Here is a 56,433-nt window from a genome sequence, read left to right on the forward strand (position 1 = left end):
TGCTGCGGATATAAAACCTTGGAAAGTGACGGATCATATGATATATGCCCCATTTGCTTTTGGGAGGATGATCCGTTTCAGAAAGAACATATTTATGAAGGAGGAGCAAACACCGTTTCTCTCATAGAGGCACAGCAAAATTACAAAGAATTTGGAGCTTGTGAAAGACATGTCATCCAGTACACGAGGAACCCCGCCGCTGAAGATGAAAAAGATCCGGGCTGGAAGCCTGTAAAGGGATGATCCATAACAGAACAGCTTCTGCACGTTGGAATGTCAACAGCGAAAAAGAGTGATTTTCGGGTTTGGAGCATTATATTGTGTAAAAGAAAAAGGATAGATGAACAAGTGCTGTTCATCTATCCTTTATTTATCTTCTCGGATTAAACTTCCTGTGGAAGGGCAATTCCAAGACCGTCAGCGACACGCTGACCCCATTCTTTATCTGCTTTGTAGATATGAGCTACTTGGCGTTCAAGAATTTCTTTTCTTGTAACAGGCTTCATTGCATTAACGAAGTTTTCTACAAGGCGAGTCTTTTCATCATCAGTCATAAGACGGTAAAGATCACCTGGTTGTGTGTAGTGGTCATTTTCATCATAAGCAACGCTATCAGCTTGTCCGGATACTTCGAATGGCGCCATCTTGCTTGCTGGATCTTCTTTCGGACCGTTTAAGCTGTTAGGCTCGTAATAAACGCCGCTTCCGCCATTATCATCGAAACGCATTTGACCATCACGCTGATAGTTGTTCACTTCGTTGCGTGCACGGTTGATCGGAAGTGCCTGGTGGTTGGCACCTACACGATAACGGTGGGCATCATGATAAGCGAATAGACGGCCTTGAAGCATCTTGTCAGGAGATACTTCGATACCAGGTACAAGTGTCCCTGGAGAGAACGTCGCTTGTTCCACTTCCGCGAAGTAGTTCTCTGGGTTGCGGTTCAATACCATACGGCCGACTTCGATCAGCGGGTAATCTTTTTGGGACCATACTTTTGTTACATCGAATGGATCGAAGCGATAAGTGTTCGCATCTTCAAGCGGCATGATTTGTACATAAAGCTTCCACTCAGGGAAATCGCCGTTTTCGATTGCGTTGAACAGATCTTCTGTATGGTAGTCCGGATTTTCACCAGCAAGTTTCTCCGCAACGGCAGGATCAAGGTTTTTAACGCCTTGCTGTGTTTTGAAGTGATATTTCACCCAAACACCTTCGCCTTTGTCGTTAACCCATTTGAATGTATGGGAACCGAAGCCATGCATATGGCGGAATGTCGCCGGGATACCGCGGTCAGACATAAGGATCGTCACTTGATGCAGGCTCTCTGGAGAAAGGGACCAGAAATCCCATACTGCATCAGGATTTTTCAAATGTGTCTGCGGATGTCTTTTTTGTGTATGGATGAAGTCAGGGAACTTGATCGCATCACGGATGAAGAATACAGGTGTATTGTTACCGACTAGATCATAGTTGCCTTCTTCTGTATAGAATTTAACAGCGAAACCGCGAGGGTCGCGCACTGTATCAGCAGAGCCCAGCTCGCCAGCTACAGTAGAGAAACGGATGAACATATCTGTTTTCTTGCCTACTTCTGAAAGGAAGGCTGCTTTGGTATATTTAGAAACATCATTGGTGACTTCAAAGTATCCATGTGCACCAGCACCTTTAGCGTGTACCACACGTTCAGGAACGCGTTCACGGTTGAAGTGTGCCAGTTTTTCAAGTAAATGCACATCTTGGATCAGTGTCGGTCCACGTGAACCAGCGGTTTGTGAATTCTGGTTGTCGCCAACTGGAGCTCCCCAGCTTGTAGTCAATTTTTTGTCTGCCAAGAAAATCACCTCGTATGTAATGTTTTAGTAAATCTATCAATATAGTAACATCTTTTTATTAAAAATCAATACTTAATTATAATAATTATAAACTTATTAACAAAAAAATTAAAAAGGATAAACCAGCTAGAAAGCAGGTTTACCCTGATAGGTTGAATGATACCGTTTCCAAAAATCTTATAAAGAAGTTACCCATGTGACTAAAGCCCATCCTATTATGCTACCGTTGATTAACAAGTTTGTTTTCCACATTGGCACCCCTCCTCCGTTGGTTTAAGTTTAACAAAAAATGAAAGGGTTTTCAATACTGGGATGAACCCAATTATTGGTTTGGACATCTTTAAAAATGCAGTTTGCTTTTATACCTTTTTCGGCCGGCTGATGCCACCATTCCTGTTACTGTCAAAGAGGAGTCAGGGGATGAGGAGGGAAGGAGAAGCTTACCGCAATCAACGTCATCTTGATTCATTGAAACATGCTGACTTATCAAGGGATGCTTCGGAATGGGGGCCGGTAAAAGGGCTCAGCCGCCTTGGCAGAGATTTTCCCCCTGACAGGCCGGGTGCTTTCAGGGAGGCGATTGATTAACTGATCATCTGCAAGATGCCCGTGTCAGTCATTGAGCTGGTTAGAAGTGTTTGCATCTGTGAAGGCTAAAAAGGTCCCGGACTACTTGGTAAACGTCTGCTGCTTATGGAGAAGCCATCTTTTTTCATGTCTGGGCAGCCGAAAAGGAAGCATCATCCAGTTTGGAGAAAGCAACGGCAATGCGCGCTGCAGTCCTTTCTCAAGTAGCGATGGAAACTGAGAGTGATCAGGGTAATCACTGTCATTTCCTTGTTGGCTTGATAAGCATGATCGCTAGATGAACAGGCTCGTCGATAAAGCTGTTATAAGAAAGAGATAAAAAAAGAGAGCTGCACTCGCAGCTCTTAGAGATGATTATCATAAGCAGTTGTCAAATTCTCCACAATTTCTTCCACATCATAGCCTTCAATCTGTTCGCGCGGGATGAAATGAACCAGTTCCCCGTCCTGCATCAAAGCAATCGATGGGGAGGATGGCGGCTGATCCGTGAAGTATTCGCGCATTTTTTCGGTCGCTTCCTTGTCCTGCCCGGCAAAAACCGTCACAAGATGCTCAGGTTTTTTCTCGTTTTTCAGAGATTCCCTTACGGCAGGCCGGGCAAGCCCTGCTGCACATCCGCAAACAGAATTGACGACGACCAATGTGCTGCCTTTTGCCTGGTTCACATAATTTTCTACCTGTTCTGCATCCGTAAGTTCCTGGAATCCTGCCTGTGTCAGTTCGTCCCTCATCGGCTGGACGATACCGCGCATGTATTCTTCATATGCATTCATTCATTTTTCCTCCTTTTGTTTGGCTGCTTCCGTCATTTGTTTCCAGACGGAGCCCTGTGCTGCTTCACCGCCGGCAATCCGTTCGATGGCCATATTCAGTTGCAGCTTCACTTCGAATTCTTTTTCCTGCCTTGCTGCTTTTTCCAGCATGGGAAGGCTTTCGGCTTCACCAAGCTCATAAAGGAACATTGCTGCCCGCCAGCGGACGATCCGATTCGGGTCGGCAAGTGTCGCTTCCATGGCTGGTGTCGCCTCTTTGAAGCCGAGATCGGAAAGGCAGTCGCCAGCCGTTCGGCGGACTGTCACGACTTTATCCTGCAGTGCACGATAAAGCAAGGGAAGGACTGCCTTGTCTTCGATCATGCCAAGATAGGCAGTTGCCAGACGGCGGATGGATGCTTTTGGATCCTGTAATGCTTTCTCAAGGAAGGCAAGATGCTCGATGTCCGGCTCCAGTTCATCCAATGCACGATAGCGTACACGCCAATCCTCTTCTTCCCAGACAGCCATGGTCGGCGAATTTCGTGTGGGAAGGGGTGCTTGAGGGTTCTTGGCACGGGAAACGAGTTCTTGGAGGCGTTCCGGACTGTAGCTTGCCAGCAGTTCCTCATAGACATCCTGACCGACTTGCTCCGGATCACCGTAACGGGGATATTGTTCTTCCCATTTACGGGCGAAAACGATATTATCGCTCCCTGCTGCTTCCATTGCTGCTTCGGTAAACAAAGCCGGAAGTCCGATTCGCTTCTCCTGATCCTCGAACAGAAGCTTGATTTGCATCGGTACACCGTAGATCGTCTGAATCTGGACATCGACTTGTCCATAATGAGGCTCTTCGCTGCCGGCTCCTGCAGCTGAACCTTGATTTTCCTCCCCGAAGACCTTGCGGACAGCAGGGAGGATTGTTTCCCAGGCTGCTTTTGGGCTCCGTTCCAGTGCAAGGAAATCTGCAACACGATATATCCCTTTGACACCTTCGATTTGGAACAATGCTTGGATATACTCCGGATCGGCAGCGGTCACTGTTTCTTTTTTATAATCGAAACTGCTGCCCATCGGCAGCATATCATCCACTACGATCTTCATCGAGTATGGACTTGGGGTAGGCTCGATAGTCACGATCTTCATCGTATTCCCCCTATATACAAAATCATTTTTCTTCCTATAGACTATATCACAGAAAGGGTGAAAGTTGCGACAATGCGGCTCTAGGACTACAGCCCAATGAAAACTAAGTCTCTGTTTCTATTAACCTTGCGCACACTGTCTGCTAGAATGTTAATAATCCGTAAAAAATTCCACTTTTTTGAGCGCAGGATGCTATAATGATTTGGTAAATAATTTACGTTTGGAGTTGTGAAATGGATAATTGGATAACGCAGTTTATGGAACAATTCGGTTATTTTGCGATCGTATTGCTGATGGCCGGCGAGAACGTTTTCCCGCCTATCCCTTCAGAAATCATCCTGCTGTTCGGCGGCTTTTTGACAACCACTTCGGATAGTGTGACGGCAGTCGGTGTCATTATCGCAGCGACGATTGGTGCAGTCATCGGAGCCATTATCCTTTATGGAATCGGACTTCTCTTGGATGTCGAGCGCCTGGAGAAAATCGTGGACCGCTGGGGACATATATTGCGCATTAAAAAAGAAGATATACATAAAGCAGATGCTTGGTTCGACAAATATGGTGTATGGACGATTTTCCTTTGCCGTTTCGTACCGGTGATCCGGAGCTTGATTTCCATACCAGCCGGTATGTCCAATATGAATTTCCCGCTATTCCTTATCTTTACGACATTAGGGACACTCATTTGGAATACAGTATTAGTATTGCTCGGTATGTGGCTCGGTGAATCCTGGACGACGGTGGAAACTTATCTCGGGTATTATCAGGATGTCGTCATCGTGATACTGGCGATCATCTTCGTCCTGTTCGTCATTTGGTTCATCAGAAGGAATAAAAAGAAAAAGTAGTCAGAGGAGTAGAGGCATGAGTATTATCGAATTCTTTTCGGCCTTGATCATGGGGCTGGTAGAAGGGCTGACAGAGTTTGCCCCGGTTTCATCCACCGGTCACTTGATCATCGTCGATGATATGTGGCTGAAGATCCATGAGTTATTCAATGAAGAAGTGGCAAATACGTTCATCATCGTCATTCAGCTTGGTTCCATCTTGGCTTCGGTCATTGTATTTTGGGACAAGTTCATGCAGATTCTCGGCATCCGCAAACTGCAAGGGAAAGAAGAGGCGATGCCTGGCAAGAAAAACAAATTCAATCTTGGTATTGTCATTGTCGGTTTGCTGCCTGCGGGTGTCCTTGGACTTTTGTTCGACGATCTGATTGATAAGTATCTATTCTCCGTATGGTACGTAATCGTAGCATTGGTCGTAGGTGCTTTCTTTATGATCTTTGCGGATAGGGTATCCTCAAAGAAGAGAGAAACCATCGATTCGCTGGATGACCTTACCTATAAAAAAGCCTTCCTGATCGGATTATTCCAGTGTATTTCCTTATGGCCTGGGTTCTCCCGTTCCGGAGCAACGATTTCCGGCGGTGTCATCCTTGGATTGAATCACCGGGTGGCATCTGACTTCACCTTCATCATGGCAGTGCCGATCATGGCTGGTGCAAGCCTTGTCTCATTACGCAATCATCTGCATGCGTTCACGCCTGATGTGATCCCGTTCTTTATCGTCGGATTCATCAGCGCTTTCATTTTTGCTTTGATTGCCATCCGTACTTTCTTGAAAATCATTTCCAAATATAAACTTGTTCCTTTTGCCTTCTACCGCATCGGGTTGGCGATTGTGATCGTGATCTTCTTGATCTTCAATGGATCCCTGTCTTGAGCAGGGGTCTTTTTTTTGGCTAGAAGTGCCTTTCATATTATGGCGCAAAAGACAGAAGCTAATGCAGAAAGGAGGAGGAGCATCATGAAAAAGCATCGCGTTGATGGAGGAATCCGGATTGATGAAACGTATCAGCCAGGCATGGAGGAAGGACTTACAGCCAGCCGCAACGAGCAGGAACCGAAAAAGAATCATGTGCGGGCCGATTATGAAGGCGATACAGGTGATGAGCATACGCTCGGGCATTACCGATGACAAGGCGTAATCGGATTTTGGTCCCGCAAGCACGGGAAGGTCTGGATGAGCTGAAGCACAAAATCATCCAGGAAGCCAACCAGCCATACAAAACAGAGCAGGCTTGCGATCCAGGGAATAGAACAAGCAGGGAAAATGGTAGGACAGGCGGCAGTATAGGCGGCAGCATGGTCCGCGAACTCATACGGATGGCAGAAGAGAATCTGAAGCACCGTTAAGGAGGAAAAGCCCGTGAACGAAAAAGACAAATCAATGGAAGATTATTATATGAAGTATACGGATTTGGATGGAGACGGTAAAGATATTTCATTTTCACAGGAAGAAGCCGATGCCGGGGATCTGGAGGCACAGGCCCGTTCCGATGCTGCCGATGCCCGTGTGGCAAAAAGGCATAAATAACCGGTCATATCTGAAGGAAGCACACGCCATACTAAGAAGGCACGACATCTCATAGGGGGTTATCACTTTGGAAAATCAAATGCAAACTGCACAAATGAATCAGCCGACAACCTTGCATGGCAAACAGAACCATGGTGGTCATGAGATCTTTGATACACATGAAATCCTTACCGGGATGATCAGTGTGATGGATCAATACAAGATCTTTGAACAATTCATCCAGGATCCAGAGCTGAAGACAATTGCGCAACGCCAGGGTGATTTTCTAAAACAGACCTACAATACAATGGTGGTATCATTCAAAACAGGCCAGGATCCGACAGTGCCGACTACTTCCTACAGCATGCAGCAGGGAAATGATGTCGTCTACGGGCTGCAGCCAGCAGAACCGAAAAAGCCGATAACATCGGTCAATGAGGTGACGGATGAGTGTCTTTCCACGTATATGCTTTCTCAGGTGAAGGGACTTGCTTCCATGAGTGCGCTAAGTGCTTGTGAATTGACAAATCCTGTGCTGAGAAGGGTTGTAGCTGATTCCATACCGAACTTGATCGAGATGAGCTATGAAATATTCCTGTATCAGAACAAACATCATTATTATCAGGTGGCACAATTGCAGCCGAGTGATATGGCTGCAATGATGCAAAGTTATGATACAGCTCCTATGAATCAAACGCATTAAACGGAAGGTCCGCCATATAGGCGGACCTTTTCATTGATCCTTTTGCTGCTGATAATTCGCTTCTTCTTTCAGTTCATGACGCAGGCTTTCCACACTTGCTGCGCGTCTGTCGTTCTTTTCGTGCAAATAGGAAATTTCCTCATCGTTCAAATGCTCACTATTTGCTTTGACAAAATCCTCGGTCTGATGAACACGCTGCAGAGTATGCTGGATCGTATCTTCAATCCGTTCGGCATTGTCTGCGCGATTGTCCGGCTTTGGGTTTGGCATGATAAACCTCCTTTCAAGCAGATATAAGGTAGTATCCGCTATTGAAATGGAAGTTATGTATCCTACATATCTTTGGGGGAAGCCAGGCAATGGCAAAGTGCCCAGCCAGGGAGCTATATTTTATAGCAATCCTTGTCTGTTTTCGTTACAAGCAAAACATCATGTAACAAAGTTGTCATTATTTTTAAAGAGATTCAAAAGTTCTATTGACGTCTCTTTTTCCATTTACTATACTAAAATAAGAATCTAATTGATAATGAATATCAGTATCACCGATGCTGCCGAAGAGGTTTTGACGCTTATGAAGTTGGTTTATTTGCTTATCGTTACAGTTTTATTAGCTGTTTGTTCCCTGTTTGTGGGAGTGGAAAATGTGTCATTTTCCGCTTTGTGGAACATGGATGGGGAAGCTTGGAATATCGTGCTTATCAGCCGGCTGCCTCGGATGCTCAGTATCATCATGGCTGGTGCAAGTCTCGGTATATGCGGGCTGATCATGCAGCAGCTTACCCAGAATAAATTCGTCTCACCGACAACTGCCGGGACGATGGATTGGGCAAGATTAGGGATCCTTGTTTCCTTGCTGTTCTTCACCGATGCGAGCCCGATATGGAAAATGTGTATCGCTGCGGCTTTTGCTTTATTCGGAACCTTGCTCTTCATGGGTATCCTCCAAAGATTGAAGCAGAAAGATACGATCTTTATCCCGCTGGTGGGAATCATGCTTGGTAATGTGGTCAGTTCCATTGCGACATTTTTCGCCCTGAAATTCGACCTGGTTCAAAATATGTCCTCATGGCTGCAGGGGGACTTCTCCCTGATCATGGAAGGGCGCTATGAACTTCTTTACTTGAGCATCCCGCTGCTGATCATAGCATTTTTATTTGCCAACATGTTCACGGTAGCGGGTATGGGGGAGGACTTCGCTACGAACCTCGGACTTCCATATAAGTATGTGGTGAATGTTGGTTTGATCATTGTAGCGATCATTACAGCAGTGGTCATCCTGACGGTCGGTGTCATCCCGTTCCTCGGTCTGATCGTGCCGAATATCGTCAGCATGTATCGCGGTGATAATTTGAAGAACAGTATTTGGCATACGGCTGTACTTGGTGCATTATTCCTGCTGATATGTGATATAGCAGGGCGCTTGATCATCTACCCATATGAAATTTCAGTAGGTTTGATGGTGGGCGTCATCGGGACAGGTATCTTCCTTTATATGCTGTTGAGGAGGAAGGCCTATGCTTAAGCGAAAAATTATCATACTCGTCTTGATTGCCTTGGGATTGGCTGGTTTATACCTGTTCATCCATATGAACTTCCAAGCGATGGAGTACTTGCTGCGTACCCGGCTGGAGAAAATCCTGGCCATGTTCCTGTGCGCTGTATCCATCGGAGTCTCGACTGTCGTATTCCAGACGATTACACATAATCGGATTTTGACGCCAAGTATCATGGGTCTCGATAGTGTGTATATGTTCATCCAGACCATCGTCGTCTTCCTGTTCGGTTCAGGGACATTTGCCATCCTCCAGAGTGATGCTTATTTCTTTGTCACCATCCTGCTGATGGTCGGTTTCGCTTTTGGATTGTATCAGCTGCTGTTCCGCAGGGGAGAGAATAATCTGTTCCTGCTGCTGCTTGTCGGGCTGGTGCTTGGGACATTTTTCAGCAGTCTTTCATCGTTCATGCAGATGATAATCGACCCAAATGAATTTCTCCTGATCCAGGATAGCATGTTCGCAAGCTTCACGGATGTAAATACGAATCTCCTGCTTGTCTCGGCAGTGATCATCATTTTGCTGTGTATTTACATATTCCGATACCGTCATTATTTCGATGTCATGTCGATCGGGCGTGATCATGCAGTCAACCTTGGCGTCCCTTACGAAAAAATCGTCAAACGGATGTTCTTGGTTATTGCAGTGATGGTTGCCGTATCCACTGCGTTGGTCGGACCTATCACTTTCCTGGGATTGCTGACTGCCAATCTGGCACGGGAATTCCTCCAAACGTTCCGTCACACATATCTGCTGATGGCAGCAAGTCTGCTCAGCGTCATCGCATTGCTCGGCGGCCAGCTGATTGTCGAAAGGATTTTTTCTTTCTCTACGCCAATCAGTGTCATTATCAATTTCGTCGGCGGTATTTACTTCATTTATTTATTGGTAAAGGAGAGTAAGAAGATATGATCGTAGCAGAAAAGCTGTCTAAGTTTTTTGGATCCAAGAAAGTCATCCAGGATGTTTCCGTCGAGGTGAAGCGCGGTGCGATCACTTCCTTCATCGGCCCTAACGGTGCTGGGAAGAGTACCTTGCTTTCCATGGTGAGCAGACTGCTGAAACAAGATGATGGGATTGTATATCTTGACGGTAAAGATGTACACAAACAAAAAAGTAAGGACTTGGCGAAGACAATAGCGATACTGCGTCAATCCAATGTTGTCCAGATGAGGCTGACAGTGCGCGAGCTGGTCAGCTTCGGCCGATTCCCGTATTCCAGCGGTCGACTCACTCCCGAAGATGAGGAGAAGGTCAGTGAGGCCATTGCTTATGTGAATCTGGAGGATTTGGAAGATAAATACTTGAACGAACTGAGCGGGGGACAAAAGCAGCGGGCATTCATCGCCATGGTCCTGGCGCAGGATACAGAATACATCCTGCTGGATGAACCGCTGAATAATCTCGATATGAAGCATGCCGTTCAAATGATGAAGCTTCTCCGCAGGCTGGTGGAGGATTTTGGTAAGACGATCCTCCTTGTCATCCATGATATCAATTTTGCTTCCGTCTATTCGGACCGCATCGTGGCAATGAAGGATGGCCGGATTATCGCGGAGGGTCCAACGGAAGAAATTATCCAATCTGACGTTCTCAAATCCATATATGATCTGGATATCGATGTCCATAATATCAGCTGTAATCGGATTTGTGTCTACTTTTAATCAACTGGGGTTAAAGGGGTGATGCCGTTATGAAGCATAATGCCTTTTTTGGCCAGCAATTCATCCATCAAAGAGAAAAAGGAGAGGGATAAAATGAAAAAACTGACGTTGTTGATGACAGGTCTATTATTCGTACTTCTGCTTGCAGCATGCGGGAGCAATTCCGATAGCGCAAGCAGTGCAGATAAAGAGGAAGAAAAGCTTACCATCAAGCATGAACTAGGTGAAACGGAAGTCGCTAAGAATCCAGAAAAGATTGTTGCATTCGATATGGGAGCATTGGACACTTTGGATAAGCTTGGTGTCGATGTAGCAGGTGTCCCGCAAGAGAGCCTTCCTGATTATCTTTCCAAATACAGCAGTAAGGACTATGAAAACGTCGGCGGCCTGAAGGAGCCGGATTTGGAGAAAATCGCAGAAATGCAGCCGGATGTCATCTTCATTTCCGGTCGTCAAAGCGACTATTATGACCAGCTTAGTGAGCTTGCACCAACAATTTATGTTGGGGTCGATACGACGGATTATATGAATTCATTCAAAAAGAATACAGAAACGATTGCAAAAATCGTAGGTAAAGAAAAAGAAGCAGAACAAGCATTGGGTGAAATCGATGACGCAATTGCGGAATTGAAAAGCAAAGCAGAAGGCATGGATGAAAAAGCTTTGATCACACTTGTGAATGATGGCAGTGTAAGTGCTTATGGGAAAGCTTCCCGTTTCGGTGTGATCCATGATGTATATGGTGTGCCTGCTGTCGATGACACGATTGAAGCTTCCACACATGGTCAATCCATCGGTTTCGAGTACATCTCAGAAAAGGATCCTGATTACTTGTTTGTAGTAGATCGCGGTGCTGTTGTAGGCAACGGTACTTCTTCAGCCGAAAAAGTATTGGATAATGAATTGGTCAACGGCACAAAAGCTGCGAAAGAAAACCACATCACTTATCTAAACCCAAACTACTGGTATCTATCCGGCGGCGGACTGGAGTCCGAATTGGAGAAAGTGAAAGAAGTCTCCGACGCATTGGAATAAGTAAAACAAAAAAAGCGCAAATGCACATGCATTTGCGCTCTTTTTTCAATGTGCATCTTCTTGATGGAAGTAATTCGGCTTCAAAATCCTGTTTGGATAGGGCTTGTGAAAAATATGGGTCGTCGCAGGCGACATTGGCGGAATAAGCCAGCTCCACATTCCCGTCACATCTCGTCCTGCTTTTTGCTCTTGCTTCTCGAAATGGGCAAATTGCTTGGCGGCGGTATGATGATCGACAATGGTAATGCCTGCTTTATGGAACGATTGAAGCACTGCGATATTCAATTCGACCAATGCCCGGTCCTTCCATAGGGTCGATGTTTTGCTTTGATCAAGACCAATCAGCTCCGCCACTTTCGGAAGCAGGTTGTAACGATCCTCATCGGCAAGATTCCGCGCCCCGATTTCCGTGCCCATGTACCAGCCGTTGAACGGCGCTGCGTTATAAGTGATGCCTCCAATCTCCAATTTCATGTCGGAAATGATCGGAACTGCATACCAGCGCAAGTCAAGCTCAGCAAAATCAGGGTATTCCTCATGCTCGATACGTACTTCCTTCACGATTTCTGCTGGTATTTCCTTAAGTGCGGGCTTTTCATCACCGACTTGCACAACGAGCGGCAGGATATCAAAGGCCGTCCCTTTGCCTTTCCAGCCAAGAGCATTGCAAATAGAGGTGAAGCGGATGGAAGCAGGATCTCCGATGATGCCATCCTCCGTTTCATATCCGGCATATCGGAGCAGCTGATGATTCCAAATCCGGATATTTTTATCTGGTGAGAAAACCGTGATCAAAGGTTTTATCTTTCCGTCATTTGTCGCTTTGTCAATATGATCGAACAGCCTCTGCAATACTTCTTCATTATTATTTGCATCGCGGGCGTCTATCACTTGCAGACCATTCCAGAACAAGCGTCCGATGCAGCGATTCGAATTACGCCATGCCATTCTGGCCCCATGCGTCAGTTCTTCTGCTGTATGGGTATATGTTGCATCGCGTGTTATATCGTGCCTGATTTCGCTCAGACGCCGATTCATTTCCATTTCTGATTTCCCCAGTTCCTGGTAGCTTTCCCGAATGAATTCGGTTGCTTCTTCCAAAAGTCCCTCCATATGATGCAGCCTCCTTTAGTCAGTTAGTAGTATAGCATCCGATGAAGGAAAAGATTTAATGTGGTGAAAAATGTAGAAAAAGGTTCATGATTGCAGCAGATAAGCCGATAGAAAAGAAGAGGGATAAAGGGGGAACAATGATGAAAAAACGATATCCAGTCACTATGCTTAGTTTGGGATACCTTTATGCATGTTTGCTTATCCTGCAAAATGAAAGGGTTTTCTTGCTGGATTGGCGGATCAATGTGATCATTGGTATTGTTTTGGCAGGGGGAAGCTTTGCTTTTGTTTTTGCATACAAACAGGAAAAGCCGGAGGGGATGGCGGAAGAGCCGATTGCAGCCGAGACGATCGTTCAGGAGCCGCCAGCGATAATCGAACCTGATGCCGAACCAGTGATCGAAACGGGGACTGCCGAACTGGAACAGGCAGGTGAAGCGCTGAAGCAGATTGTCAAAGCTTTGGAAGAAGTGACGGTTGGATCCGAGCATCAATCCCGGTCATCAGCAGAGCTGGCCGCAGCAATGCAGAAGTTTGCGGAAAATGTCATGATGGTTGCCCTGAAAGGGGAAGAAGCGAAGCAGATTGCAGCAAAAATGGATGCATTAACAAAAGAAGGGGCCTCTCATATGGATGATTCAGTAAATCATATGGACACGATAACAAGTAAAATTACATTCTCCTATGAAAAAGTGAGAGGCTTGAATGGCAAGACAGATCAAATCAGTGCCTTGCTCAAGGCAATCAAGGATATAGCCGAGCAGACGAATCTGCTGGCACTGAATGCTGCCATCGAAGCAGCCCGGGCAGGCGAGCAAGGACGAGGGTTCGCTGTTGTGGCCGATGAGGTGCGCAAACTTTCCGATCAGGTCCGTGTTGCAGTGACGGATATAACAGATGTGTTCCAAAGCATCCAAACAGAATCGAAGGAAGCTGTCGAAGCTCTCGGTGCAGGAAGGGAAGCCGTGGCTGCCGGTTCTGATAAAATCACGACGACCCAAAGCACATTCGAACAGCTGTCGGAGGAGATCGGCATCACCAGCAGCCAAATCGAAGAGATTGCTGCAGCGATGTATGATGTGCTTGATAATACACGTGGTGTAACAGATAGTATCAATAGTATAGTTGCGGTGGCGCAACAGAATGCAGCAAGTATGCAGGAGGTTACAGCCATTACGCAGGATATCCAGCATAAATTCGATAAGAAATGAAAAAAGCGACCAGAAATGGTCGCTTTTCGTTTAGGCTGCAATTCCCCAAGGGGAGAAAAGTATATACAAACCGATGATGCAGATTGTGATGAAGATCGCAAATGACTTTGCATATTTCCAAGGTGTCATATCGACAACTGCCGCATCCCTCAGTACAAAAGGCTCTTTCCGCGGCTTCCATTTGCCTAGGGCGATCATAAGGAGCAGGCTGAACGGGAAGAGGATGGCCAATACATAAAGGAAGTGTACTTCGCCAAAAAATACCTTGGATAAACCATACAGAATCAAATGTGTCACGATTGCAATCTTAACTGCAAACGCAGGTACCCGTTTCGTAAAGAACCCAATGAAGATGGCTGCCACGATCGGTACGTTGATGAATCCGAACATCTCTTGCAGATAATTATATAACCCGCTAGGGAAGAAGATGATGAATGGTGCGATGATGATGGAAATGACACCGACTGCAATCGCGAATATACGTCCTGCTTTCACAAGCTCGGAATCGGTCGCGTCCTTACGGAAAAGAGGTTTGTACAAGTCCAAAGTGAACAATGTCATCGTACTGCTCAAGGCACCATTGAACGAACTGAGGATGGCGCCGAACAGGATGGCTGCAAAAATACCAGTTATGGCTGTAGGCAGCAAATCGATGACCAAAGTTGGATAGGCATCATCCGCCGTTTTCAATGTATCCCCGTAAAGATGGAAGGCTATCGTACCGGGCAGCAGCAGATAAAGAACACCGAACATCTTGAAGAAGCCTGTCAAAAGGACACCTTTTTGCCCCTCGGCCAGATTTTTTGCCCCTAGCGATTTTTGGACGATTGCCTGGTTGGCTGCCCAGTAGAAGAGGTTGTTTACAAGCAACCCGGTAAAGATTGTCGGCCACGGAACATTGGCATCATTGCTGCTGTCGATTGCATTCAGTTTTTCGGGATGATCGTTTATCAGCTTGTCGATGCCTCCGGTGATGCTGCTGTCTCCCAAGGTCCAAAGGCCCAGCAGTAAAATACCTATACCACTTACAATCAGGGCGATGCCATATAAGGTATCAGCGGCCGAAATCGCACGCAGACCCCCGAATACCACGTAGCCAAGGCTGACTAATCCGATCACCCCGGCAATCAACGCAACCGCCCAAAATGTACTGATATGTAATCCGCCAGTTAAATCAAATATGGAATCCAGCACTAATGCCCCGGAATAAAGGACAGTCGGCAAGAAAGAAGTCATATAGCCCAGAATGAACAAAACAGATACGAACTGACGCGTCCGCATATCAAAGCGTTGTTCAAGAAAGTCGGGTATGGTTGTGATCCCCGTTTTTAAATATCGGGGAAGGAAAAGAAATGCAAGGACGAACAAAGCAAGCGGTGATGTGACTTCCCAGGCCATCGCAGTGAAGTTGCCGCCGAACGTCTGACCGTTCTGTCCGACCAGCTGTTCCGTGGATAGGTTTGTCAGGAGCATCGAACTTCCGATTGCTATTCCAGTAAGACTGCGGCCTCCGAGGAAATAACCGTCCGATGTTGCAAGATCGATCCCCCTCGTCTTGCGCCAGGAATAATAGGCGATACCGATCGTCACAAGGATGAATGATAGAATGATGAACGCATAAAGCATGACTGTTCCTCCTTATACTTTCGAGAAGATGTTACTGTGATTCTCTTGATGGGATACCCCTGACTTTCTTTGGCCAAACCTAGCTGGATGTTTGGATCCGCTTCCTTGATTTTTTTGTTAAATAAATGGGTTTTGGTTTGTATCGAGGACTTTTCTGTTGTATCTTAAGCCAATGTCATGCTTTAAAAGGAGGATTAAAATGTCTTTAGCGAGCAGGCAGTTCAAGCCTGCGACAGTCATCGCCGTCCTTATGATCTGTGCTTTTGCCATCGGGACGACGGAATATGTAGTGACAGGGGTGCTCACCCATATAGCCCAGGACCTTGGAGTCACAATTGCAGCTGCCGGTCTTGTAGTCAGCATGTATGCGCTTGGTGTTGCGGTATTCGGCCCGCTGATGACGACACTTTCGGTCAAGCTGCCCCGCAAGCCGATGCTGCTTTTATTCATGCTGATATTCATCATCAGTAATATTATCAGTGCGACAGCGCCAAATTTTACGGTATTGCTCATTTCAAGGGTCACTTCCGCATTCATCCATGGTCCGTTTTTTGCATTGGCATTCGTCATGGCAAGTGAGCTGGTGGAGCCGCGCAAACGGGTCCAGGCAATCGCGGCAGTCAACGGAGGCCTGACGATTGCCATCATGATCGGGGTGCCATTCGGGGCCTACCTTGGTTCTCTCATTGAGTGGCGCCTTGTATTCTGGCTGATTGCATTGCTCGGGATCATAGGTTTCATTGGCTTGCTCATTTGTGCGCCGAATACGAAGCCCGAAGAAACCCCGCGCATCAAGCAGGAGCTTAGTGTGTTCAAGCATAAGCAAGTGCTGCTGACGATAGCCATCATCATTTTTGGATATTCAGGTGTATTCACTGCTTATACGTATATTGAACCATTGCTGCGTTCGGTCACCGGCTTTGGCGGTATAGGTATCATGATCAGTCTGTTCTTTTTCGGAATGGGCAGTGTGATCGGTAATTTTTCCACACCCAAATTGGCTGGAGGGAATGTGACCAGGACGCTTATCTATGTGTTTGCAATACTGACAGTGATCCTATTGCTGTTTCCGCTGGCAACGCCACATGCCGTCGCAGCTGTTTTGGTCATCGGCCTGTTCGGGGCAGGGGCATTCGGCACGACGCCTTTATTACAGTCGAAAATCGTCATGGCAGCAGCTGAAGGTCCGACAATCGCAGCAGCCACAAGTGTTTCCGCGTTCAATCTAGCCAATGCCGGAGGAGCTTATATAGGCGGGATCGTATTGGATGCAGGACTCGGATTCACATGGCTGACCGTCATCGGGGCCGGGATATCCATCATCGGCATACTATTATCTGCCATCAGCTTTCGGGAAGGGAAAAAAGAAACCGAAGCCGCTTAAACTATTGTAAGTCCTGATATATTCCTGCATACTAGAGTAAATTCGGGGCAGGGGGGAGCAGGACATGGATCCAGTGTTGAGAGATTTCAAGACCATAATCGAAACGGAACGGCTTATCATCAGGCAGCCGCTAATCGGTGACGGGAAAGCTGTCAATGAAGCGATCAAGGCCTCGTTGCCGGAGTTGAAAAGGTGGATGGCTTTCGCACAGGAATTGCCAGCACCAGAGGAAACCGAAGCAAATATCAGGCAGTCGGTTGCAGATTGGATCAATCGGACGAACTTGCGTATGCTCATCTTTCACAAGGATACGGGAAAATTCATCGGGTCCAGCGGTTTTCATGCCATCGATTGGGATATTCCAAAAGTTGAAATAGGCTATTGGATGGATACACGCCACACCGGTCGTGGTTATATGACCGAAGCCGTAGGGGCGCAGACGGAGTATGCTTTTACCGAGCTTGGTGTCCGGCGGATCCAGATACTCTGCGATGAGGAAAACAGTGCAAGCCGGGCCGTCCCGGAACGGCTCGGGTATAAGCTGGAGGGGATACATCATTGCGACAGCCTCCGTGCCGATGGAAAGACAGTCCGCAATACGGTGTATTACAGCAAAACCAGATAACGTATGGATTACCAATAAATGAGCATAAATTACATAAAACGTTCAAATTTTGTTCACTACTTATTCGTATTCTCTCTTTTTGCCGGTGTTAGAATGTAAAATGAACTGTTTACTTACCGGGCAAGTCTGGTCTTTTTGGCTGCTTTGTATTACACTAGTTTCTGGATTGTTGTCAGACACTGCCGATCAGGCAGTGTGATTATGTGTTTCCAGTTGAATTTCTGCAGCTTTTAGGTATTGCGGAAGGTTCATTGTGAAATACTTATCAAAAACCCTATTAAAGCGAAGGGGTCGTTTTCTTATGCAGAGGGAAAATGACACATTCGTGAACTCAGGTAAAGAAAGGAAGGGAAGCAGGCGCATGCTTAAAAAATTGAAACCCTTGAGTCTTCTGTTGTTCCTTGCCCTGCCGCTAATGCTCGCCGGATGTTCAACACCGGAAGTGCTCGATCCGAAAGGACCAGTGGCAAGTCAGCAAAGTGACCTTATTATTCTATCAATCATCTTCATGCTTACAATCGTTGCGGTTGTATTCGTACTGTTGACGATCATCCTTGTCAAGTACAGAGAAAGAAAGGATCACGATAAGTACAGCCCTGAATTACACGGCAGCACGCTGCTCGAGACGATCTGGACGATCATCCCGATCATCATCGTCATCATCTTGGCTGTCCCAACCGTCAGAACGATCTACTCATTAGAGGACGCGCCTGAGCCGAAAACGGCTGAAGCTGCGAATGAGGATCCGCTGGTGATCCACGCAACATCCATCAACTGGAAATGGGTATTCTCCTATCCGGATGAAGACATTGAAACAGTGAACTATCTGCACATCCCGATTCACCGTCCGGTGGAATTCAAACTGACCTCCGCCGATTCCATGGCTGCTCTATGGATACCGAGCCTGGGCGGTCAGAAATACAACATGGCAGGCATGCAGACGACACTATATCTGCAGGCCGATGAAGCAGGCGTCTATAATGGACGGAATGCCAACTTCACAGGAGAAGGCTTCAATGAACAGCGATTCAAAGTCTACGCTGAGGAAGAAGCCGATTACGATCAGTGGGTGGAAGAAGTGCAAAACTCCGCTCCGGAACTGACACAATACGAGTATGACAATCTTCTGATTCCTGGTGTATATGACGGAACAGCTGAATTCAATGGTACGCATTTGCAATGGATCGACCATTCCAAAGATGCGGAATACACATTGGAAGCATGGGATCGCCTAGGCTATGAGCCGAAGAATCCGCATGCAAAAGACAAATCTCAACATATCTTGCCTGAAGACGAAATTCCATACTATCAGCAAGACAATACTGTAGACTACTCGGATGAAGACATGGACTCCAAAGAACATGCACATGCGAGTCACGAGTAACAGAGAGAGGGGGAAGAGTTTTGGACTTAAAATGGAATGAGTTTATCATTACCGGCGACCCATTGATCCTGGGTGCACAGATCAGCATCTTACTCGGCGGTATCGCCGTTGTAGCTGCCCTTACTTACTTTAAAAAATGGAGTTGGCTATGGAAAGAATGGCTGACTTCCGTCGACCATAAGAAACTGGGTATCATGTATATCCTCAGTGCCCTTTTAATGCTTTTCCGCGGCGGTATCGATGGTTTGATGATCCGTACGCAGCTTGCTAAACCAGGGATGGAATTCCTGGATCCGCAGCATTATAATGAGGTATTCTCGACACACGGTGTCATCATGATTCTCTTCATGGCGATGCCATTCCTGATCGGTTTGATCAACTATATCGTACCGTTGCAAATCGGTGCGCGTGACGTTGCATTCCCTTATTTGAACAACTTGAGCTTCTGGACATTCTTTGTCGGTATGGCTCTATTCAACATTTCCTTCATCATCGGTGGTTCGCCGGATGCCGGATGGACTGGATATACGCCGCTTGCGACGAATGAATTCAGCCCGGGTCCTGGACAGAACTACTACGTGCTAGGTATCCAGATTGCCGGTATCGGTACATTGATGACAGGTATCAACTTCTTCGTCACCATCTTGAAGATGCGTACGAAAGGTATGACATTGATGAAAATGTCCATGTTCACATGGACGACTTTGATCACAATGCTGATCATCATCTTCGCATTTCCAGTGCTTACAGTCGCACTTGCTATGCAGACATTCGACCGTCTATTCGGTTCCGTACTCTTCACCTTGCAAGGTGATGGTAACCCGATGCTTTGGGTCAACCTATTCTGGGTATGGGGTCACCCTGAAGTATATATCGTTATTCTTCCTGCTTTCGGGATTTTCTCTGAGATCATCTCGACATTTGCAAGGAAACAGCTATTCGCCTATAAAGCGATGGTTGTATCGATTGTGACGATTTCCGTGCTGAGCTTCCTTGTATGGGTTCACCACTTCTTCACGATGGGTAATAGCGCAGAAGCGAACAGTTTCTTCTCTATTACGACGATGGCTATCTCGATCCCGACCGGGGTTAAGATATTCAACTGGCTCTTCACGATGTATCGGGGCCGTATCAGCTTTACCACACCGATGCTCTGGTCCCTTGCCTTCATCCCGAACTTCGTTATCGGTGGGGTGACAGGGGTCATGCTCGCGATGGCAGCAGCTGACTATCAGTATCACAATACGTACTTCCTGGTATCGCACTTCCACTATGTGCTGATTTCTGGTACAGTATTTGCTTGTTTTGCAGGTTTGATTTTCTGGTATCCGAAGATGTTCGGACATAAATTGAACGAAAAAATCGGTAAATGGGCATTCTGGATTTTCGTCATTGGCTTCAACGTATGTTTCTTCCCGCAGTATTTCCTAGGGTTGGACGGTATGCCAAGACGTATTTCCACGTATACACCGGAAGATGGCTGGACAGGATTGAACATGATTTCGACAATCGGTGCGTTCATGATGGGTCTTGCATTCATCATCTTCGTGTACAACATCTACTATAGCTGGAGACATGCACCAAGAGAGAAGACTGGCGATGCTTGGGGTCTTGGACGTAACTTGGAATGGGCGACAAGTTCATCGATCCCGCCGCATTACAACTTTGCAGTCCTTCCTGAAGTGACAGGTCTCGATCCATACTGGGATATGAAAGAAAAAGGCCTTGATCGACAGAAGAACACGGATTATAAGCCGATTCATATGCCAAGCAACTCTTCCATTCCAGCAATCATGTCAGTATTGATGGGGATTGCAGCTTTCGGGCTTACATTCCAATGGTACTGGGTTGGAATCGTAGGTGCCATCGGTATCTTCATCACAATGATCGTCCGTTCATTCGATTACAATGACGGCTACTATATCAGCGTGGAAGAAATAAAAGAAACAGAAGCGAAAGCGAATAAATAAAGGAGGTTGTGAAGAAATGGCACATGATCACAATGTGAACCCCAACGCTCCATTGGAATACCAATCAGAAACCGGCCGTTTGAACATCACCGGTTTCTGGACCTTCCTTGGTGCAGAGATCGCTTTGTTCTCGACACTATTCGCATCCTATTTCGCGTTACAATCACGTGTAGGCGATGGACCGACATCAATCGAGATGTTCGAAGCAGGCCTGGTCATGATCATGACGATGCTGCTTCTTACAAGTAGTTTCACATGCGGTATCGCGATTCACGAAATGCGTGCGAACAATGTAAAAGGCGTTATCATCTGGATGATCATCACACTCATCCTGGGTGCAGGATTTATCGGTTATGAGCTTTATGAATTTGTACATTACGTACATGAAGGTGTTACACTAGGAACAAGTGCACACTGGTCAATGTTCTTCATCTTGCTTGGTACTCACGGTCTGCACGTTTCGATCGGTATCGGCTGGATCATCCTGCTGCTCATCCAGCTTGCAAGAAGGGGACTTACACCAAAAACAGCGTCGAAAGTATTTATTTCTAGTCTTTATTGGCACTTCCTGGACGTTGTGTGGATCTTTATCTTCACATGCGTCTACTTGATGGGGATGGTGAATTAATATGAGTCAACAAACGAAAAAAGGACATTTCCCTTGGAAGCATGTCATCGGCTTTTTGATTTCGATTGCATTGACACTCGTCGCCTTCGCAACAGCGCTATGGACAGACTGGTCATCATCAACGATTTTCATCATCATCTTGATTTTTGCGGTTATCCAGGCAGCATTGCAGCTTGTTATGTTCATGCACATGACAGAAGGAGAAGACGGTGGATTGATTTCCGGGAATACACTTTTCGGTTTCTTCATCGCTATCGTCATCATTCTCGGTACTTACTGGCTGATGACTTCCGGTCACATGCACATGGGTATGAGTATGTAAGATAAGACCCGCTCTTTGAGCGGGTTTTTTTGTATTATTTTCTGCTTTTCAATAGAATGGAAAAGAGAAATGAGGAGGTACGGCGCATGATAATCGCAAATGAGGAACATATTCTTGAAAAGGCCAAGCAAGCAGCGGAAGTTGCAAGACAATATAAAAGGATCGGCGATGAGCAGGCACGGCTCGCTCCGCAGGTGGTGGATGCATTTCGCTCGACTGGTTATACATTGCTGACCATCCCGAAAATGCACGGAGGGGATGGAGCCAATTTGCATGATTTCCTGCTGGCACAGGAAACGGTAGCTGCTGGTGATGGAGCGGCGGCTTTATCCATAGGCTGGCATCTCAGCACGATGCAGGATTTGACTGAAAATGCGGATTGGCCCGATGGGGTGTTTGAGGATTTCCTGCAAGAAGTCATCCAGGAGCGTAAGATAGTCAATCGTGCAGCGTCGGAACCGAATACAGGGAGTCCTACACGTGGAGGCATTCCAGAAACGAAAGCTGTGCGGGAGGGCAATCATTATATAATAACCGGCCGTAAAACCTTCACTTCCATGGCTGCTGATCTGGATTATTATTTGGTTACGGCTTATGTAGAAGATGATGATACTGTCGGAAGCTTTTTGATTTCCAGGGAAATAAATGGAGTACGTGTCGAAAAGACATGGAATCCCATGGGAATGCGTGCAACCGGAAGTGACGATTTGATTTTGGAAAAGGTTAAGGTGCCAGCTGATCATTATGTAGAACGAACCAGGAAGAAGTCAGGGCCAAAAGGATCGTTACTGCATATTCCAGCCTGTTATTTAGGCATTGCCAAAAGCGCACGTGACGAAGCTGTCAAGTTCGCTAAAGCATTCCAGCCGAATACATTGGATAAACCGATCATCAGTGTTCCTCACATACGGGAGAAAATCGGGAAAATGGATTTGGAATTGATGCAAGCCAGACATTTCATGTATCATGTTGCCAGTTTGTGGGATAGCTATCCTGAGAAGCGGAAATACCTGGGACCTGAGCTGGCAGCAGTAAAAGTAAATGCCACCAGGGCTGCTTCCGAGGCAGTGGACTTGGCGATGCGGATTGCCGGCGGCAGGGGACTTGCCAAGTCACAAGTCTTCGAGCAGCATTATCGGGATGTACGTGCCGGCCTGCATAACCCGCCTATGGATGATGCTGTATTGGAGCTCCTGGCTTCCCATGCTGAGAAAAAAGATAATTAATTTATTCTTTTTAGTACCAGGTATTAAAACTAGATGGTATAATGGAGGCAGATGTAAAGGAGGCAGATAATATGGAATCCAAAGCACGCATAACAGCGATTGGAACATATATACCGGAAAAGGTGTTGACCAATGCAGATTTTGAAAAAATGGTCGATACTTCCGATGAATGGATTGTACAGCGAACTGGCATCAAAGAAAGAAGAATCGCTGCTGAAGATGAATATGTAACAGATTTATGTGAAAATGCTGCACGGAACCTGGCGAAGAATTTCAACAAGTCATTGGATGATGTGGACTTGATCCTTGTGGCTACAGTGACTGGGGAATATAAATTCCCTAGTGTTTCCAGTCAGCTGCAAGCAAGACTAGGCCTGAAGAACACGGGAGCCGTCGATTTGGGCGGTGCATGTGCAGGCTTCGTATATGGACTGCATATGGCTAATGGATTGGTCACTGCCGGCATGCATAAGAAAGTACTTGTTTTAGGCGGAGAAACATTGTCCAAGATCACTGATTATACCGACCGTACAAGCTGTATCCTATTTGGGGACGGTGCTGGTGCGGCATTGGTGGAGTACGATGCTGAAAATCCTGGCTTCTTCGGCTTTCACATGGGAACGAAAGGGGAAGGCGGCCGCCATCTATACCAAACGGGCTTGTCCACAAAGATGAATGGGGAAGAGCTCACCAACCCAGGCAAATTGGTCCAAAACGGACGCGAAGTATATAAATGGGCCGTTTCCGGTGTTCCAAAGGGTGTCAAGAAACTGGTGGAAGAAGCAAACATGTCCATGGATGATATCGATTGGTTCATCCCGCACAGTGCGAACATGCGGATGATCGAGTCCATCTGTGATCGTTTGGATTATCCGGTGGAAAAGACGCTTACCAGCATGGCGACAGCTGGTAATACATCTTCGGCTACGATTCCTTTGGCTTTTGATTTCGGATTGCAGGAAAACAAGGTCAAAGATGGAGATACCATGCTATTATACGGATTCGGCGGCGGTCTGACCGAATGCGGTATCATCATCAAATGGGATCCAAAAGCATAAAAAATAAGCCCGTGGGTATTACTCCACGGGCTTTCTTCTGTTCATTTCTTCAAGAATCCTTATGCGGACCGCGAACAGGCAAATCACCAGCGATTTTCGTACGGAATTGATCCAGGAAGATGACATTGTAGTATTGATCTTTGCCATTGCGTATGACGTATTTCCGCACGTAAGCATGCAAAAATGTCCCATCCAGCCAAGCCAGGATCAGTCCTGCTGGAATGGCACCTGCCAATGGATGCACATGTCCATCGGACGCCAGGAAGATCAGCATCCAGCTGACAATGGTGAAGAAGATACAATCAAGCCATCCAGTGCTTTTATTTGTTTTACCTGGGAGCAATGCCATGTCGATCAAGTAACCGATGACTGTCAGGATGACTGTCAGCTGTGCTACTTTGGTGAAAGATAATTGATAGATTAAACCTGCGAAGAGATAAAGGATAGCCACGGCAAAGATGCCTTTCAGAACTATGGCTTTGATATGTTTCATCATTGTTCACCTGCTGCTTTTTTTATACAATATGTCCAGTTTGAGCCGCTTGTATACGCAGCTGCAACAAGTCCGGAAAATATGGTATAATAACCTGCTGTAAGTCAAGAGATAGGAGTTTATGTCGATTATGATTACAAATATAAGAGAAGCATGGTTTTCCAATGTGCCGAAAGATGTATTATCAGGCATTTTGGTCGCTTTGGCACTCATTCCAGAAGCAATTGCTTTTTCCATCATTGCTGGTGTCGATCCGATGGTCGGATTGTATGCCTCTTTCTGTATAGCCATCGTAATATCATTCGCTGGCGGAAGACCCGCGATGATATCTGCAGCTACAGGCGCGATGGCACTCGTGATGGGAAGTCTGGTGGCTGATCACGGACTGCAGTATCTTTTCGCGACGACAATCCTGACGGGTATCATCCAAATTCTATTCGGTGTCTTTAAAGTGGCGAGATTGATGATTTTCATCCCGCGTCCGGTCATGATCGGATTCGTAAATAGTCTGGCAATCTTGATCTTCATGGCCCAGCTTGTACATTTCAAAGGTGAATCATGGCAAATTTATGCTTTCGCAGCAGGTGCCCTGCTGATCATCTATGTGCTCCCGCGGTTTGTGAAAGCTATTCCATCACCGCTGGTGGCGATTGTCGTGATGACCATCATCGCCATCTTTACCCATAGCTCGACGAAAACAGTCGGCGACATGGGAGAGCTGAAGCAGGCTTTGCCCTCGTTCTTCATCCCGGATGTCCCGTTCAATATGGAAACACTTCAAATCATTTTTCCGTATGCGATTGCTTTGGCGATCGTCGGTCTGATGGAGACCTTCCTGACAGCGCAGCTATTGGATGAATATACGGATACAGATAGTAATAAGAACCGTGAAGCGCGCGGACAGGGGATTGCCAATATTGCTGCCGGATTCTTCGGCGGAATGGCAGGCTGTGCGATGATCGGGCAATCCGTCATCAACGTAAAAGCTGGGGGACGCACCCGCCTATCGACCTTCATCGCAGGTGCCTTTCTCATGCTGCTGATTCTCGTCTTCCAGGATGTTTTAGTACAAATCCCTATGGGGGCACTTGTTGCTGTCATGTTCATGGTCAGTATCGGTACATTTGACTGGTCATCGGTACGGAATCTGCATCGGATGCCGCGGACGGATGCAGTGGTCATGATCGTGACAGTGATTGCCGTCGTGTGGACAGATAATCTGTCCATCGGTGTCATCATCGGTGTATTGATGAGCGCTGTATTCTTTGCTGCTAAAATTTCCAAGGTGGATGTCAAAGAGACAAAGCAGAAAGATACGAAGGTATATAAAATCAAGGGTCAATTGTTCTTCGTTTCCGTGACTGATTTTCTGGCAAGCTTCCATCCCAAACAGGAAACTTCCAAGCAAATCATCCTTGATTTTCAGGAAGCAAGACTATGGGATGATTCTGCTGTCGGAGCATTGGATAAACTTGTGCTGAAATATCGGGAATACGGCATCCAAGTCGACATCCAAAACTTGGATCATGCAAGCCAGGCCTTGGTCGATCGGCGGGCTGCTTATATTCAGGCATAGAAAATAGCGTATACCGGATGGTATACGCTATTTTTTTCTTTTGAACACAATGTATTTCATGAACAAGAAGCTGCTGGAGGAAGAAAGGAACATTGCCGCCCCTTTTGCTGCATTGTGCTCTATATATGCCGGGATCGAAATGAAAGTGATGGCTCTCAGGACGGAAAGACCGGCAATGAAGACAAGATTGCTGATTACTAACGCAATCAAGGCTTGCGCAAAGAACAAGCCTTTCTCGGCCATGTTTGATTTTTTTTGACTGCGGAAGGTATATCTCGTATTCCAATAGTAACTATTCCAGATACATACCAAATAGCTGATCGTATTGAATAGTAACAGTAAAAGATTATCCTTTGTCGGCCAAATGAGTAGCAATATATTCAGCACAGCCAAATCGACTGCTGCATTCAGTACGCCAATAGAGGTGAATTGCAGGATTTGGGTCCGGGTCCGTTTTAACATGATTTTTCACAGCCTTCGGGTGACATGGTTATATCTTAACATTCTTCCCTCATTTGCTGCTTTTTTAACGTTTCAAGTAGCTTGGATGTGGTATGTAGTGCTATATGCTAGTTTCATTCAAGCAAATCTGGAAGAGGAGTGATTGCAGTTTGTGTTATGCAAAAAATATGGAGAAACTTGCACAAAAAGCCAAGCACCATCCTCAAAAAGTACTTAGCATGTATGTGAACACCGATCCGGCCAATCGTGATCAGACAGGCGGGGAATGGAAGATTCATGTGAAAAATGGCTTGAAGAATTTCGAGACATATCTCAAGAATGATCCCGAAGAATGGAAGCAATTCTTGAAAGTGAAGGAAAAGGTGAAAGCTTTTTTGGACGATAACGGTCAAAGCATGAAAAAAAGCTGTGTCGTGTTTGCATCAGCAGATGATATTTGGTTTGCCGAATGCCTACAAATGCCCGTAACAACGGAATTCCACTGGGAGGATGAGCCAAAGCTGGAACAATTCCAGTCGCTGTATGACCGATTCCCGGAATCTGGTGTGATCTTGGTCCAAAAAAATCAGGTGAAAGTGATCGATGCCGTACTGGGAAAGATCAAGGATACGAAACTTTATGAAATGGATTTGGATACGGAGAAATGGAAGGTGCAGGCAAGCCCTCAGCGAGCTTTATCGATAAAAGGAAAAGGCGGCAAAGGATCGAAAAAGGAGACGATCGAGAGCCGTTTGGAAGCCAATCAAAAACGCTGGTATAAGTCTTTGGCGCCGGATCTCGATAGACTGGCCAAGGAAAAAGAATGGAAATGCATCCACCTTGTGGGTAATAAAGAAGAAGCAAGATTGATTGAAAGCCATATGCAGAAGCAGGTCCAGCAAACCGAAAGCAAAAACCTTTTTGATCAAGAGGAGAGGAAAGTCCTGGAAGAAGTGATGCCAGCCTATTCATGATCAAAGTTGCGAGAGGAGTGAAAAAGCAGCATGCCCAGTGGCATGCTGCTTTTCCATTAGGATAGGCGTTTCCCCGCCACACCATAATTTGCTTTGTTCATTTCTTCGATGACGATGGAAACTGCTTCAGCGCGTGCGCCGGTTGTTTCGACCATTACATCGGTCATCTTTTTGATCATTTGCTCTTTTTGTTCATCTGTACGGCCTTCCAGCATTTTGACGGTAATGATTGGCATATATATCGACTCCTTAGCGATTGTGACACGTCGGGCAAAGTCCATAAAGCTCGAATGCGTGTGTATTTATATGATAATCCGCCAATTCATCTGTGTAAACCGGCAGCGGACATTTTTGGAGCGGCTTGGTCAGCCCGCAGCTTTCGCAGATGAAATGATGGTGATGCGTGCCGCTTTTACAAGCGATCTTGAAGAGTTTCTCCCCGTTTTTCTCGCGGGTCTCCAGCAGCCCAAGCTGTTCGAAAAGGCGGAGGTTTCGGTAAATCGTATCCAAACTGATGCCCTTATAGCTGGTTTCCATGAACGCAAGCAGGGCCTTTGCACTTCGATACCCTTGGGCATGAATGAAATAAGATAGAATATCCGCGCGTTTATCCGTATATTTATGACCATTTTCTTTCAGGATGGCAATGCCTTCGTCCACTTGCATATTAGGAACCCCCTTTCTCGAATGCAGTTTTTCGTTTGTTCGCAAGCAGCAGCTTTTGAACGATGAAACTCAACAGAAGGATAAGGATCGATACGACAACGATGGTACCTCCGGGCGGTATCTCGAAGTAATAGCCGGAGAACAATCCTACAATGACAGATGTCTCACCGAAGAGGATTGCAAGTATCATTGCCTGTTTGAATCCTTTGGCCAGACGGATGGCTGCTGCGACAGGAATGGTCATCAAGGCGCTTACGAGCAGCACGCCGACGATGCGGATGCTCGCTGCGATGACAAGGGCAGTCAGCAGCATGAAAATGAAGTGGATCACTTTTGCATGCAAGCCGCTGACACGTGCATGCTCTTCATCAAAGGAGAGCACGAGCAGCTGTTTGTAAAGGACGCCGATCACCAGCAAAACAATGATGGAAATGATGATGATGACTTGCAGATCGTCACTGCTGACAGCTGATACAGAGCCGAATAAATAAGAAAACAAATCGGTCGTGAAGCCATTTGCCAGTGAAATGAAGATGACGCTCAATCCGACTCCGCCGGAAAGGATGATCGGGATGGCGATTTCCTGAAAATTACGGAACATACTGCGAAGCTTCTCGATCAACAAAGAAGCGACGACGGAAAATCCAAGACCTGCATAAAATGGTGATATCACAGGTGTTGCCAGCTTTTTTTCCATTAAGAGGCCGAAAGCAATCCCGGCCAGTGTCACATGGGATAAGGCGTCCGCAATCAAGGATAACCTGCGGACGACGATGAAGCAGCCCAGTAATGGGGCTATCAAGCCGATCAGCAGACCAGTATATAGTGTATTGCGTAAAAATTCGAATTGAAGGAAATCAGCAATCATGCATGGATACCTCGCAATACATGTAAGTCGGTTTCAGGCAAGCTGAATTGCTCGGGACTGCCTTCGTATCGGACTTGCTGATCCAAATAAACCAGTTTGGATGCGTAACGTGCAATTCCCTCCAAATCATGGGTGATCATCACAAGTGTCAGTCCGTTTTCATTATTCAACCGCTGCAGCAATTCATAAAAGCCTTTTACATTGGCATGATCGATCCCGACTGTGGGTTCATCTAGGATGATCAATTCCGGCTGGCTTACGAGTGCCCTGGCGATGAACACACGCTGCTGCTGACCGCCGGATAGGCTGCTGATATTTTCATGCAGATAATCGCTCATATCCACCTGGGCCACTGCCTGTTTCACTGCAGCTCGGTGCTTAGCCGAAAATCTGCGGAAATAACCGATCTTCGGGGTGAGTCCCATTGCGACCACCTCAAAGACAGTAGCTGGGAAACCTTTATTGAAGGCATTTGCTTTTTGCGATACAAAGCTTACTTTATTCCAGTCCTTGAAAGAGGGGACAGGCTGTCCGAAGAGCTGGATGGAGCCCTTATTTGGCTGAAGCAGTCCGAGTGCAAGCTTGATCAGCGTTGTTTTGCCTCCGCCGTTCGGACCGATCAAACCAAGGAAGTCCCCCCTTTCGACTTGTAAGGATACCTCGCGCAAAGCGGCTTTTTGTTCATAGGAAAAATTAATCTTGTCTATTTGAAGGATAGATGTCATATTCTATCACCTTTCTATTCACGTACTCTTTCACAAGGAATTATTCTATCGTAATCATTTCGATTTGTAAATCATAATCGTTTCGATTTATTGATGAATTTCTCTTTCATGCCACATGGAGCGATTTTTTTCTTGTCTGATAGATGCATTGGAGTGGTGATGAAAGAAAATGTCCTAACAGATAAAAAACCTCCGCACGAATTAGCGGAGGTTTTCGTTCATACTGCTGAAGCTGGCTCGTCTTTTTTGACGAATTGAACTGGCTGCTGTTTCTTCAGTGCCAATGCAAGGCATGAAAGCAGGAAGGTGATGATCAATATCAATCCAAGATGAAGGATTGTCGAAGGTACACTTTGGCCTGCGTAGATGAGCTGACTGAAGCCCTGTACGCCATTGGAAGCTGGCAGTGCTGCTCCTATCGCACGGAACACAGGAGACAATAGATCTGTCGGGATGATATTCCCTGCTGCCATCAGCTGGAACGGAATCATCGCAACATTGAACAGGGCGCCGGCATTGCCGAAAATAGCGAAGCTCATTTGGGTGAAGCTGATGCAGGCAAACACGACAAGCAGCTCGTAGCCCCATAGCTGCATATAAGAAGCGGCGGTATCATTTGCAAAGTAGTGAATCGTAACGATGATTGTCGTAACGACAAGACCGACGATCAGTAAAAGAAGCTGTTTGTTCCAAAAGACTTGCCATTTACCGAACTTGCGGTTCACGATTTGCGTGACGATGTTCATTTGGATATTCATTGTCATGAAAGCAATGAATACAATGAAGCCGAGAATCATCGGAACCATGGAAGTGGCAAAGTTACCGATCGGATTTTCTTTGATGATTTCTGCTTGTACATTGGATCCTGCGATGGAAGCCGTCATTTGTCTGGCTGCATTTTCGGCTATCGACAGCGCGACTTGGGAATTGGAACTATTCATGTAAAACTGTAAGGATGTATCACCCTGCTTGGCCAAGCTTTCCGTGAACGCCTCTGGAATGACAATCAGCATCGCAATATCATTTTGATCAAGCTGTTCTTGCGCATCGTCATAGGAAGCAAGCTCTGCATCGAATGGCAGGCTGTCGATCATTCGATCGGCCAATGCATCGGCCTGGGTGCCGTCCTCATTGACTATGGCAGCTTGCAGGCGATCCAGATGGTTGGTTGCATCATGATAGCCTGTCAGCCAAATGATGGAAAAGAGTAATGGGACAATGATGGCAAAAGCGATGCCGACTTTCGTATTCGGGATCTTGAACATTTCCCGTAAAGGTTGTAAACGCAAATTAAAAACTCCAATCTATACTAGTTGCATGTGCATGTATTTAGTTAAAAAAATCACTGCAAATTCTGATGCAGTCTGTGAATCAGAGTATGCAGCAATTCAATTTCACTTTGTTGGAAACCATTGTATGCATGTTTTTCGACTTCTTCTATCCTTGGTTTGATAAGCTGGACCAGCTCCCGGCCTTCACCCGTGATCTGCAAGCGGATCGCCCTGCGATCATGCGGATCATGACCTCGTATCACCAGGTTCTTCTTGGCGAGCTTATCAATGATCTTCGTCACCGTCGTCTGTTCTCTCTCTGTCAGTTCGGCAAGCTCTTTTTGTGTGATATCATCCTGCTTGTCCAATTCCGCTATCAGGGAGAATTGCTCGGGTGTCAGTTCGAACTGCTGGAGCATGCGGGAGGTCTCCCGTTTCAAGGATAGGTAAGTCCTGGATAAAATCAATCCCAACTCGTCCTGTGTCCTGCTCATGATTTGCTCCCTTCAAATAGTTGCACATGCAAGTATATTACAGGATGGAACTCCGTCCGTCAATAATTTTTTAGGTTCAATGAAAGAGGACAACCAGCAGCTGATTGTCCATCTGTCTCATGTATAAGGAAGTTCCTGGCGTGTCTTGCTGAATTGCTGATAGGCTTGATCCACCTTTTGCTGCGCGGCTTGTTCCAGGCTGTACCAGCCGTGCTGGAACATCAAGTTATACAGATTGCGCTGGGCATCCTGTGCTTCCTTGAAAATGCGAGCCGCTGTTTCATAAAGCGATTGATTGCTCATTTCATTAAGTGCAGTACTATACGAAGCTGTCATATACTTTTCGGTTGCAAGCAAATCAGTCACATGATCCCGGTCATTCATATCCTGCGTCGTCGGTACAGTCGTTTGCGGATTCTGTATCTTCTGGTTCTCTGGCATGGTGCTCCCTCCTTCCTTAATTGAGCGGTTTCGTCTTCAAATGCTCCAGTAGCATGTCATAATGGCGCTGGTGCATCTGGCCGACAGTATGCAAGGCTTCCTGGGCATCTGTAAGCTGTACTTCCCTGGCAGCATGCTGTGCTTTCTTGGCGGCATTCAGATTCCAATTGAGCATATCGGCCAAGTACAGCAAGTCCTTTTCGGAAATCATCTCCGGCGGCTGCAGCATGACATCGTGTGTATTTCCTGCTGGCATGGGATCCCTCCTTTTTCCTTTCTATCGTGCCCGGGATCCATTCGTTTATTCTGTGCAAATGTTGCATAGGACTATGCTAAAATAACAGTATGAAAGGAAGGGGATTACATGTTCCGATTTTATTGGTACCCGAATTGCAGCACATGCAAAAACGCAAAAAAATGGCTGGATGCGAATGGGATATCGTATGAAGCAATACATATCGTCGAGACTCCGCCAAGTCCTGAAGTGCTGCAGGAAGCAGCGGACAAAAGCGGCCTGCCGCTTACCAAACTGTTCAATACGAGCGGGAAAGTCTATCGCGAGGGCGGCTATAAGGAGAAAATCAAAGGTGCCGATGACGCCCAGCTCAAGGCATGGCTGTCTGAAAACGGTATGCTGATCAAGCGTCCGCTTTTGATAGGGGAGGATGCGGCTGCTGTCGGTTTCAAGCCGGAAATGTACGAGAGTGTGACTGCCGCGAATTAAGCTGAATCGGTGGTAATTTTATCTATTACCTCTTATAGTAAATATGTTAGCTATTCTTGTAGAAAATAGGTGGAGGAATAAAAATGAGCAACTTACCGAAAGATCTACGTTACACGGAAGAACATGAATGGATCAAAAAAGAAGAAGGCAATCAGTACCGGATCGGCATAACCGACTTCGCCCAGGATGAACTCGGGGATATCGTATTCGTGGAACTGCCATCCGTTGGTGATGAATTGAAAGCGGACGAGCCATTCGGCAGCGTCGAATCTGTCAAAACAGTATCCGAGCTGTATGCTCCGATCAGCGGTAAAGTCGTGGCTGTGAACGAAGACTTGGACGACAGCCCCGAATTTGTAAATGAATCCCCATACGAGAAGGCATGGATGATCGTGGTGGAAGCAGACGATGAAGCAGCTTATGAAAGCCTGCTTTCGGTAGAGGATTACGAAGGAAGAATCAAAGAGGATTAATTTTTGCTGCCCTTGTTGGCAAGGGCAGCGGTTTCTTTTCATATACTATGGCAAGCGTCATTGCTAAGCTGCCTTTATTCGGAGCACGGGCAAGGAAGCAATCAAATATCGATCAGAATAGGTGATGCCAGTATGGGTGATGAAGAAAAGGTCATTATTGTGGAAGGACGCTCGGATAAAGAGCAGATAAAGAAGATCATCGATGAGGAAGTGACGATCATCTGCACCAATGGAACATTGGGCATCGAGCGGCTGGAACAGCTTTTGTATGACTATGACTTGGATCACAAGCAAGTATATATCATGGTGGATGAGGACAGCGCCGGACATAAGCTGAGGAAACAGCTTGCCAGAGAGCTTCCGCATGCCCAGCATATTTACGTAGACAGAACCTATCGAGAGGTAGCGGCGACCCCGGCACCTGAATTGGCCACGGCCCTGCTTAGCCGAAGTATCATGGTGCATCCATTCTTCCTCGCCTGATGAAAGAAGGGATGAATTATCAACGTCATCGAAAAAGAGGTCCGGGAAGTCATTCGGCAGGAACAGGCAAGGATATTTGTGCATACACCGTTCTGCGGCACATGCCAGCTTGCCGAGAAAATGCTCCTGACAGTGGAGACTTTGACGGGCCAGGAATATTATCATAAACTGAACGCCTCCCTATTTCCGGATTTCATGCAGGAATATCGGATTGAGAGCGTACCTTGTCTGATTGTCTTTGAACAAGGGGAAGTTCAGGAGAAAATATATGCGTTTCATTCTGTCCAGCATATGCTGGCAAAAACGCTGGGTGAATAAAACAGCTTTCCAATTGGAAAGCTGTTTTTTCTTGCAGGAATTCGGAGGGCACGGAGCCAAATACAAAGCAGGGGGGATGAAGGATGATCATGGAAGAAATGGAAAAGCTCAAACGGCAAATCGAGGCAAGGGAGGATCTGCTGCCTTTATGCAATGACAAACGGCTGAAGGTCTTTATAGAATGGGAAGATGATCATTTCGATTTGCATATTGATAGGAGCAGTCTGACGACGCCGGCCACGAAGCCTTATGGATTTCTGTATATCCGTACGGATGAGCGCACACTTCATCAGCTTCTTGCGGGCCAAGTGCAGCTTCGCAGTTTATGCGACAGGCAGGTAGTGGAAGGGGATTATCAGCATATCCTTCTTATGGAAGCGCTTTTGTTCCTTGGAGCCCGTGGCAGTTTGTAATATATGTTGACAGAACTTTGTACTAGTGCTAAACTCCTTTTTAGCAATCATATATAAAACTCTTATCAAGAGTGGCGGAGGGACTGGCCCGATGAAGCCCGGCAACCACAGGTTTTCCTGTATGGTGCCAATTCCTGCAGGGAAACCTGTACAGATGAGAGAACAATTTTCGCAACCAAAAGCGTCTTTTTGTTCTCATGACAAAAAGACGCTTTTTTATGTTTTTTATGTTTGCAGAGCAACATGGGGAAGGAGGAGCGGATATTGATTACCATCAAGAACCTCTCCAAAATATATCGTACGAAAAAACAGAATATTACAGCGGTTGATCAGCTTGACTTGACGATCGAGTCGGGTGAAATCTTTGGTGTGATCGGGTACAGCGGTGCTGGTAAAAGTACCTTCGTGCGCTTGCTGAACCGTCTGGAAGAACCGACAGCCGGTGAAATAATCATCAATGGCAAGGATATTGTAAAACAGCGGAAAAACGAACTCCGGCTTGCCAGACAGGAAATCGGGATGATCTTCCAGCACTTCAATCTGCTATGGTCCCGTACGGTGCACCAAAACATCGCTTTTCCACTGGAAATAGCGGGCGTACCGAAAAAAGAAAGAAAAGCGAAGGTTGATCGATTGATTGAGCTTGTCGGTCTGAAAGGACGCGAAAATGCTTACCCATCCCAATTAAGCGGCGGTCAGAAGCAGCGTGTCGGCATTGCGAGAGCACTGGCGAACGATCCGAAAGTACTGCTGTGTGATGAAGCGACATCTGCATTGGATCCGGAAACGACAGACAGCATCCTCGATCTGCTGGTGGACATCAACAAACGTCTCGGTTTGACGATCGTCATGATCACGCATGAAATGAATGTCATCCGTAAAATCTGCCATCGTGTTGCCGTAATGGATACCGGCAGGATCGTGGAGAAGGGTGATGCAGCGGAAGTGTTCCAAAATCCGCAGCAAGCGATCACGAAGCGTTTCGTCCAGCAATTGGATGGAAGCGAGCAATATGAATCCTTATCGGCGGCTGCGATGAAAGAAGGTTCAGGCACGATCGTGAAGCTTTCCTTCTCAGGGGACAATGTCAATCAGACAGTTGTCAGCCAGACCGCGAAGCAATTTGATGTGGACATCAATATCCTGCAGGGGAATGTACTGCAGACACAAACCGGCGCAGTCGGCAGCCTGTTCCTGCAGCTTGTGGGCAGTGAAGCGGAAGTGGAGAAGGCACTTGACTTCATCCGCGGGGCGAATGTGAAAGTGGAGGTGCAGGAACTTGTTTGAGAAATGGTTTCCGAATGTAGATATAGCAGATTTGAATACCGCCATCTATGAGACATTCTATATGACGATTCTTTCCTTGATCGGTACTTTCATCATCGGAATCATCCTTGGTCTTTTGCTTTATCTGACCAGTAAGGGAAAACTGTGGGAGAATAAAGTCGTTTATTGGATTGTGGCAGCGGTCGTCAATATATTCCGTGCGATCCCGTTCATCATCCTAATCTTGCTGCTGTTCCCATTCACCGATTTCATCGTCGGTACGATCCGCGGTCCGGAGGCAGCATTGCCGGCGCTGATCATCGGATCTGCACCATTCTATGCAAGGTTAGTCGAGATCGCATTGAAAGAAGTGGACAATGGAGTAGTCGAGGCTGCCAAGGCAATGGGGGCAAAGAATAGTACGATCATGTTCAAAGTTCTGCTGAAAGAGTCCATGCCGGCACTTGTCTCGGGTATTACCGTAACGGCAATCGCCCTTATCGGATCCACAGCAGTGGCGGGCGTCATCGGTGCAGGCGGATTAGGCGACTTCGCTTACTTCTACGGCTTCCAGCGCCGCCAATTCGATGTCGTATTCATCTGTACGCTATTGATTGTCATCGTGGTTTTCGTCTTCCAATTCATTGGAGATTTGATATCAAATAAACTAGATAAACGATAAAGGAGAGGGATCCATTTGAAAAAGGCATTATTAGTCATTTTATCAGCAGTATTCATGGTGTTCCTGGCAGCTTGCGGATCTTCCGGCAGCGGTTCGGGCGATGAAGAAACGACAATAAAAGTGGGTGCTTCCAGCACACCGCATGCAGAAATTCTTGAAGAAGCAAAACCACTCTTGGAAAAAGAGGGAATCAATCTCGAGATTGAAGAGTATCAGGATTATGTCCTTCCGAACGATGATTTGGCAAGTGGCGACCTGGATGCCAACTACTTCCAGCACATCCCTTACTTGGAGACTTCCAATAAGGATACTGGATATGATTTGATCAGCCTTGGCGGCGTTCACTTGGAACCAATGGGTGTCTACTCCAAAAACATCAAGAATGTCGACGATATCAAAGATGGTACAGAAGTGCTCATGGGCCGTAACGTAGCAGAGCAGGGACGTGTCCTTTCCATCTTCCAGAAGGAAGGCCTCATCAAAATCAAAGATGGTGTCGATCCTGTCGATGCAACGTTTGATGATATCGCAGAAAACCCGAAAAACTTGAAGTTCAGCATGGAAGTAGATCCTGCATTCCTGCCGGATACGTATGAATCCGAAGAAGATGCATTGGTTGTCATCAATACAAACTACGCATTGCAGGCAGGACTGAAACCTTCCGAGGACGCCTTGATCCTGGAAGGAACGGATTCCCCGTATGCGAACATCATTGCCGCACGTGCGGAAGACAAAGACAATGAGGCTTTGCAAAAATTGATGGATGTACTTCACTCCGATGAAATCAAACAATTCATCGAAGAGAAATACGATGGCTCCATCCTCCCTGTAGATGAATAAGAAATAGCATTCTCATGCCTTTGCTGGTATTCTCAGCAAAGGCATTGTTTTTGGCTGGAAATCGAAGTGTGATACAATAGGGGAAGGCCATGTTAAAACTGTGTTTTTATCTAGTAAAAAAGTTGATAATGGTCGAATAATGCTTTAAGATTATAATGAGAATAAATTGATAATGTGTTTAAATAACGTTATCGAAATTTATAAAATAGCAGCTATCGGAGGGGTAATAAATGGCAGGTTCAGTTCTAGAGATCAAAGACCTACATGTTTCGATTGAAGATAAGGAAATTCTTAAAGGTGTGAACCTTACGATAAAGAGCGGGGAATTCCATGCGGTAATGGGACCTAACGGTACAGGTAAATCCACATTGGCATCCGCAATCATGGGACATCCGAAATACGAAGTGACTAGCGGAAGCATCACGTTGAACGGTGAAGATGTCCTGGAAATGGAAGTGGACGAGCGCGCCCGTGCCGGTCTATTCCTTGCTATGCAGTATCCTAGTGAAATCAGCGGTGTTACAAATGCCGACTTCCTTCGTTCTTCCATCAATGCCCGCCGCGAAGAAGGCGACGAGATCCCATTGATGAAATTCATCAAGGAAATGGATGAAGCGATGGAATTCCTTGAAATGGATAAGAACATGGCACAGCGTTACTTGAACGAAGGTTTCTCCGGCGGTGAGAAAAAGCGTAATGAAATCCTTCAGCTTCTTATGATGAAAGCTGAAATCGGTATCCTTGACGAGATCGATTCCGGTCTTGATATCGACGCACTGAAAGTGGTTGCAAAAGGTATCAACAGATTGCGTGACGAGAACTTCGGTTGCTTGATCATTACCCACTATCAGCGTTTGCTGAACTACATCGAGCCTGACTTCGTACACGTCATGATGCAAGGCCGCGTCGTGAAATCCGGCGGATCCGAGCTTTCCCAGCGCCTGGAAGCGGAAGGTTACGATTGGATCAAAAAAGAGCTGAACATCGAAGACGAAACTATTAACGCGTAAACTGGAGGAGGGATCTTATGACTGTTGAAACGAAGCAACCATATAATGATGAATATATCAGCCGTTTTTCCAGTTCCCGCAATGAGCCTGAATGGATGAAGGAACTTCGTCAGCAAGCTCTTTCCCAATCGGAATCTTTGGACATGCCAAAGCCCGATAAAACTGGGATCAAGAACTGGGATTTCGACACATACGTGCATGAAGTGGAAGGGGAGAAAATCAGCTCATTGAGCAGCTTGCCTGCAAGCGTTGCGGCACTGATCGATGCAGACAATGCCCCGAATCTTTACATCCAGCGCAATAATAGTGCTGCATATCTTGCCCTTAACGAAAAATGGAGCGAGCAAGGAGTCATCTTCACGGATATCTTCACTGCCCTGCAGCAGCATCCTGACTTGCTGAAGCGTTATTACATGAAGGACGCTGTGAGCATCGATGAAAACCGTCTGACTGCTTTGCATGCAGCACTGATGAATGGCGGTGTGTTCATCTATGTTCCGAAGAATGTCACAGTGGATGAGCCGCTTCAGACAATCTTCTGGCAGGAAGATGATAAAGTGGCATCCTTCAATCACATCCTGATTGTTGCGGAAGCCAACAGCTCCGTGACATACGTGGAAAACAGCATTTCCCATAATGCCGACCAGGCGACATTTGCGAATGTCGTTACGGAAGTCATTGCAGCAGACAATGCCGTTGTTTCCTATGGAGCGGTGGACAACTATGCAGCAGGTACGACTGTATATGCGAAACGCCGCGGTGTCGCTTACCGCGATGCCCGCATCGACTGGGCGATCGGCCAAATGAACGACGGTAATACAATCAGTGAGCATGTCACACACTTGATCGGTGATAACTCTGCATCCGATGCGAAGAGCGTAGTTGTCGGCCGCGGAAAACAAATCCAGAACTTCACGACAAACATCATCCACTTCGGCAAGAACTCCGTCGGTAACATCTTGTCCCATGGTGTCATGAAGGATCAGGCCAGCTCGGTATTCAACGGTATCGGAAAAATCGAACATGGTGCCAGCAAAGCAGACGCCAACCAAGAAACTCGCGTCTTGATGCTCAGCCAAGGTGCGCGCGGTGATGCAAACCCGATCCTTTTGATTGATGAAGATGATGTAATCGCCGGACACGCAGCTTCTGTGGGCCGTGTCGATCCGCTTCAGCTTTATTACTTGATGAGCCGCGGAATCACCAAGCATGAAGCAGAACGTTTGATCATCCATGGATTCCTTGCACCTGTAGTCAATCAGCTGCCTATCGAAACAGTCAAAAATCAGCTGACACAGGTAATCGAAGGGAAAGTAAACTAATGGATGCCCGCTCTATCCGTGAACAGTTCCCGATCCTGAATCAGGAAGTCAACGGACATCCGCTGGTCTACTTGGATTCCTCTGCAACTTCCCATAAACCGATAAAGGTATTGGAAGCTGTGGATGCCTATTACCGGAATGATAACAGCAATGTGCATCGCGGTGTGCACACGCTGGGAACCCGGGCTACGGATAAATATGAAGGTGCCAGGGAAAAGGTGCAGCAATTCATCCATGCCAGAAGCACCAAGGAAGTGATTTTCACGCGCGGTACGACGACGGCGATCAATACGGTTGCCCATAGTTATGCCCGTGCGAATCTGGAGCCTGGTGATGAAGTGATCATCACACCAATGGAACACCATAGTAATATCATCCCGTGGCAGCAGGCGGTCAAAGCGACCGGAGCAACATTGAAATATTTTGAACTGAACGAAGATGGTACCTTGAATATGGAAGATGTGAAAAAATCGATCGGCCCGCAGACGAAGATCGTTGCTTTGACACATGTCTCCAATGTACTGGGAACCATCAATCCGATAAAAGAAATCGTCGGACTTGCCCATCGGCAGAATGCTGTCGTCCTCGTGGACGGTGCCCAGGGTGCACCGCACTTGAAGGTGGATGTGCAGGACATCGATTGCGATTTCTATTGCTTCAGCGGCCATAAGATGTGCGGACCGACAGGGATCGGAGTCCTTTACGGCAAGCAGGAACTGCTGGACAATATGGAACCAGTTGAATTCGGCGGCGAAATGATCGACTTTGTCCACCTTTATGATTCAACGTGGAAGGAGCTCCCTTGGAAATTCGAGGGCGGTACCCCGATCATTGCCGGTGCAATCGGTCTTGGAGCGGCAATCGATTTTCTCGATGAAATAGGGATGGATCAGATTGTTGCCCATGATCGGAAGCTGACAGCATATGCGATGGAGCGCATGAGCGAAATCGAGGGACTGACCATCTATGGTCCATCCGCCGATAAACGCTCCGCGGTCGTCACATTCAATATCGATGGGGTCCACCCGCATGATACGGCGACTGCACTCGATACGGAAGGTATCGCTGTGCGTGCCGGGCATCATTGTGCCCAGCCGCTCATGCGCTGGCTGGATGTAACAGCCACTGCCCGGGCAAGCATGTATGTATACAATACCGAGGACGATATCGACAAACTTGTCAGCGGACTGACAAAAACGAAGGAGTTTTTCGGAAATGTCTTTTGATAACCTTGATACACTCTACCGGCAAGTGATCATGGATCACTATAAACATCCGCGGAATCGTGGTAAGCTGGAAGGGGACGCATTAGTGGTCGACATGAATAACCCGACTTGCGGAGACCGTATCCAGCTGCAGCTTCAGGTGGAGGATGGCAAGGTGAAGGATGCGAGATTCGAAGGGGAGGGCTGTTCCATCAGCATGTCCTCTGCTTCCATGATGACCCAGGCCATCAAAGGCAAGTCCATCGAAGAGGCGCTCCGTATGTCGCAGCTATTCTCCGATATGATGCTGGGGAAAGAAATCGACCCAGGTGATCTGGAGCTTGGCGATGTGGAAGCACTGCAGGGAGTCGCAAAGTTCCCGGCACGCATCAAATGTGCGACACTCGCTTGGAAGGCGATGGAGCAAGGCGTCGAAAAGAAATAATACTTGAACACTGTCACGTGTGAAATAGATGTAATTCCATAAGGAGGTTTTACCATGGCTAAAAAAGCGCCTGAAATTGGAGATTACCGGTATGGCTTCAGTGATCGTGATGTTTCCATTTTCCGTACGGAAAAAGGCCTTACACCTAGAATCGTTGAAGAAATCTCTAAGATGAAAGAAGAACCACAATGGATGCTTGACTTCCGTCTTAAATCCTTGGAGCAATTCTATAAGAAGCCGATGCCGCAGTGGGGCGGAGATCTTGCTGAGCTTGACTTCGATGAAATCACTTATTACGTGAAACCATCCGAGCGATCCGAGCGTTCATGGGATGAGGTACCGGAAGAAATCAAAAACACATTTGATAAACTCGGTATTCCGGAAGCCGAGCAGAAATACCTTGCCGGTGTTTCCGCACAATACGAATCAGAAGTTGTTTATCACAACCTCAAAGAGGAATTGGAAGAAATGGGTATCGTATTCAAGGATACGGATACTGCACTTAAAGAGAATGAGGATCTTTTCCGTGAGTATTTCGGTAAATTGATTCCGGCATCGGATAACAAATTCGCTGCATTGAACTCTGCGGTATGGTCCGGGGGCTCCTTCATCTATGTGCCGAAGGGCGTCAAGACAGATATTCCATTGCAAGCATATTTCCGGATCAACTCCGAGAATATGGGGCAGTTCGAGCGTACACTTATCATCGTTGATGAGGGCGCATCCATTCACTATGTCGAGGGATGTACAGCTCCGGTGTATACAACGAATTCCTTGCACAGTGCGGTTGTTGAGATCTTTGTTGCAAAAGATGCTTACTGCCGTTACACAACAATCCAGAACTGGGCTAACAACGTTTACAACCTGGTTACAAAACGTGCGACAGTCGATGCGAACGGTACGATGGAATGGGTCGATGGCAACATCGGTTCCAAGCTTACAATGAAATACCCTGCTGTGATCCTGAAAGGTGAAGGCGCCCGCGGTATGACATTGTCCATCGCCTTGGCTGGTAAAGGCCAGCATCAGGATGCCGGTGCAAAAATGCACCACTTGGCACCAAACACTTCTTCAACGATCGTTTCCAAATCCATCTCCAAACAAGGTGGTAAAGTAACGTATCGCGGAATCGTCCACTTCGGTAAGAAAGCGGACGGGGCACGCTCCAACATCGAGTGTGATACGCTGATCCTGGATAACAAATCCACTTCCGATACGATTCCTTACAACGAGATCTTCAACGAGAACATCTCCTTGGAACACGAAGCGAAAGTTTCCAAAGTATCCGAAGAGCAATTGTTCTACTTGATGAGCCGTGGTATCTCTGAAGAAGAAGCAACAGAAATGATCGTAATGGGCTTCATCGAGCCATTCACGAAAGAACTTCCAATGGAATATGCCGTTGAAATGAACCGCCTGATCAAGTTCGAAATGGAAGGTTCCATCGGTTAATGCAACGAACGGAGTCATGTCTGAAAAGACGGACTCCGTTTTTTTATACTACTAAAGTGGAAAACGTTTCGTTACCTAACCCAAATGATAATCAGAAAGTGATGAACAGTTCAAGCATTCCTGGTGGGATGCTTTTTTATTTGAGTGAATCAGTAAAAAAATATCCTTATTTAATAATTATTTATTGTAAAACGATAAATGATGTATTAAAATGATTTTTAGAAATGAAATGAGGTGCTTAATATGAAAAAAGAAACACTTTTTTTAAAGGCAGCTGTTTTTCTGATGGCATTGCCGGTGATTGCATTATGTATTTTTGTGATTCCGCCGATTGCTCTTGGTTCAGCCGATTATTATCCGGAAGTAGCATTTTTAAAATATTTTGCTTTGGTTGGATTGTATATAACGGCATTGGCATACTTTCTAGCCCTTTATCAGTCTTTCCGCCTGCTTGGTTATATCGATAAGAATGTAGCTTTCTCTGATTTGTCTGTGAAGGCATTAAAGAATATTAAGCTCTGCGCTGCAACCATAAGTATCGTTTACGTCATCCTTCTTCCGCTAATTTATATCGTGGCCGAGAGAGACGATGCCCCAGGTCTTATTTTGGTAGGAATGGCGCTTATCTTTGCACCGTTAGTAGTAGCGATTTTTGCTGCTGTCCTGCAAAAGCTTCTGAAAAATGCCATCGATATAAAATCTGAAAATGACTTGACGATCTGAGGTGAACAATATGGCTATTATAATCAATATCGATGTAATGCTGGCTAAAAGAAAAATGAGTGTAACAGAGCTTTCGGAAAAGGTCGGCATAACCATGGCGAATCTGTCCATATTGAAAAACGGAAAGGCAAAGGCAATTCGAGTATCAACGTTGGATGCCATTTGTAAGGCTCTGGATTGTCAGCCTGGGGATATCCTCGAATACCGAACTGATGAAGTGTAAGGTAATAGTGAAATAGAAGGAAGCAGAAGAAAATATCGGAGGGATAGGGCTATGGATAAAAAACGCAACCTGACTTACTATGCTGGACAGGGATTACCTGCATTCCAAAAGCGAAAGTTAGCTCCCAGAATGCTGGAAGCATTAACACAGCTCGTCCGTTTTGGCTGGGAGCAGGCATTATCCTGTTTGTTTCCGGTCGTGATTTTTGCTTCTTTGGCTCTGACTCAAGTTATTTCGCTGCCCTTTCTGCCGCGTTATGACTGGCTGCTTATCATCTGTCTTCTGATGCAAATGCTGATGTTACGTTCCGGTCTTGAAACAAGGGATGAACTAAAGGTAATTACGGTATTCCACCTAATCGGTCTTGCGCTTGAATTATTCAAGGTACATATGGGTTCCTGGTCTTATCCTGAAGAAGGCTATTCCAAATTCTTCGGCGTTCCATTGTATAGCGGATTCATGTACGCCAGTGTCGCGAGTTATCTTTGCCAGGCATGGAGAAGGCTTAGGGTTGATCTTGTTGATTGGCCGCCGTTTCTGGCCGTTGTACCGCTGGCATCTGCGATTTACTTGAATTTCTTCACCCATCATTATTGGATGGACATTCGCTGGATATTATCCGGATTGGTGCTCGTTGTTTTTTGGCAATCATGGGTAACCTATGAAATCGGAGGAACCCGTTATCGAATGCCACTCGCGCTTTCCTTTGTACTCATCGGTTTTTTCATCTGGATTGCCGAGAATATCGCCACCTTCTTTGGCGCTTGGGAATATCCGAACCAAGCTGATGCATGGAGTCTCGTCCATCTGGGGAAGGTGAGTTCATGGCTTTTATTAGTGATAGTGAGTTTTATGATTGTGGCAACGTTGAAGCTGGTCAAGGGGAAAAATGACTCGGTCAATGGTTAAGGAGTCCGATAGAACATTATCTTTCTGTCACGCTTACGTTGCATGCAAATCACTGATATGAAAGGACTATAAGAAAAAGCTGTTGATTCGGAATTAACAGCTTTTTTCTATATACGTGAAACAGATACTGTTATAGGATGAGCATTCATACCAGGGAATATAATATTCATGAAAAAATATTTTATTTTTTCAGAAAGTAACTTGAAGGAAATTACCACCCATGATATTATGAACTCAAGTCAGATTGATAAGACATTGAATAAATTACAGAAAAAAGAAAGCGTTATCAGAATAATAGGAAGGAGATGTATGATACGTAAAGCTTGAATATACTTGTTCAATGGGGAAAATAACGTCATCATGAATATTTTTTTCTTTATTTTATAATATTTTATGGAGAAAATAATCTTCATCGCTTAAAACTTTTCAAATTGAAGGAGACTGGCACAATGAAGGCTGCGATTTTTCATGGACCAGGAAGGTTGAAAGTGGAAGACGTCATCAAGCCAGACATAGAAGAGAATGAAGTTCTTCTTAGGGTCAATGCAAGCGCTGTATGTGGGACAGATGTCAGGATCTTCGAAGGGAAGAAAACGAAGGGTGTGAGAACCCCATCTGTAATTGGTCACGAACTCGTCGGTACGATTGAAGAGGTCGGGGCCTCTGTAGCCGGATTTTCCAAAGGCGATCGGGTTGGTGTTATGCCGGTAATTCCCTGCAGAAGATGTTACTATTGCTTGAATAAGCGGGAAAATGTTTGTGCGAATCGTACGGCTATCGGTTATGAGTATGATGGCGGTTTTGCAGAGTATGTAAAAATTCCAAACGCAGCTTTAAGTGCGGGCAATCTGGTAAAAATCCCTGATCATATAACATTTGAAGAAGCAGTTGTTACGGAGCCTCTTGCTTGTTGCATCAATGGCCAAAAAAAAGCGAAAGTGAAAATGGGGGATGTCGTGGTTGTCATGGGGGGCGGTCCCATCGGTCTGATGCATGTACAGCTGGCAAAATTATCAGGTGCCAAATCAGTGATACTGAGTGAACCTATTGAACATCGCAGGGAAAAAGGATTGGCTGCCGGGGCTAAATATGCAATAGATCCCAATCAGGAATCATTGAAAGATGTTGTATCAAGGGAGACAGATACTTTAGGTGCAGATGTGGTCATCATGGCTATAGGGGTACCTGCACTAGTGAACACGGGTATAGGTTTATTGAAAAAAGGCGGTACTTTAAACCTTTTTGCAGGATTTACAAAAGGTGTACTATCCGAAGTAGATCCGAATGTAATTCATTATAATGAAATTACAATTAACGGAACATCCGCTTTGACTAGAGCTGATTACCATGAGGCGCTATCCCTCATTTCATCTGGAAGCATTAACACAGCAGTGATAACAACAACCGGCTATAAATTGGAGAATATAGAACAGGCTATCTTGGATGTGCGGAATGGATCTGGCATGAAAACGGTTATTACCCAATAACAAATTATAAGAAAGAGGAGTGCTTATTATGACATTGTTAGGTAAGGAAATCCGGATGAACCGCCTTATTAACCGCGAGTCTGGGAAACTATTGGCTGTAGCTGTCGATCAGGCTTTGGCACGTGGAATATTCGAGGAGCTTATGCCAATCCAGCGAAAGATAGATGAAATTGTAGCAGGTGGACCGGATGCAATGACTATGCATAAAGGAATTGCGGATATGTGTTTCCGATCACATGCAGGAAAAACAGGTATGATCTTAAAATGCTCTACTTTTTCGCCATGGCAGCCGAACTATGATACATGGGTAACGGAAGTGGAAGAAGTGGTTCGTTTAGGAGCAGATGCTGTTTCTATGGGATGCATTGTTGGAGGCGGTGATCAGCCAGAACAGCTCCGTAATCTGGGTATTATCGCTGGGCAGGCAGCCAAGCATGGTCTTCCGATGATAGCGCATATCTATCCGAGAGGAAACCAAATTCCAGACAGCGAGAAGAATGATTGGAAACATGTTGCCTATGCAGTTCGTGCAGGCGCAGAGCTAGGTGTGGATATTGTAAAAACAAAGTATACTGGCAACCCGGAAACATTCCATAAGGTCGTTGCTTCCACTCCTGGGAAGGTTGTAGTGGCTGGCGGAGATAATGGCAGCAATATAGAGGATTATTTCCAGATGGTTTATGATGTAATGGATGCCGGCGGTACTGGTATAACATTTGGCAGGATAGTCTGGAATAACCCTAATCCCACGGCTGTAGTCCGGGCGTTCAAACATATCATCCATAATAAGGGTACAGTGAAAGAAACAGTGGAGCTTTATGAGGAATTAGTTAATTCACCATTAAATGTATAATGGACGGTGACAAAAATGTCTCATATTATTGGTATTGATATAGGGACCAGTGGAATCAAAGTTGGGGCAATGGATAGGGAAGGAATATTAGGCTGCTTGGAATATCAGCCTTACTCCCTTCTTTTCCCTGCCCATGGTTTGGCCGAAATAGATTTAGAGGATGTTTGGCGGAAGACAAAGTCGTTATTTTTAAAGGTCTGGAGTCAGGTAGAGCGGTTAGGTGCCGTAGATGCAATCTCTCTTTCTACTTTTTGTAATTGTTCTGTTTTTTTGAATGAAGAAGGAGAGCCTTTATCACAAGGGATAATGTACTTTGACCAGCGTAGCAAGTTTGAATCCAGCTGGGTGAAAGATGTTATCGGTGAGGACCGGATATTCGAAGTGTCGAAAAACCGAATGGAGCCAGGAATGTTTACAATTACGACTCTTCTTTGGTTTAAGAATAATCATCCAGATCTCTATGATCAGATGTATAAATGGGGAAACCTATCCACGTTTATCTTGAATAAGCTGACCGGCAGTTTTGTCATGGATTGGACTCAAAGCTCTTTTACAGGAATGTACGATTTGAAAAATTATGAGTGGTCTTTGGACATTATAATGAAAGTAGGCATAGATAGGGAAAAACTTCCATCAGTGGTTGATCCAGCTTCCATTGTCGGCAATTTGGCTCTTGAAGAGATTGGTATAGAGGGCATACCAGTATTTGCCGGAGCTGCGGACACTGCTTGCTCCACTGTTGCACTCGGTGTCGGGATCAATGACATGTTTGAATCGGTAGGGACTTCGAATGTGCTGACTGTTTGTACCGATAATCCTGACAACTTGGATAATCGTTTTTTAAACAGATGCCATGTAATGAAACACCGCTGGCTCTCCCACGGCGCGATGTCATTTCCAGGTGCATGCATTCAGTGGTTTTATGAACAATTCTTAAAGCCGGAAGGGTATTCCAAGGATATTCTTGAAAACTTATGCAAGCAATCTCATATTGGTGCAGGCGGAGTATTCTTTCTGCCGTACATGCAGGGAGAACGATCGCCTATCTGGAATTTCGACGCAAGAGGAGTATTTGCGGGAATCAATTTAAATACTTCCAAAGCTGATATGTTCAGAGCTATATTAGAAGGATGTGCTTTCGGGCTCAAACAGATTTATGAAATTATCGAAACAAACTATCAGCTTCATGTGGAAAGCTTCCCATCTATCGGTGGGGGAGCAAAAAATAAGGAATGGGCTGGTATTAAATCAAACATCCTGAATAAAAAAATCCATCTGAAGGATATATCCGAAACGGCAGTCTTAGGAACATGTTTAATTGCTGGTTCATCAATCGGTTACTATTCATCTTTGGAAGAAGCAGCAAAGGCAGTCAGAAATCGCACTGTTTGCACTATAGAACCAAATACTGCTGTATTAAGCCAATATGAGGAACTATATGAGGTATTCAAGCAATTATATCCATCGTTGCAGATGTTCTTTGCTCTAAGTTCCAAATCCAGACGAGAGAAAAACTCTCTTGAAGAAATAGTGTAGAATTTTGTAAGCCCTTACATCAGGTTGCGCATCTGCTGTGTATTTTAATAAATGAAATTTGGGGGAGGCAAGACAATGGCTTTACCTGAATCTGAATTTCGCACGAAGAATAAATCCAACTACCGTTGGATAGTCCTCTTGATCATATTCATTCTGTATATTGTCTGTTATGCGGATCGCGCAAATATAGGTGTGCTGCTGCCGTTTATTCAAGAAGACTTTGTTCTTAGTAACTTTCAGGCAGGTGCAATCTCAAGTTTCTTTTTCTTAGGCTATGCTGTATCACAAATTCCAGCTGGTTTTTTACTCAGTAAAAGAGGGACTCGCAGCATTGTAGCCATCGCAGCTATTGCATTTTCCATAGTCACTTTCCTTCTGGGGACTGTCTCAGGTGCGGCAATGCTGATTTTGCTCCGTTTAGCTCTGGGTCTGGCTGAAGGACCAGTTCCTGTCAGTATGTCTACAACGATAAATAACTGGTTCCCAGCTAAAGAAAAAGCGACTGCAACTGGTGTTTATATTGCTTCTACACAGCTTGCTCCGATATTTGTACCAATCGTGACCACGGCAATCGCTGTTTCATTAGGCTGGCGTTATGTGTTTTTCTGGTTTGCGGTTCCAGGTATCATCATAGCCATCATTTGGTACTTTTTGGTTAGGACAAAACCGGAAGAAAGTACCAAAGTATCCAAAGCCGAATTGGAATATATCCGCCATGAAGAGGCTCCCATAATGGAATCGGTAGTACAGGAAGAAAAATCACTTGGATGGATTGATAAAGTGATTCGTTACAAGAAGGTGGAGCCATTAAGTACCTACAAAAGCATTTTCACCTCTTGGAATATCATGGGTAATACATTTACTTACTTCTTAATGAATAGTGTTTTGTATGGCATGTTAACTTGGGTCCCGATGTATCTGGTTAATGCCAAGGGCTATTCCTTTATGCAAATGGGGTTTGTTGCGGCCACTCCTGCAGTTGGCGGATTGGTTGGTGCTATTTTAGGAGGGATCATATCAGATAAAGTTTTTCTCAATAGGCGTAAACCAACCATGTTGATTACAGCAATCGCTACAGCGATCATGATGCTTGTTGTGATAAATATTCCAGACAATGGAGCGGTTGTAGCAATAAGTCTAGCTCTGGCTGGATTCTTCCTCAATATCGGGTGGCCGGCATTTACTGCCTATCCTATGGGACTTACAACCAGGGAAACCTTTCCAGTGGCGATTGCTACGGTAAATAGTGGTGGAAACCTAGGGGGATTTTTTGCTCCAATGATAGTAGGAGCAATTCTGGATGCGACAGGGAATTATGATATTGCCTTCGGTTTCTTTGGGATATTGCTTGTTCTCGGGTTCCTCATCATTCTCACATTGAAAGAACCTAAGGTAGCATGACATGGACTTTAGCTGAATCCGCAATTCATGTTAAATGAATAATGTGTTTTTTATGTCGGGGGCATGGAAAATTCCATTGCCTTTCTTTTTTCAATTAGAAAAGAAGGCACCATTATAATAAAATAGTAATTACAAGAAATAAGAAGAGAAGGTAGGAATTATCAATGAACGGTTTAAATATCAATACCACTCCCGGTTTTTTTACCAGAATTAATGCAGCGAAGACAAAGCTGAGGGATTCTGAGAAAAAGATAGTTGAGTTCATTGAAAATCATCAAGAAGAAATCATTCATCTGTCTATTACGGAAGTTGCAGAAAGAAGTGAAACAAGTGAATCCTCTGTTGTCCGTTTATGTAAGCGGCTCGGGTATAAAGGATTTCAGGACTTTAAAATTCATCTGGCCAAAGAGGTTGTTGCCCCAGACAAGCAGATTTCGGAAGTGATCGAAAAAGGTGATGATTTCATTACAATAAAAAAGAAGGTTTTCCAATCAAATATCCAAGCTCTGTATGATTCCATTGAAGTATGCAGCGACGAGGAAATCCAGGAAGCTGTAAAAGCGATATCTAAAGCAAGGTTGATTGAATTTTATGGTACCGGTGGTTCAGGAACAGTTGCGCTGGATGCTCACCATAAGCTATTAAAACTAGGGATAAAATCGTTTGCCTATAATGATGCTGTACTCCAGGCAATGTCCGCCAGCGTGCTTACAGAACAGGATGTTGTGATAGGGATTTCCCATACTGGATCGAATAGAGAAGTTCTGGCAGCCATGGAATTGGCTAAAGAGGCAGGAGCAACACGGATTTGCATTACCAATTCAACTAAGTCACCGATTACAAAAATATCTGATATCGTCCTTCAAACAGCGTCGAATGAAACATTATTCCGCACAGATGCAATATCCTCCAGGATTGCTCAGTTGACGATTGTCGATGTGTTAGTGGCAGCTGTAGCTAACCAGAGATACGAATATTATCTATCTAATTTACAGAAGACTCGCACCTCGACCACTGGAAAAAAACTGTAGGGAGATTTCTTCTTTGGAGATATATTTGAAGGAAACTTCCACCTGTTTAATGTATCGGAAATTGAAAACGAATTCCTTAATAGTTTGATTTCCATCCCAAAAAGGAGGAGAAAAACTTGAAGAGCAAGGTTTATCTGACTAGGAAGCTGCCAAGAGAAGTTCTTGATAAGCTATCTGGCTATTTTCAATTGAAAATGTGGGAGGAAGAAAACATACCTGTACCGAGAGATGTTTTGCTGAAAGAAATAGAAGATACAGATGGCTTATTATGTTTGTTAACAGATGCCATTGATGAAGAAATGGTAAATAGAGCTGCTCAGCTAAAGGTTATTTGTAACCTGGCTGTCGGCTATGACAATATCGATATGGAAGCAGCGGCAAAGAAAGGTATCATCATTACAAATACGCCGGGAGTTTTGACCGAAACTACAGCCGATTTGACTTTTGCATTGTTAATGGCAGCTGGACGGAGAGTTGTGGAAGCATCAGATACATTGCGCAGTGGGGGCTGGGGAGCGTGGTCCCTAATGCAGTTGACGGGACAGGATATTCACGGCGCTACCATAGGCATCATTGGATTGGGCCGAATTGGAGAAGCACTTGTGAAACGGGCGAAAGGCTTTGATATGAACGTACTTTATTATAGTCGAACCAGAAAGATTAACAAGGAACAGGAACTGGATATCTCATATGCAAATCTGCCTGACTTATTACGACAGTCTGATTATGTATGTATCATGATTCCGTATAACGATGAATCCCACCACATGATTGGGGAAGAAGAATTATCACTCATGAAAAACACTGCGATATTAGTAAATTCATCAAGAGGCGGAATTGTCGATGAGGATGCTCTATATAATGCCTTGAGCCGAGGGGACATATGGGCGGCAGGGCTGGATGTTTTCGAACAAGAGCCGGTACGCCTTGAGCATCCATTACTTTCCTTGCCAAACGTGGTCGCGCTGCCACATATAGGAAGTGCCAGTGTAAGAACCAGAATGCAGATGGCTCATTTAGCTGCTGATAATTTGGTAAGTGCCCTGACTAGAGGTATTCCTATTACTCCTGTCCGTGAACACTGAGTGATTTCCATATAAGTTGAGAGCCAGTATGCACGGTGCGTTTGAGGATGACCAGTGCCGGGAACATTTCCTTTAACAAAGGAGATGAAGCCCATGCACTACAATCTGGAAGGAAAAGTAGCAATCGTTACCGGGGCCAATGATGGTATTGGTCTGGAAACAGCAAAAGCATTTCTGGATGAAGGAGCCAAAGTCGTCGGAGTCAGCTTGAAAACAGATGATGTGAAGGACATGGCGGATCGTTCTTCGTTCCTGCCGCTGGCACTGGATCTGACAGATGAAGGTGCAGCGGATAAAGTAGTGGAGGCTGCCGTCTCCCATTTCGGGAAGCTGGATATGTTAGCTAATATTGCTGGAATTGCCATCTATAAAGATAGCTTCATGGATGTGACACTTGATATTTGGCGTGAGACTTTCGAGACGAACTTGTTTGCAGTGGTAGCCCTGACGAAGGCTGCCATTCCGGAACTGAAGAAACAGCCGGGTGCAAGCATCGTGAATGTGGCATCCGAAAGCGGGCATGTGCCGGATTCGTTCGCGATAGATTATAGCGCAAGCAAAGCAGCCATTCTCAATCTCACGCAGGCTTTGGCTGATGAATTCGGCGGGGATATCCGAGTGAATGTCGTCTCACCAGGTCCGACGCGGACGACGATGTGGAATAAACCCGGCGGCATGGTCGATATGCTCAGCGATATGTTCGATAAAGAAGGCGAGGAGGCTGTCAGCTACTTCGCGAAGGAAGTCCGTCAGATACCTCGCGGGGAAATCGGCAAGCCGGAGGAGATCGCCAATGTGATTGCCTTCTTGGCTTCCGATAAAGCAGCATATGTCAATGGCGCGGAAATTCCGGTGAACGGCGGATCGGTCAAATATAAATGAATTCTGTTATAATGGTATGACTGCGGTATGCAGTCATGCTATTTTTATATTCTACATAAAAGATGGAAGGGATACCTATGGTTTTTGCCGTAAGTTTAGTAATAGGACTCCTTGCAGCAGCGCTCGGCAGTCTGGTAGGTTTGGGAGGAGGAATCATCCTTGTGCCGTCGCTGCTGATTTTGAGCAGCTTTTGGGAGGGATTCAGTTGGGCTACACCACAAGCAATCGTTGGTGTATCTGTCATCTTTATGATTTTTACAGGCTTGTCTTCTACGCTTACATATATGAAAAGCGGGCGGGTTGATTACAAAAGCGGACTCATTTTCTTGGCAGGCGGGATGCCGGGAGCTATTCTTGGTTCATTCCTGAATCGTTTTATCTCGGGTGATGGTTTTTCGCTATACTTTGGCATACTGGTGCTGCTTGTTTTCTTTATGTTCTTCGTAAAACGCAAGGAACGAGAAGTGATCAACCCGAAAGGTATCATCGTTACAAAAGAGATCGACGGAACCACATATACATATAGCTTCCGTTTCATAGCGGCATTTGTACTGTCGTTGTTTGTGGGACTGCTTTCCGGTATGTTCGGCATTGGCGGAGGCAGCTTCATGGTGCCTGCCATGATCCTGATGTTCGGATTCCCGGCACATGTCGCTGTCGCCACAAGTATGCTGATGGTATTTTTCCTGAGTATCGTTAGTACTGTCATGCATATTTCCCTCGGGCATGTGGAATGGAACGTTGTATGGGCCTTTATTCCAGGGGCGATTCTTGGCGGTATACTCGGAGCGAAAGTCAACCAGCTGCTCAAGGGGAATACGGTTGTCTGGATATTGCGTATCATGCTCGTATTAGTTGCTGTCCGTCTGATCTGGGATGGGTTGTCGTAATAAAGGAGTAGAGAAGGATGCAGGAAAAGCTGACTATCAACTACACAAATGATTTGCATAGCTATTTTGAAAACTGGCCGAAGATCACCGGTTATTTGAAGCGGAATAAGCAGAAGCTTACGGATGCTGGGGAAACATGCTGGCTGATTGATATTGGTGATCATGTCGATCGATCCCGGCCGATTGCAGAGGCATTCCGCGGCAAAGCGAACATAAGCTTGCTGAATGAAGCGGGTTATGATTTCGCCACGATCGGGAACAATGAAGGGATCACACTGGATTATGATGATCTTTATCATTTATATGATGAAGCGGAATTCCGTGTAGCCGTAGCGAATCTCCATTCACAAAAGGATGAGGATCCTGGCTGGATGGAGTCTTCCTGGATTGTCGAAACTGCCGGCGGGATGAAAGTCGGCATGATCGGGCTGACGGCGCCTTTTCCGGATTTCTATAATCTGATCGGCTGGGATATCGAGGATCCAATGCAAGTGCTGAAGCGTGAGATCGGCAAGCTTGGGCCTTCCTGTGATGTGGTTGTATTGCTTTCCCACTTAGGTATTTATGCGGATCGTGATATAGCGGCTGCCTTTCCGGAAATAGACATAATCATTGGCGGGCATACCCATCATCTGCTTCATGAAGGCGAATATGTAAATCAATGCCTGATCACGACTGCAGGCAAGCAGGGCTTTTATTTCGGTGAAGTGGAAATCATCTGGGACGCAGAACAGCAAGTCATCATCGAAAAGAAAGCCAAGGCCATACCCGTGGCAGACTTGGAAGAGGATGCCGACATGGCTGAGCAGGTTGCGGTCTATTCGGATAACGCAGTGAAAGCCATGCATCGTCCTGCCGTTGTGCTGCCGGATCCAATGCCGTCTGCTCCATATGAAGATTCCCATGTGATGGATCTTTTGACAGATTATCTGCATCGATGGACGGGCGCAGATCTTGCTTTTCTGAATGCCGGCGTGCTGCTGGATAGTTTTCCGGCAGGAGCTGTATCCTATATGGATATCCACCGAATCTGCCCGCATCCGATCAATCCCGCAACGGTACCATTGACGGGCGAAGAGCTGCAACAGATTGTCGACGCTGCCCTGCAGCCCGATTTCGTCACTTTCCCGCTCAAAGGTTTCGGCTTCCGCGGCAAGGTCATCGGAAAGATGGTGTACAGCGGATTATCGTTTGATATAGCTGGTACGACAGCAAAACCGAAAGCGGTGAATTTGCGGATCAACGGCAAGCCGCTTGAACCGGAACGACGCTATATCACTGCCATGGCTGATACATTCACTTTCGGCAGTTTGCTCCCGTGTATCAAGCAGGCGGAAGGAAAGAAATATTATATGCCGGAAATGCTTCGGGATCTGCTCCTGGAAGCATTGAAGGAAATTGAAAAATGAGCAAACACCTCCGTTTTTCCTACATAGGATATAACGGAGGTGTATTTAAATTGATGACTGTAGAACCCATGTTTTTGGAAGGGAAGCCTTTTACCGCCGTAACAGTCAAACTGCCGAAAACAACCCTGCTGGTCGTGTCGAATGATGTCGGTTATATCATGTGCGGAGCGCTGGATGTTGATTTGCTCAATGACAGATTAGCCGATCGAAACATCATTTCCGGGAGGGCGGTCGGTGTCAAGACGATAGAGCAGCTGCTGGCTGCACCGCTTGAAAAAGTAACGGATGCTTCTTTGGCGTACGGCTGGAAACCTGGTATCACAGGTAAAGAAGCGCTGCTCCTCCTGCCTTGAAAAAATTGTCGAAGCCTGTATCATCATTCTAGATTGTTTGCCGTTTTTCTGGTACTATTTTATCAGAATGGAATGTTGGAGAAGATAAGGGGTACGACAATGAGATTAGTTTCGACAAAATCGGTAAAGCCCGGAAGCCGGCTCGCCCAGCCCGTATATAATGATAAAGGCAGTATACTTATCCAGCGGGATGTGGAATTGACGGCTGGTATTATCGATCGTTTAAAGGAGCTAAGGTATACCTATGTCTATATCCGGGATGACAGGCTGCAGGACATCGAGCTTGCATTCTCCACTTCCAATGAAGAGCGCCTAAAAGCGATGCAGGTCATCCATAAGTCCTTTCAGGAAATCAAGCGAAGTGAAAACGGACGATATTTGACAGACAAAATGACTGAAAAAATCACGAGTTCCATCCAGGAGATGGTAAGCAATCTTCGGCCGAAGCGCCAAACATTGACGATCCTATCCGATATGCTCATATACGACGATTATATCTTTTCTCATTCAGTCAATGTCGCGCTGTATGCGATGGCGATTGCCAACGAAATGCGGCTTCCGATTTCCGTTGTCGAGGAAATCGGATTCGGAGCCATTTTGCATGATGTAGGAAAAATGTTTGTCCCCCAGGAAATTCTGCAGAAGACCGGAAAACTGACGGACGCAGAATTCGAGCAGATCAAGGAGCATACGACGAAAGGCTTTCATTATTTACGCCAGATGAACAATATCCCGCTTGTCATAGCACATTGCGCTTACCAGCATCACGAACGGATAAATGGTTCTGGTTACCCCCGCGGCATAAGCGGTCCGGATATTCATTTCTATGCCAAGATTATCGGCATCGCTGATGTATTCGACGCTGTGACGAGCAACCGTGTATAC

The 56,433-nt window shown here is 45.9% G+C and carries 66 protein-coding genes and 1 riboswitch (2 of these 67 running past the window's edge); of the genes, 50 read left to right on the top strand and 16 right to left on the bottom strand.

What is annotated here, in order from left to right; all coding sequences use genetic code 11:
* On the top strand, positions 1–243 hold the 3' portion of the coding sequence (locus MHI54_RS13505; protein WP_095215981.1) for a CPCC family cysteine-rich protein. 18 nt of this gene lie to the left of the window's left edge; 243 of the gene's 261 nt are visible here — the last part of the coding sequence; the start codon falls outside the window, past its left edge; its stop codon occupies positions 241–243.
* A 140-nt stretch (positions 244–383) separates the two neighbouring features.
* Here the strand turns inward: MHI54_RS13505 and katA are convergent, their stop codons facing one another.
* Positions 384–1,835: a catalase KatA gene (gene katA, locus MHI54_RS13510; protein WP_095215874.1), complete on the bottom strand. Its 1,452-nt coding sequence runs from the start codon at positions 1,833–1,835 to the stop codon at positions 384–386.
* 420 nt (positions 1,836–2,255) lie between these two features.
* On the opposite strand from katA, the gene MHI54_RS13515 reads away from it, so the two are divergent.
* Complete coding sequence (locus tag MHI54_RS13515) at positions 2,256–2,423, top strand: hypothetical protein (RefSeq protein WP_158221529.1); 168 nt, start codon at positions 2,256–2,258, stop codon at positions 2,421–2,423.
* Between the two features lie 344 nt (positions 2,424–2,767).
* Here the strand turns inward: MHI54_RS13515 and MHI54_RS13520 are convergent, their stop codons facing one another.
* Positions 2,768–3,196, bottom strand: coding sequence for a BrxA/BrxB family bacilliredoxin (locus MHI54_RS13520; RefSeq protein ID WP_095215875.1), 429 nt, complete (start codon positions 3,194–3,196; stop codon positions 2,768–2,770).
* Positions 3,197–4,324 (bottom strand): conserved virulence factor C family protein, encoded by a 1,128-nt coding sequence (locus tag MHI54_RS13525; protein ID WP_340081884.1) that lies wholly within the window; start codon positions 4,322–4,324, stop codon positions 3,197–3,199.
* 233 nt (positions 4,325–4,557) lie between these two features.
* Here MHI54_RS13525 and MHI54_RS13530 point away from each other — a divergent pair, with 233 nt between their 5' ends.
* The 6 genes from MHI54_RS13530 (at position 4,558) to MHI54_RS13555 (ending at position 7,385) form a co-directional block, all read left to right on the top strand.
* Positions 4,558–5,172 (top strand): DedA family protein, encoded by a 615-nt coding sequence (locus MHI54_RS13530; protein ID WP_095215877.1) that lies wholly within the window; start codon positions 4,558–4,560, stop codon positions 5,170–5,172.
* A gap of 16 nt (positions 5,173–5,188) precedes the next feature.
* Positions 5,189–6,049 (top strand): undecaprenyl-diphosphate phosphatase, encoded by an 861-nt coding sequence (locus tag MHI54_RS13535; RefSeq protein ID WP_095215878.1) that lies wholly within the window; start codon positions 5,189–5,191, stop codon positions 6,047–6,049.
* A gap of 84 nt (positions 6,050–6,133) precedes the next feature.
* Positions 6,134–6,304 (top strand): hypothetical protein, encoded by a 171-nt coding sequence (locus MHI54_RS13540; protein ID WP_340081886.1) that lies wholly within the window; start codon positions 6,134–6,136, stop codon positions 6,302–6,304.
* Positions 6,301–6,522: an alpha/beta-type small acid-soluble spore protein gene (locus MHI54_RS13545; RefSeq protein WP_095215879.1), complete on the top strand. Its 222-nt coding sequence runs from the start codon at positions 6,301–6,303 to the stop codon at positions 6,520–6,522. The genes MHI54_RS13540 and MHI54_RS13545 overlap by 4 nt, the downstream gene beginning before the upstream one ends.
* Before the next feature lie 34 nt (positions 6,523–6,556).
* A complete protein-coding gene (locus tag MHI54_RS13550) occupies positions 6,557–6,703 on the top strand; it encodes a YfhD family protein (RefSeq protein WP_095215982.1) in 147 nt (48 codons plus the stop codon).
* Between the two features lie 67 nt (positions 6,704–6,770).
* Positions 6,771–7,385 carry a spore coat protein gene (locus MHI54_RS13555; protein WP_340081887.1) on the top strand — a complete coding sequence of 205 codons (615 nt, stop codon included), beginning with the start codon at positions 6,771–6,773 and terminating at the stop codon, positions 7,383–7,385.
* 30 nt (positions 7,386–7,415) lie between these two features.
* Here the strand turns inward: MHI54_RS13555 and tlp are convergent, their stop codons facing one another.
* A complete protein-coding gene (gene tlp, locus MHI54_RS13560) occupies positions 7,416–7,655 on the bottom strand; it encodes a small acid-soluble spore protein Tlp (protein ID WP_340081889.1) in 240 nt (79 codons plus the stop codon).
* A gap of 301 nt (positions 7,656–7,956) precedes the next feature.
* On the opposite strand from tlp, the gene MHI54_RS13565 reads away from it, so the two are divergent.
* From MHI54_RS13565 to MHI54_RS13580, 4 genes are all read left to right on the top strand, one after another.
* A complete protein-coding gene (locus MHI54_RS13565) occupies positions 7,957–8,907 on the top strand; it encodes an ABC transporter permease (RefSeq protein WP_095215984.1) in 951 nt (316 codons plus the stop codon).
* On the top strand, positions 8,900–9,850 hold the full coding sequence (locus tag MHI54_RS13570) for an iron chelate uptake ABC transporter family permease subunit (RefSeq protein ID WP_095215881.1): 951 nt from the start codon (positions 8,900–8,902) through the stop codon (positions 9,848–9,850). The genes MHI54_RS13565 and MHI54_RS13570 overlap by 8 nt, the downstream gene beginning before the upstream one ends.
* On the top strand, positions 9,847–10,602 hold the full coding sequence (locus MHI54_RS13575) for an ATP-binding cassette domain-containing protein (protein WP_095215882.1): 756 nt from the start codon (positions 9,847–9,849) through the stop codon (positions 10,600–10,602). Before MHI54_RS13570 ends, MHI54_RS13575 begins: the two co-directional genes overlap by 4 nt.
* A gap of 93 nt (positions 10,603–10,695) precedes the next feature.
* Complete coding sequence (locus MHI54_RS13580) at positions 10,696–11,637, top strand: siderophore ABC transporter substrate-binding protein (protein ID WP_095215985.1); 942 nt, start codon at positions 10,696–10,698, stop codon at positions 11,635–11,637.
* 45 nt (positions 11,638–11,682) lie between these two features.
* Here the strand turns inward: MHI54_RS13580 and MHI54_RS13585 are convergent, their stop codons facing one another.
* A complete protein-coding gene (locus MHI54_RS13585; protein WP_095215883.1) occupies positions 11,683–12,750 on the bottom strand; it encodes a nitric oxide synthase oxygenase in 1,068 nt (355 codons plus the stop codon).
* Between the two features lie 137 nt (positions 12,751–12,887).
* Between MHI54_RS13585 and MHI54_RS13590 the strand changes: the two genes are divergently transcribed.
* Positions 12,888–13,961, top strand: a complete 1,074-nt coding sequence (locus MHI54_RS13590) for a methyl-accepting chemotaxis protein (RefSeq protein ID WP_340081893.1) — start codon at positions 12,888–12,890, stop codon at positions 13,959–13,961.
* A gap of 30 nt (positions 13,962–13,991) precedes the next feature.
* Here MHI54_RS13590 and MHI54_RS13595 read toward each other — a convergent pair whose 3' ends face one another.
* Positions 13,992–15,587, bottom strand: a complete 1,596-nt coding sequence (locus MHI54_RS13595; protein ID WP_095215885.1) for a solute:sodium symporter family transporter — start codon at positions 15,585–15,587, stop codon at positions 13,992–13,994.
* Positions 15,588–15,786: 199 nt separating this feature from the next.
* Between MHI54_RS13595 and MHI54_RS13600 the strand changes: the two genes are divergently transcribed.
* The 8 genes from MHI54_RS13600 (at position 15,787) to MHI54_RS13635 (ending at position 24,184) form a co-directional block, all read left to right on the top strand.
* Positions 15,787–16,971: an MFS transporter gene (locus MHI54_RS13600; RefSeq protein ID WP_340081894.1), complete on the top strand. Its 1,185-nt coding sequence runs from the start codon at positions 15,787–15,789 to the stop codon at positions 16,969–16,971.
* Between the two features lie 64 nt (positions 16,972–17,035).
* A complete protein-coding gene (locus MHI54_RS13605; protein WP_095215887.1) occupies positions 17,036–17,596 on the top strand; it encodes a GNAT family N-acetyltransferase in 561 nt (186 codons plus the stop codon).
* A 361-nt stretch (positions 17,597–17,957) separates the two neighbouring features.
* Positions 17,958–18,980 (top strand): cytochrome aa3 quinol oxidase subunit II, encoded by a 1,023-nt coding sequence (qoxA, locus tag MHI54_RS13610; RefSeq protein WP_095215986.1) that lies wholly within the window; start codon positions 17,958–17,960, stop codon positions 18,978–18,980.
* 20 nt (positions 18,981–19,000) lie between these two features.
* Positions 19,001–20,950, top strand: a complete 1,950-nt coding sequence (gene qoxB / locus MHI54_RS13615; RefSeq protein WP_095215888.1) for a cytochrome aa3 quinol oxidase subunit I — start codon at positions 19,001–19,003, stop codon at positions 20,948–20,950.
* A 16-nt stretch (positions 20,951–20,966) separates the two neighbouring features.
* A complete protein-coding gene (gene qoxC, locus MHI54_RS13620; protein WP_095215889.1) occupies positions 20,967–21,578 on the top strand; it encodes a cytochrome aa3 quinol oxidase subunit III in 612 nt (203 codons plus the stop codon).
* 1 nt (position 21,579) lies between these two features.
* Positions 21,580–21,900 carry a cytochrome aa3 quinol oxidase subunit IV gene (qoxD, locus tag MHI54_RS13625; RefSeq protein ID WP_095215890.1) on the top strand — a complete coding sequence of 107 codons (321 nt, stop codon included), beginning with the start codon at positions 21,580–21,582 and terminating at the stop codon, positions 21,898–21,900.
* 86 nt (positions 21,901–21,986) lie between these two features.
* Positions 21,987–23,126, top strand: coding sequence for an acyl-CoA dehydrogenase family protein (locus MHI54_RS13630; RefSeq protein ID WP_095215891.1), 1,140 nt, complete (start codon positions 21,987–21,989; stop codon positions 23,124–23,126).
* A gap of 71 nt (positions 23,127–23,197) precedes the next feature.
* The gene (locus tag MHI54_RS13635) at positions 23,198–24,184 is read left to right on the top strand and encodes a ketoacyl-ACP synthase III (protein ID WP_095215892.1); all 987 of its coding nucleotides are present in this window, start codon (positions 23,198–23,200) and stop codon (positions 24,182–24,184) included.
* 49 nt (positions 24,185–24,233) lie between these two features.
* Here the strand turns inward: MHI54_RS13635 and MHI54_RS13640 are convergent, their stop codons facing one another.
* Positions 24,234–24,680 (bottom strand): DUF2512 family protein, encoded by a 447-nt coding sequence (locus MHI54_RS13640; protein ID WP_095215893.1) that lies wholly within the window; start codon positions 24,678–24,680, stop codon positions 24,234–24,236.
* Between the two features lie 127 nt (positions 24,681–24,807).
* On the opposite strand from MHI54_RS13640, the gene MHI54_RS13645 reads away from it, so the two are divergent.
* On the top strand, positions 24,808–26,253 hold the full coding sequence (locus tag MHI54_RS13645; protein WP_340081895.1) for a SulP family inorganic anion transporter: 1,446 nt from the start codon (positions 24,808–24,810) through the stop codon (positions 26,251–26,253).
* Between the two features lie 27 nt (positions 26,254–26,280).
* Here the strand turns inward: MHI54_RS13645 and MHI54_RS13650 are convergent, their stop codons facing one another.
* Positions 26,281–26,715, bottom strand: a complete 435-nt coding sequence (locus MHI54_RS13650) for a GtrA family protein (protein ID WP_095215895.1) — start codon at positions 26,713–26,715, stop codon at positions 26,281–26,283.
* Positions 26,716–26,864: 149 nt separating this feature from the next.
* On the opposite strand from MHI54_RS13650, the gene MHI54_RS13655 reads away from it, so the two are divergent.
* Positions 26,865–27,668, top strand: a complete 804-nt coding sequence (locus MHI54_RS13655) for a VLRF1 family aeRF1-type release factor (RefSeq protein WP_233135013.1) — start codon at positions 26,865–26,867, stop codon at positions 27,666–27,668.
* A gap of 56 nt (positions 27,669–27,724) precedes the next feature.
* Here MHI54_RS13655 and MHI54_RS13660 read toward each other — a convergent pair whose 3' ends face one another.
* The 8 genes from MHI54_RS13660 to MHI54_RS13695 form a co-directional block, all read right to left on the bottom strand.
* Positions 27,725–27,904 (bottom strand): 2-hydroxymuconate tautomerase, encoded by a 180-nt coding sequence (locus MHI54_RS13660; protein ID WP_093725739.1) that lies wholly within the window; start codon positions 27,902–27,904, stop codon positions 27,725–27,727.
* A gap of 13 nt (positions 27,905–27,917) precedes the next feature.
* Positions 27,918–28,334: a Fur family transcriptional regulator gene (locus MHI54_RS13665; protein WP_095215896.1), complete on the bottom strand. Its 417-nt coding sequence runs from the start codon at positions 28,332–28,334 to the stop codon at positions 27,918–27,920.
* 1 nt (position 28,335) lies between these two features.
* Complete coding sequence (locus MHI54_RS13670) at positions 28,336–29,202, bottom strand: metal ABC transporter permease (protein ID WP_340081896.1); 867 nt, start codon at positions 29,200–29,202, stop codon at positions 28,336–28,338.
* The gene (locus tag MHI54_RS13675; RefSeq protein ID WP_095215898.1) at positions 29,199–29,927 is read right to left on the bottom strand and encodes a metal ABC transporter ATP-binding protein; all 729 of its coding nucleotides are present in this window, start codon (positions 29,925–29,927) and stop codon (positions 29,199–29,201) included. Before MHI54_RS13675 ends, MHI54_RS13670 begins: the two co-directional genes overlap by 4 nt.
* A gap of 218 nt (positions 29,928–30,145) precedes the next feature.
* Positions 30,146–31,216, bottom strand: a complete 1,071-nt coding sequence (locus MHI54_RS13680; RefSeq protein WP_233135014.1) for an ABC transporter permease — start codon at positions 31,214–31,216, stop codon at positions 30,146–30,148.
* 53 nt (positions 31,217–31,269) lie between these two features.
* A complete protein-coding gene (locus tag MHI54_RS13685) occupies positions 31,270–31,692 on the bottom strand; it encodes a MarR family transcriptional regulator (protein WP_095215899.1) in 423 nt (140 codons plus the stop codon).
* A 117-nt stretch (positions 31,693–31,809) separates the two neighbouring features.
* On the bottom strand, positions 31,810–32,133 hold the full coding sequence (locus MHI54_RS13690) for a spore coat protein (RefSeq protein ID WP_340081897.1): 324 nt from the start codon (positions 32,131–32,133) through the stop codon (positions 31,810–31,812).
* Positions 32,134–32,149: 16 nt separating this feature from the next.
* Entirely contained in the window at positions 32,150–32,389 is a 240-nt protein-coding gene (locus MHI54_RS13695; protein ID WP_095215901.1) for a hypothetical protein, read from the bottom strand.
* A 108-nt stretch (positions 32,390–32,497) separates the two neighbouring features.
* On the opposite strand from MHI54_RS13695, the gene MHI54_RS13700 reads away from it, so the two are divergent.
* The 27 genes from MHI54_RS13700 to MHI54_RS13830 form a co-directional block, all read left to right on the top strand.
* Positions 32,498–32,857, top strand: a complete 360-nt coding sequence (locus MHI54_RS13700) for an arsenate reductase family protein (RefSeq protein WP_340081898.1) — start codon at positions 32,498–32,500, stop codon at positions 32,855–32,857.
* Between the two features lie 83 nt (positions 32,858–32,940).
* A complete protein-coding gene (gene gcvH / locus MHI54_RS13705; RefSeq protein WP_340081899.1) occupies positions 32,941–33,330 on the top strand; it encodes a glycine cleavage system protein GcvH in 390 nt (129 codons plus the stop codon).
* Positions 33,331–33,462: 132 nt separating this feature from the next.
* Positions 33,463–33,813, top strand: coding sequence for a toprim domain-containing protein (locus MHI54_RS13710; protein WP_095215904.1), 351 nt, complete (start codon positions 33,463–33,465; stop codon positions 33,811–33,813).
* Between the two features lie 27 nt (positions 33,814–33,840).
* Entirely contained in the window at positions 33,841–34,131 is a 291-nt protein-coding gene (locus MHI54_RS13715) for a thioredoxin family protein (protein WP_340082954.1), read from the top strand.
* An 83-nt stretch (positions 34,132–34,214) separates the two neighbouring features.
* Positions 34,215–34,544, top strand: coding sequence for a hypothetical protein (locus tag MHI54_RS13720; protein ID WP_340081900.1), 330 nt, complete (start codon positions 34,215–34,217; stop codon positions 34,542–34,544).
* A gap of 59 nt (positions 34,545–34,603) precedes the next feature.
* Positions 34,604–34,705, top strand: a riboswitch (SAM riboswitch).
* Between the two features lie 103 nt (positions 34,706–34,808).
* Positions 34,809–35,831, top strand: coding sequence for a methionine ABC transporter ATP-binding protein (locus MHI54_RS13725; RefSeq protein WP_095215907.1), 1,023 nt, complete (start codon positions 34,809–34,811; stop codon positions 35,829–35,831).
* On the top strand, positions 35,824–36,492 hold the full coding sequence (locus tag MHI54_RS13730) for a methionine ABC transporter permease (protein WP_198946042.1): 669 nt from the start codon (positions 35,824–35,826) through the stop codon (positions 36,490–36,492). Before MHI54_RS13725 ends, MHI54_RS13730 begins: the two co-directional genes overlap by 8 nt.
* A gap of 15 nt (positions 36,493–36,507) precedes the next feature.
* Positions 36,508–37,332, top strand: a complete 825-nt coding sequence (locus tag MHI54_RS13735; RefSeq protein ID WP_198946043.1) for a MetQ/NlpA family ABC transporter substrate-binding protein — start codon at positions 36,508–36,510, stop codon at positions 37,330–37,332.
* 230 nt (positions 37,333–37,562) lie between these two features.
* Positions 37,563–38,342: a Fe-S cluster assembly ATPase SufC gene (gene sufC, locus MHI54_RS13740; protein ID WP_095215908.1), complete on the top strand. Its 780-nt coding sequence runs from the start codon at positions 37,563–37,565 to the stop codon at positions 38,340–38,342.
* Between the two features lie 17 nt (positions 38,343–38,359).
* The gene (gene sufD, locus MHI54_RS13745) at positions 38,360–39,664 is read left to right on the top strand and encodes a Fe-S cluster assembly protein SufD (RefSeq protein ID WP_340081901.1); all 1,305 of its coding nucleotides are present in this window, start codon (positions 38,360–38,362) and stop codon (positions 39,662–39,664) included.
* Positions 39,664–40,890, top strand: a complete 1,227-nt coding sequence (locus MHI54_RS13750) for a cysteine desulfurase (RefSeq protein WP_095215910.1) — start codon at positions 39,664–39,666, stop codon at positions 40,888–40,890. The genes sufD and MHI54_RS13750 overlap by 1 nt, the downstream gene beginning before the upstream one ends.
* Positions 40,880–41,314 carry a Fe-S cluster assembly sulfur transfer protein SufU gene (gene sufU, locus MHI54_RS13755; protein ID WP_095215911.1) on the top strand — a complete coding sequence of 145 codons (435 nt, stop codon included), beginning with the start codon at positions 40,880–40,882 and terminating at the stop codon, positions 41,312–41,314. Before MHI54_RS13750 ends, sufU begins: the two co-directional genes overlap by 11 nt.
* Positions 41,315–41,368: 54 nt before the next feature.
* Positions 41,369–42,766: a Fe-S cluster assembly protein SufB gene (sufB, locus tag MHI54_RS13760; RefSeq protein WP_095215912.1), complete on the top strand. Its 1,398-nt coding sequence runs from the start codon at positions 41,369–41,371 to the stop codon at positions 42,764–42,766.
* Between the two features lie 243 nt (positions 42,767–43,009).
* Positions 43,010–43,489 carry a DUF2975 domain-containing protein gene (locus MHI54_RS13765; protein ID WP_095215913.1) on the top strand — a complete coding sequence of 160 codons (480 nt, stop codon included), beginning with the start codon at positions 43,010–43,012 and terminating at the stop codon, positions 43,487–43,489.
* 10 nt (positions 43,490–43,499) lie between these two features.
* Positions 43,500–43,712: a helix-turn-helix transcriptional regulator gene (locus tag MHI54_RS13770; protein ID WP_095215914.1), complete on the top strand. Its 213-nt coding sequence runs from the start codon at positions 43,500–43,502 to the stop codon at positions 43,710–43,712.
* 132 nt (positions 43,713–43,844) lie between these two features.
* Positions 43,845–44,621: a DUF817 domain-containing protein gene (locus MHI54_RS13775; protein WP_095215991.1), complete on the top strand. Its 777-nt coding sequence runs from the start codon at positions 43,845–43,847 to the stop codon at positions 44,619–44,621.
* 449 nt (positions 44,622–45,070) lie between these two features.
* Entirely contained in the window at positions 45,071–46,108 is a 1,038-nt protein-coding gene (locus MHI54_RS13780; protein WP_095215915.1) for a zinc-dependent dehydrogenase, read from the top strand.
* 28 nt (positions 46,109–46,136) lie between these two features.
* Entirely contained in the window at positions 46,137–46,961 is an 825-nt protein-coding gene (locus tag MHI54_RS13785) for a 2-amino-3,7-dideoxy-D-threo-hept-6-ulosonate synthase (protein ID WP_095215916.1), read from the top strand.
* A gap of 15 nt (positions 46,962–46,976) precedes the next feature.
* On the top strand, positions 46,977–48,497 hold the full coding sequence (locus MHI54_RS13790) for an FGGY family carbohydrate kinase (protein WP_095215917.1): 1,521 nt from the start codon (positions 46,977–46,979) through the stop codon (positions 48,495–48,497).
* Between the two features lie 75 nt (positions 48,498–48,572).
* Positions 48,573–49,898, top strand: coding sequence for an MFS transporter (locus MHI54_RS13795; protein WP_095215918.1), 1,326 nt, complete (start codon positions 48,573–48,575; stop codon positions 49,896–49,898).
* A gap of 164 nt (positions 49,899–50,062) precedes the next feature.
* Positions 50,063–50,929 carry a MurR/RpiR family transcriptional regulator gene (locus MHI54_RS13800; protein ID WP_095215919.1) on the top strand — a complete coding sequence of 289 codons (867 nt, stop codon included), beginning with the start codon at positions 50,063–50,065 and terminating at the stop codon, positions 50,927–50,929.
* Between the two features lie 116 nt (positions 50,930–51,045).
* Positions 51,046–52,014, top strand: a complete 969-nt coding sequence (locus tag MHI54_RS13805; RefSeq protein WP_095215920.1) for a D-glycerate dehydrogenase — start codon at positions 51,046–51,048, stop codon at positions 52,012–52,014.
* A 93-nt stretch (positions 52,015–52,107) separates the two neighbouring features.
* On the top strand, positions 52,108–52,896 hold the full coding sequence (locus MHI54_RS13810; protein WP_340081902.1) for an SDR family oxidoreductase: 789 nt from the start codon (positions 52,108–52,110) through the stop codon (positions 52,894–52,896).
* A gap of 77 nt (positions 52,897–52,973) precedes the next feature.
* Positions 52,974–53,786 carry a sulfite exporter TauE/SafE family protein gene (locus MHI54_RS13815; RefSeq protein ID WP_340081903.1) on the top strand — a complete coding sequence of 271 codons (813 nt, stop codon included), beginning with the start codon at positions 52,974–52,976 and terminating at the stop codon, positions 53,784–53,786.
* A 17-nt stretch (positions 53,787–53,803) separates the two neighbouring features.
* Positions 53,804–55,195 carry a bifunctional UDP-sugar hydrolase/5'-nucleotidase gene (locus MHI54_RS13820; RefSeq protein ID WP_095215923.1) on the top strand — a complete coding sequence of 464 codons (1,392 nt, stop codon included), beginning with the start codon at positions 53,804–53,806 and terminating at the stop codon, positions 55,193–55,195.
* A 50-nt stretch (positions 55,196–55,245) separates the two neighbouring features.
* Positions 55,246–55,548: a DUF1805 domain-containing protein gene (locus MHI54_RS13825; RefSeq protein WP_095215992.1), complete on the top strand. Its 303-nt coding sequence runs from the start codon at positions 55,246–55,248 to the stop codon at positions 55,546–55,548.
* A gap of 99 nt (positions 55,549–55,647) precedes the next feature.
* A protein-coding gene (locus tag MHI54_RS13830; RefSeq protein WP_340081904.1) for an HD-GYP domain-containing protein crosses the window boundary here: on the top strand, positions 55,648–56,433 show its 5' portion. Its footprint extends 306 nt past the window's final position; only the first 786 of its 1,092 coding nucleotides appear in the window; it begins with the start codon at positions 55,648–55,650; the stop codon falls past the right edge of the window.

The organism is Terribacillus sp. FSL K6-0262, from assembly GCF_037977385.1.
Classification (GTDB): domain Bacteria; phylum Bacillota; class Bacilli; order Bacillales; family Amphibacillaceae; genus Terribacillus.

Excerpts from the sequence above, each read along its gene's own strand:
- MHI54_RS13515 (WP_158221529.1), top strand. The coding sequence starts at position 2,256 with ATGAGGAGGGAAGGAGAAGCTTACCGCAATCAACGTCATCTTGATTCA.
- MHI54_RS13520 (WP_095215875.1), bottom strand. The coding sequence starts at position 3,196 with ATGAATGCATATGAAGAATACATGCGCGGTATCGTCCAGCCGATGAGG.
- MHI54_RS13525 (WP_340081884.1), bottom strand. The coding sequence starts at position 4,324 with ATGAAGATCGTGACTATCGAGCCTACCCCAAGTCCATACTCGATGAAG.
- MHI54_RS13530 (WP_095215877.1), top strand. The coding sequence starts at position 4,558 with ATGGATAATTGGATAACGCAGTTTATGGAACAATTCGGTTATTTTGCG.
- MHI54_RS13535 (WP_095215878.1), top strand. The coding sequence starts at position 5,189 with ATGAGTATTATCGAATTCTTTTCGGCCTTGATCATGGGGCTGGTAGAA.
- MHI54_RS13540 (WP_340081886.1), top strand. The coding sequence starts at position 6,134 with ATGAAAAAGCATCGCGTTGATGGAGGAATCCGGATTGATGAAACGTAT.
- MHI54_RS13545 (WP_095215879.1), top strand. The coding sequence starts at position 6,301 with ATGACAAGGCGTAATCGGATTTTGGTCCCGCAAGCACGGGAAGGTCTG.
- MHI54_RS13550 (WP_095215982.1), top strand. The coding sequence starts at position 6,557 with ATGGAAGATTATTATATGAAGTATACGGATTTGGATGGAGACGGTAAA.
- tlp (WP_340081889.1), bottom strand. The coding sequence starts at position 7,655 with ATGCCAAACCCAAAGCCGGACAATCGCGCAGACAATGCCGAACGGATT.
- MHI54_RS13565 (WP_095215984.1), top strand. The coding sequence starts at position 7,957 with ATGAAGTTGGTTTATTTGCTTATCGTTACAGTTTTATTAGCTGTTTGT.
- MHI54_RS13570 (WP_095215881.1), top strand. The coding sequence starts at position 8,900 with ATGCTTAAGCGAAAAATTATCATACTCGTCTTGATTGCCTTGGGATTG.
- MHI54_RS13575 (WP_095215882.1), top strand. The coding sequence starts at position 9,847 with ATGATCGTAGCAGAAAAGCTGTCTAAGTTTTTTGGATCCAAGAAAGTC.
- MHI54_RS13580 (WP_095215985.1), top strand. The coding sequence starts at position 10,696 with ATGAAAAAACTGACGTTGTTGATGACAGGTCTATTATTCGTACTTCTG.
- MHI54_RS13585 (WP_095215883.1), bottom strand. The coding sequence starts at position 12,750 with ATGGAGGGACTTTTGGAAGAAGCAACCGAATTCATTCGGGAAAGCTAC.
- MHI54_RS13590 (WP_340081893.1), top strand. The coding sequence starts at position 12,888 with ATGATGAAAAAACGATATCCAGTCACTATGCTTAGTTTGGGATACCTT.
- MHI54_RS13595 (WP_095215885.1), bottom strand. The coding sequence starts at position 15,587 with ATGCTTTATGCGTTCATCATTCTATCATTCATCCTTGTGACGATCGGT.
- MHI54_RS13600 (WP_340081894.1), top strand. The coding sequence starts at position 15,787 with ATGTCTTTAGCGAGCAGGCAGTTCAAGCCTGCGACAGTCATCGCCGTC.
- MHI54_RS13605 (WP_095215887.1), top strand. The coding sequence starts at position 17,036 with ATGGATCCAGTGTTGAGAGATTTCAAGACCATAATCGAAACGGAACGG.
- qoxA (WP_095215986.1), top strand. The coding sequence starts at position 17,958 with ATGCTTAAAAAATTGAAACCCTTGAGTCTTCTGTTGTTCCTTGCCCTG.
- qoxC (WP_095215889.1), top strand. The coding sequence starts at position 20,967 with ATGGCACATGATCACAATGTGAACCCCAACGCTCCATTGGAATACCAA.
- qoxD (WP_095215890.1), top strand. The coding sequence starts at position 21,580 with ATGAGTCAACAAACGAAAAAAGGACATTTCCCTTGGAAGCATGTCATC.
- MHI54_RS13630 (WP_095215891.1), top strand. The coding sequence starts at position 21,987 with ATGATAATCGCAAATGAGGAACATATTCTTGAAAAGGCCAAGCAAGCA.
- MHI54_RS13635 (WP_095215892.1), top strand. The coding sequence starts at position 23,198 with ATGGAATCCAAAGCACGCATAACAGCGATTGGAACATATATACCGGAA.
- MHI54_RS13640 (WP_095215893.1), bottom strand. The coding sequence starts at position 24,680 with ATGATGAAACATATCAAAGCCATAGTTCTGAAAGGCATCTTTGCCGTG.
- MHI54_RS13645 (WP_340081895.1), top strand. The coding sequence starts at position 24,808 with ATGATTACAAATATAAGAGAAGCATGGTTTTCCAATGTGCCGAAAGAT.
- MHI54_RS13650 (WP_095215895.1), bottom strand. The coding sequence starts at position 26,715 with ATGTTAAAACGGACCCGGACCCAAATCCTGCAATTCACCTCTATTGGC.
- MHI54_RS13660 (WP_093725739.1), bottom strand. The coding sequence starts at position 27,904 with ATGCCAATCATTACCGTCAAAATGCTGGAAGGCCGTACAGATGAACAA.
- MHI54_RS13665 (WP_095215896.1), bottom strand. The coding sequence starts at position 28,334 with ATGCAAGTGGACGAAGGCATTGCCATCCTGAAAGAAAATGGTCATAAA.
- MHI54_RS13670 (WP_340081896.1), bottom strand. The coding sequence starts at position 29,202 with ATGATTGCTGATTTCCTTCAATTCGAATTTTTACGCAATACACTATAT.
- MHI54_RS13675 (WP_095215898.1), bottom strand. The coding sequence starts at position 29,927 with ATGACATCTATCCTTCAAATAGACAAGATTAATTTTTCCTATGAACAA.
- MHI54_RS13685 (WP_095215899.1), bottom strand. The coding sequence starts at position 31,692 with ATGAGCAGGACACAGGACGAGTTGGGATTGATTTTATCCAGGACTTAC.
- MHI54_RS13690 (WP_340081897.1), bottom strand. The coding sequence starts at position 32,133 with ATGCCAGAGAACCAGAAGATACAGAATCCGCAAACGACTGTACCGACG.
- MHI54_RS13695 (WP_095215901.1), bottom strand. The coding sequence starts at position 32,389 with ATGCCAGCAGGAAATACACACGATGTCATGCTGCAGCCGCCGGAGATG.
- MHI54_RS13700 (WP_340081898.1), top strand. The coding sequence starts at position 32,498 with ATGTTCCGATTTTATTGGTACCCGAATTGCAGCACATGCAAAAACGCA.
- gcvH (WP_340081899.1), top strand. The coding sequence starts at position 32,941 with ATGAGCAACTTACCGAAAGATCTACGTTACACGGAAGAACATGAATGG.
- MHI54_RS13710 (WP_095215904.1), top strand. The coding sequence starts at position 33,463 with ATGGGTGATGAAGAAAAGGTCATTATTGTGGAAGGACGCTCGGATAAA.
- MHI54_RS13720 (WP_340081900.1), top strand. The coding sequence starts at position 34,215 with ATGATCATGGAAGAAATGGAAAAGCTCAAACGGCAAATCGAGGCAAGG.
- sufC (WP_095215908.1), top strand. The coding sequence starts at position 37,563 with ATGGCAGGTTCAGTTCTAGAGATCAAAGACCTACATGTTTCGATTGAA.
- sufD (WP_340081901.1), top strand. The coding sequence starts at position 38,360 with ATGACTGTTGAAACGAAGCAACCATATAATGATGAATATATCAGCCGT.
- MHI54_RS13750 (WP_095215910.1), top strand. The coding sequence starts at position 39,664 with ATGGATGCCCGCTCTATCCGTGAACAGTTCCCGATCCTGAATCAGGAA.
- sufU (WP_095215911.1), top strand. The coding sequence starts at position 40,880 with ATGTCTTTTGATAACCTTGATACACTCTACCGGCAAGTGATCATGGAT.
- sufB (WP_095215912.1), top strand. The coding sequence starts at position 41,369 with ATGGCTAAAAAAGCGCCTGAAATTGGAGATTACCGGTATGGCTTCAGT.
- MHI54_RS13765 (WP_095215913.1), top strand. The coding sequence starts at position 43,010 with ATGAAAAAAGAAACACTTTTTTTAAAGGCAGCTGTTTTTCTGATGGCA.
- MHI54_RS13770 (WP_095215914.1), top strand. The coding sequence starts at position 43,500 with ATGGCTATTATAATCAATATCGATGTAATGCTGGCTAAAAGAAAAATG.
- MHI54_RS13780 (WP_095215915.1), top strand. The coding sequence starts at position 45,071 with ATGAAGGCTGCGATTTTTCATGGACCAGGAAGGTTGAAAGTGGAAGAC.
- MHI54_RS13785 (WP_095215916.1), top strand. The coding sequence starts at position 46,137 with ATGACATTGTTAGGTAAGGAAATCCGGATGAACCGCCTTATTAACCGC.
- MHI54_RS13790 (WP_095215917.1), top strand. The coding sequence starts at position 46,977 with ATGTCTCATATTATTGGTATTGATATAGGGACCAGTGGAATCAAAGTT.
- MHI54_RS13795 (WP_095215918.1), top strand. The coding sequence starts at position 48,573 with ATGGCTTTACCTGAATCTGAATTTCGCACGAAGAATAAATCCAACTAC.
- MHI54_RS13800 (WP_095215919.1), top strand. The coding sequence starts at position 50,063 with ATGAACGGTTTAAATATCAATACCACTCCCGGTTTTTTTACCAGAATT.
- MHI54_RS13810 (WP_340081902.1), top strand. The coding sequence starts at position 52,108 with ATGCACTACAATCTGGAAGGAAAAGTAGCAATCGTTACCGGGGCCAAT.
- MHI54_RS13815 (WP_340081903.1), top strand. The coding sequence starts at position 52,974 with ATGGTTTTTGCCGTAAGTTTAGTAATAGGACTCCTTGCAGCAGCGCTC.
- MHI54_RS13820 (WP_095215923.1), top strand. The coding sequence starts at position 53,804 with ATGCAGGAAAAGCTGACTATCAACTACACAAATGATTTGCATAGCTAT.